The sequence below is a fragment of the Paenibacillus rhizovicinus genome (assembly GCF_010365285.1).
GTDB lineage: Bacteria > Bacillota > Bacilli > Paenibacillales > Paenibacillaceae > Paenibacillus_Z > Paenibacillus_Z rhizovicinus.
The window spans coordinates 2310073-2366780 of record NZ_CP048286.1 but is presented as its reverse complement, the minus strand read 5'-3'; the positions used below and the strand labels follow the sequence as shown (position 1 = coordinate 2366780).

The 56708-nt window shown below is 56.3% G+C and carries 57 protein-coding genes (1 of these 57 running past the window's edge); 42 read left to right on the top strand and 15 right to left on the bottom strand.

Features of this window, described 5'->3' with window-relative positions; genetic code table 11:
* Both GZH47_RS10775 and GZH47_RS10770 read left to right on the top strand, forming a co-directional pair.
* Nucleotides 1-294 carry the 3' portion of a Gfo/Idh/MocA family oxidoreductase gene (locus GZH47_RS10775; protein ID WP_162645180.1) on the top strand. It extends 639 nt beyond the left edge of the window, so the window shows 294 of its 933 coding nt (coding positions 640-933); the start codon falls outside the window, past its left edge; its stop codon occupies nt 292-294.
* Between the two features lie 329 nt (nt 295-623).
* Nucleotides 624-1079 (top strand): hypothetical protein, encoded by a 456-nt coding sequence (locus GZH47_RS10770; RefSeq protein WP_162640099.1) that lies wholly within the window; start codon nt 624-626, stop codon nt 1077-1079.
* A 214-nt stretch (nt 1080-1293) separates the two neighbouring features.
* On the opposite strand, the gene GZH47_RS10765 is transcribed toward GZH47_RS10770, so the two are convergent.
* Nucleotides 1294-1677 carry a RidA family protein gene (locus GZH47_RS10765; RefSeq protein WP_162640098.1) on the bottom strand — a complete coding sequence of 128 codons (384 nt, stop codon included), beginning with the start codon at nt 1675-1677 and terminating at the stop codon, nt 1294-1296.
* Between the two features lie 159 nt (nt 1678-1836).
* Between GZH47_RS10765 and GZH47_RS10760 the strand changes: the two genes are divergently transcribed.
* The 4 genes from GZH47_RS10760 to GZH47_RS10745 are packed head-to-tail and all read left to right on the top strand — an operon-like array spanning nt 1837 to nt 3968.
* Nucleotides 1837-2091, top strand: a complete 255-nt coding sequence (locus tag GZH47_RS10760; RefSeq protein WP_162640097.1) for a helix-turn-helix domain-containing protein — start codon at nt 1837-1839, stop codon at nt 2089-2091.
* A gap of 21 nt (nt 2092-2112) precedes the next feature.
* Nucleotides 2113-2628 (top strand): peptide deformylase, encoded by a 516-nt coding sequence (gene def, locus GZH47_RS10755; RefSeq protein WP_162640096.1) that lies wholly within the window; start codon nt 2113-2115, stop codon nt 2626-2628.
* Nucleotides 2629-2633: 5 nt separating this feature from the next.
* Complete coding sequence (locus GZH47_RS10750; RefSeq protein ID WP_162640095.1) at nt 2634-3635, top strand: phosphotransferase enzyme family protein; 1002 nt, start codon at nt 2634-2636, stop codon at nt 3633-3635.
* A gap of 48 nt (nt 3636-3683) precedes the next feature.
* Nucleotides 3684-3968 carry a hypothetical protein gene (locus GZH47_RS10745; protein WP_162640094.1) on the top strand — a complete coding sequence of 95 codons (285 nt, stop codon included), beginning with the start codon at nt 3684-3686 and terminating at the stop codon, nt 3966-3968.
* Between the two features lie 306 nt (nt 3969-4274).
* On the opposite strand, the gene GZH47_RS10740 is transcribed toward GZH47_RS10745, so the two are convergent.
* On the bottom strand, nt 4275-6092 hold the full coding sequence (locus GZH47_RS10740) for an APC family permease (protein ID WP_162640093.1): 1818 nt from the start codon (nt 6090-6092) through the stop codon (nt 4275-4277).
* Between the two features lie 230 nt (nt 6093-6322).
* Here GZH47_RS10740 and hisJ point away from each other — a divergent pair, with 230 nt between their 5' ends.
* The 5 genes from hisJ (at nt 6323) to GZH47_RS10715 (ending at nt 11484) form a co-directional block, all read left to right on the top strand.
* The gene (gene hisJ / locus GZH47_RS10735; RefSeq protein WP_162640092.1) at nt 6323-7150 is read left to right on the top strand and encodes a histidinol-phosphatase HisJ; all 828 of its coding nucleotides are present in this window, start codon (nt 6323-6325) and stop codon (nt 7148-7150) included.
* 205 nt (nt 7151-7355) lie between these two features.
* Nucleotides 7356-8096, top strand: a complete 741-nt coding sequence (locus GZH47_RS10730) for an MgtC/SapB family protein (RefSeq protein WP_162640091.1) — start codon at nt 7356-7358, stop codon at nt 8094-8096.
* 1320 nt (nt 8097-9416) lie between these two features.
* The gene (locus GZH47_RS10725; RefSeq protein ID WP_162640090.1) at nt 9417-10358 is read left to right on the top strand and encodes a metallophosphoesterase family protein; all 942 of its coding nucleotides are present in this window, start codon (nt 9417-9419) and stop codon (nt 10356-10358) included.
* Nucleotides 10359-10551: 193 nt separating this feature from the next.
* Nucleotides 10552-11109, top strand: coding sequence for an SLOG family protein (locus GZH47_RS10720; protein WP_162640089.1), 558 nt, complete (start codon nt 10552-10554; stop codon nt 11107-11109).
* 18 nt (nt 11110-11127) lie between these two features.
* Nucleotides 11128-11484, top strand: a complete 357-nt coding sequence (locus GZH47_RS10715) for a DUF1904 family protein (protein WP_162640088.1) — start codon at nt 11128-11130, stop codon at nt 11482-11484.
* Here the strand turns inward: GZH47_RS10715 and GZH47_RS10710 are convergent.
* Nucleotides 11450-12229 (bottom strand): AraC family transcriptional regulator, encoded by a 780-nt coding sequence (locus GZH47_RS10710; protein WP_162640087.1) that lies wholly within the window; start codon nt 12227-12229, stop codon nt 11450-11452. The genes GZH47_RS10715 and GZH47_RS10710 overlap by 35 nt on opposite strands.
* A 213-nt stretch (nt 12230-12442) precedes the next feature.
* On the opposite strand from GZH47_RS10710, the gene GZH47_RS10705 reads away from it, so the two are divergent.
* The 7 genes from GZH47_RS10705 to GZH47_RS10675 all read left to right on the top strand — a co-directional run bounded on the left by GZH47_RS10705 (nt 12443) and on the right by GZH47_RS10675 (nt 19006).
* On the top strand, nt 12443-13354 hold the full coding sequence (locus GZH47_RS10705; RefSeq protein ID WP_162640086.1) for a nucleoside hydrolase: 912 nt from the start codon (nt 12443-12445) through the stop codon (nt 13352-13354).
* A 148-nt stretch (nt 13355-13502) separates the two neighbouring features.
* Nucleotides 13503-14447, top strand: coding sequence for a hypothetical protein (locus GZH47_RS10700; protein WP_162640085.1), 945 nt, complete (start codon nt 13503-13505; stop codon nt 14445-14447).
* A 220-nt stretch (nt 14448-14667) separates the two neighbouring features.
* Entirely contained in the window at nt 14668-15351 is a 684-nt protein-coding gene (locus tag GZH47_RS10695) for a Crp/Fnr family transcriptional regulator (RefSeq protein ID WP_162640084.1), read from the top strand.
* Between the two features lie 30 nt (nt 15352-15381).
* Entirely contained in the window at nt 15382-16221 is an 840-nt protein-coding gene (locus GZH47_RS10690; protein WP_162640083.1) for an ABC transporter ATP-binding protein, read from the top strand.
* Entirely contained in the window at nt 16154-16918 is a 765-nt protein-coding gene (locus GZH47_RS10685; RefSeq protein WP_225446438.1) for an ABC transporter permease, read from the top strand. Before GZH47_RS10690 ends, GZH47_RS10685 begins: the two co-directional genes overlap by 68 nt.
* Nucleotides 16919-17018: 100 nt before the next feature.
* A complete protein-coding gene (locus tag GZH47_RS10680) occupies nt 17019-18056 on the top strand; it encodes an ABC transporter substrate-binding protein (RefSeq protein ID WP_162640082.1) in 1038 nt (345 codons plus the stop codon).
* A 32-nt stretch (nt 18057-18088) separates the two neighbouring features.
* On the top strand, nt 18089-19006 hold the full coding sequence (locus GZH47_RS10675; RefSeq protein ID WP_162640081.1) for an MBL fold metallo-hydrolase: 918 nt from the start codon (nt 18089-18091) through the stop codon (nt 19004-19006).
* 238 nt (nt 19007-19244) lie between these two features.
* Here the strand turns inward: GZH47_RS10675 and GZH47_RS10670 are convergent, their stop codons facing one another.
* Nucleotides 19245-20117 (bottom strand): M15 family metallopeptidase, encoded by an 873-nt coding sequence (locus GZH47_RS10670; protein ID WP_225446437.1) that lies wholly within the window; start codon nt 20115-20117, stop codon nt 19245-19247.
* Nucleotides 20118-20353: 236 nt separating this feature from the next.
* Between GZH47_RS10670 and GZH47_RS10665 the strand changes: the two genes are divergently transcribed.
* From GZH47_RS10665 to GZH47_RS10645, 5 genes are all read left to right on the top strand, one after another.
* A complete protein-coding gene (locus GZH47_RS10665) occupies nt 20354-21979 on the top strand; it encodes a glycosyl hydrolase (RefSeq protein ID WP_225446436.1) in 1626 nt (541 codons plus the stop codon).
* A gap of 134 nt (nt 21980-22113) precedes the next feature.
* Entirely contained in the window at nt 22114-22290 is a 177-nt protein-coding gene (locus GZH47_RS10660) for a hypothetical protein (RefSeq protein ID WP_162640080.1), read from the top strand.
* Between the two features lie 106 nt (nt 22291-22396).
* Nucleotides 22397-22615, top strand: coding sequence for a hypothetical protein (locus tag GZH47_RS10655; protein ID WP_162640079.1), 219 nt, complete (start codon nt 22397-22399; stop codon nt 22613-22615).
* A 69-nt stretch (nt 22616-22684) separates the two neighbouring features.
* Nucleotides 22685-23149: an MEKHLA domain-containing protein gene (locus GZH47_RS10650; RefSeq protein WP_162640078.1), complete on the top strand. Its 465-nt coding sequence runs from the start codon at nt 22685-22687 to the stop codon at nt 23147-23149.
* Nucleotides 23150-23167: 18 nt separating this feature from the next.
* On the top strand, nt 23168-23518 hold the full coding sequence (locus tag GZH47_RS10645; RefSeq protein WP_162640077.1) for an MmcQ/YjbR family DNA-binding protein: 351 nt from the start codon (nt 23168-23170) through the stop codon (nt 23516-23518).
* A 63-nt stretch (nt 23519-23581) separates the two neighbouring features.
* Here the strand turns inward: GZH47_RS10645 and GZH47_RS10640 are convergent, their stop codons facing one another.
* A complete protein-coding gene (locus GZH47_RS10640; RefSeq protein ID WP_225446435.1) occupies nt 23582-24367 on the bottom strand; it encodes a lipase family protein in 786 nt (261 codons plus the stop codon).
* Nucleotides 24368-24611: 244 nt separating this feature from the next.
* Here GZH47_RS10640 and GZH47_RS10635 point away from each other — a divergent pair, with 244 nt between their 5' ends.
* Complete coding sequence (locus tag GZH47_RS10635; protein ID WP_162645175.1) at nt 24612-25784, top strand: PP2C family protein-serine/threonine phosphatase; 1173 nt, start codon at nt 24612-24614, stop codon at nt 25782-25784.
* 72 nt (nt 25785-25856) lie between these two features.
* On the opposite strand, the gene GZH47_RS10630 is transcribed toward GZH47_RS10635, so the two are convergent.
* The 4 genes from GZH47_RS10630 to GZH47_RS10615 all read right to left on the bottom strand — a co-directional run bounded on the left by GZH47_RS10630 (nt 25857) and on the right by GZH47_RS10615 (nt 29020).
* Nucleotides 25857-27101, bottom strand: coding sequence for a magnesium transporter CorA family protein (locus GZH47_RS10630; protein WP_162640076.1), 1245 nt, complete (start codon nt 27099-27101; stop codon nt 25857-25859).
* Between the two features lie 193 nt (nt 27102-27294).
* Nucleotides 27295-28065 (bottom strand): sigma-70 family RNA polymerase sigma factor, encoded by a 771-nt coding sequence (locus GZH47_RS10625; RefSeq protein ID WP_162640075.1) that lies wholly within the window; start codon nt 28063-28065, stop codon nt 27295-27297.
* Complete coding sequence (gene rsbW, locus GZH47_RS10620; protein WP_162640074.1) at nt 28065-28541, bottom strand: anti-sigma B factor RsbW; 477 nt, start codon at nt 28539-28541, stop codon at nt 28065-28067. Before rsbW ends, GZH47_RS10625 begins: the two co-directional genes overlap by 1 nt.
* Nucleotides 28542-28699: 158 nt before the next feature.
* Nucleotides 28700-29020: an STAS domain-containing protein gene (locus tag GZH47_RS10615; RefSeq protein ID WP_162640073.1), complete on the bottom strand. Its 321-nt coding sequence runs from the start codon at nt 29018-29020 to the stop codon at nt 28700-28702.
* An 860-nt stretch (nt 29021-29880) separates the two neighbouring features.
* On the opposite strand from GZH47_RS10615, the gene GZH47_RS10610 reads away from it, so the two are divergent.
* The 14 genes from GZH47_RS10610 (at nt 29881) to GZH47_RS10545 (ending at nt 46617) form a co-directional block, all read left to right on the top strand.
* Entirely contained in the window at nt 29881-30732 is an 852-nt protein-coding gene (locus GZH47_RS10610) for a GyrI-like domain-containing protein (RefSeq protein WP_162640072.1), read from the top strand.
* 371 nt (nt 30733-31103) lie between these two features.
* The gene (locus GZH47_RS10605) at nt 31104-31757 is read left to right on the top strand and encodes a transcriptional regulator (protein ID WP_162645174.1); all 654 of its coding nucleotides are present in this window, start codon (nt 31104-31106) and stop codon (nt 31755-31757) included.
* Nucleotides 31758-32350: 593 nt separating this feature from the next.
* Nucleotides 32351-32884 carry a general stress protein gene (locus tag GZH47_RS10600; RefSeq protein ID WP_162640071.1) on the top strand — a complete coding sequence of 178 codons (534 nt, stop codon included), beginning with the start codon at nt 32351-32353 and terminating at the stop codon, nt 32882-32884.
* Between the two features lie 173 nt (nt 32885-33057).
* Nucleotides 33058-34122, top strand: coding sequence for a LacI family DNA-binding transcriptional regulator (locus GZH47_RS10595; RefSeq protein WP_318653422.1), 1065 nt, complete (start codon nt 33058-33060; stop codon nt 34120-34122).
* Between the two features lie 311 nt (nt 34123-34433).
* On the top strand, nt 34434-37340 hold the full coding sequence (locus tag GZH47_RS10590) for a beta-galactosidase (RefSeq protein ID WP_162640070.1): 2907 nt from the start codon (nt 34434-34436) through the stop codon (nt 37338-37340).
* A gap of 102 nt (nt 37341-37442) precedes the next feature.
* Complete coding sequence (locus tag GZH47_RS10585) at nt 37443-38315, top strand: ABC transporter permease (protein WP_225446529.1); 873 nt, start codon at nt 37443-37445, stop codon at nt 38313-38315.
* A gap of 15 nt (nt 38316-38330) precedes the next feature.
* On the top strand, nt 38331-39242 hold the full coding sequence (locus GZH47_RS10580) for a carbohydrate ABC transporter permease (RefSeq protein ID WP_162640068.1): 912 nt from the start codon (nt 38331-38333) through the stop codon (nt 39240-39242).
* 130 nt (nt 39243-39372) lie between these two features.
* A complete protein-coding gene (locus GZH47_RS10575; protein ID WP_162640067.1) occupies nt 39373-41016 on the top strand; it encodes a DUF3502 domain-containing protein in 1644 nt (547 codons plus the stop codon).
* A gap of 239 nt (nt 41017-41255) precedes the next feature.
* A complete protein-coding gene (locus GZH47_RS10570; protein WP_162640066.1) occupies nt 41256-41780 on the top strand; it encodes a sigma-70 family RNA polymerase sigma factor in 525 nt (174 codons plus the stop codon).
* Nucleotides 41777-43018 (top strand): hypothetical protein, encoded by a 1242-nt coding sequence (locus GZH47_RS10565; protein WP_162640065.1) that lies wholly within the window; start codon nt 41777-41779, stop codon nt 43016-43018. Before GZH47_RS10570 ends, GZH47_RS10565 begins: the two co-directional genes overlap by 4 nt.
* Entirely contained in the window at nt 43015-44001 is a 987-nt protein-coding gene (locus GZH47_RS10560; protein ID WP_162640064.1) for an ABC transporter ATP-binding protein, read from the top strand. Before GZH47_RS10565 ends, GZH47_RS10560 begins: the two co-directional genes overlap by 4 nt.
* Nucleotides 44001-44846, top strand: coding sequence for an ABC transporter permease (locus GZH47_RS10555; RefSeq protein WP_162640063.1), 846 nt, complete (start codon nt 44001-44003; stop codon nt 44844-44846). The genes GZH47_RS10560 and GZH47_RS10555 overlap by 1 nt, the downstream gene beginning before the upstream one ends.
* A gap of 111 nt (nt 44847-44957) precedes the next feature.
* Complete coding sequence (locus GZH47_RS10550; protein ID WP_162640062.1) at nt 44958-45884, top strand: ABC transporter ATP-binding protein; 927 nt, start codon at nt 44958-44960, stop codon at nt 45882-45884.
* On the top strand, nt 45877-46617 hold the full coding sequence (locus tag GZH47_RS10545) for an ABC transporter permease (RefSeq protein WP_162640061.1): 741 nt from the start codon (nt 45877-45879) through the stop codon (nt 46615-46617). Before GZH47_RS10550 ends, GZH47_RS10545 begins: the two co-directional genes overlap by 8 nt.
* 221 nt (nt 46618-46838) lie before the next feature.
* Here the strand turns inward: GZH47_RS10545 and GZH47_RS10540 are convergent, their stop codons facing one another.
* The 3 genes from GZH47_RS10540 to GZH47_RS10530 form a co-directional block, all read right to left on the bottom strand.
* Entirely contained in the window at nt 46839-47708 is an 870-nt protein-coding gene (locus tag GZH47_RS10540; RefSeq protein ID WP_162640060.1) for an AraC family transcriptional regulator, read from the bottom strand.
* Nucleotides 47709-48021: 313 nt separating this feature from the next.
* Nucleotides 48022-48612, bottom strand: a complete 591-nt coding sequence (locus GZH47_RS10535) for a metal-dependent hydrolase (RefSeq protein WP_162640059.1) — start codon at nt 48610-48612, stop codon at nt 48022-48024.
* Entirely contained in the window at nt 48613-48786 is a 174-nt protein-coding gene (locus GZH47_RS10530) for a hypothetical protein (protein WP_162640058.1), read from the bottom strand.
* Nucleotides 48787-49091: 305 nt separating this feature from the next.
* Here GZH47_RS10530 and GZH47_RS10525 point away from each other — a divergent pair, with 305 nt between their 5' ends.
* The 4 genes from GZH47_RS10525 to melA all read left to right on the top strand — a co-directional run bounded on the left by GZH47_RS10525 (nt 49092) and on the right by melA (nt 54588).
* Nucleotides 49092-50684 (top strand): HEAT repeat domain-containing protein, encoded by a 1593-nt coding sequence (locus tag GZH47_RS10525; protein WP_162640057.1) that lies wholly within the window; start codon nt 49092-49094, stop codon nt 50682-50684.
* Between the two features lie 154 nt (nt 50685-50838).
* Entirely contained in the window at nt 50839-52026 is a 1188-nt protein-coding gene (locus tag GZH47_RS10520; protein WP_225446433.1) for a SulP family inorganic anion transporter, read from the top strand.
* Nucleotides 52027-52035: 9 nt separating this feature from the next.
* A complete protein-coding gene (locus GZH47_RS10515; RefSeq protein ID WP_162640056.1) occupies nt 52036-52935 on the top strand; it encodes an AraC family transcriptional regulator in 900 nt (299 codons plus the stop codon).
* Between the two features lie 144 nt (nt 52936-53079).
* Nucleotides 53080-54588, top strand: coding sequence for an alpha-glucosidase/alpha-galactosidase (gene melA, locus GZH47_RS10510; protein WP_162640055.1), 1509 nt, complete (start codon nt 53080-53082; stop codon nt 54586-54588).
* Between the two features lie 115 nt (nt 54589-54703).
* On the opposite strand, the gene GZH47_RS10505 is transcribed toward melA, so the two are convergent.
* The 3 genes from GZH47_RS10505 to GZH47_RS10495 all read right to left on the bottom strand — a co-directional run bounded on the left by GZH47_RS10505 (nt 54704) and on the right by GZH47_RS10495 (nt 56446).
* The gene (locus GZH47_RS10505; RefSeq protein WP_162640054.1) at nt 54704-55480 is read right to left on the bottom strand and encodes a pirin family protein; all 777 of its coding nucleotides are present in this window, start codon (nt 55478-55480) and stop codon (nt 54704-54706) included.
* Between the two features lie 53 nt (nt 55481-55533).
* Complete coding sequence (locus GZH47_RS10500; protein ID WP_162640053.1) at nt 55534-55917, bottom strand: DoxX family protein; 384 nt, start codon at nt 55915-55917, stop codon at nt 55534-55536.
* An 82-nt stretch (nt 55918-55999) separates the two neighbouring features.
* Nucleotides 56000-56446: a MarR family winged helix-turn-helix transcriptional regulator gene (locus GZH47_RS10495; RefSeq protein ID WP_162640052.1), complete on the bottom strand. Its 447-nt coding sequence runs from the start codon at nt 56444-56446 to the stop codon at nt 56000-56002.
* Nucleotides 56447-56708 lie beyond the last annotated feature (262 nt).

The window sequence follows — 56708 nt, the reverse complement described above, 5'->3', positions numbered from 1 at the left end:
GCATCTCCCGCGCTGCTCATCGCGTACGCGGACGGCAGGCAGGCGGAAATCCGCCATTTCGGCTGGGATTGCCCGTTCAGCCTGACGGTACAGGACGAGTCGGGGAAAGCCCGGCTATTGAAGCCGGGAACGGATTATTTTCAAGCGTTCATTCGGCAGCTGGTGGAGTTCTTCGAAACCGGCGAGTCCCCGGTGGATCCGGCCGAGACGATTGCGATCATGACGATTTTGGAGTACGGGCGCAAGGCGGCGTCAAGGCCGTACGAGTGGCTCGAGCTGCCGGTAGTGGAGTAGGATGTAGGGAGTTAGTAAAGGTTAAAAGCTTACCCTGGATGGGGTGAGCTTTTTTATGATGGATAAAGGAACCAACTGACAGCGACCAAACAAATCAATTCGTTAGGTGAACTGCTGAAGACGAAATTCCGGTATGATAATAATGGTAATATGTTAAGCAGTGGGAACGGTCATGCAGATGTGACGGTGCTTATAGAAGAGTACAAGACATTATTAAACAAAATCAGACCAATAAGTTCATCGACTGCGAAAGGTGCAGAAAAAGCAGCAATATATGCTAAGCAGGTTGCTAAATTTTTAGGGAGTATTTTATCGTGGGAGGTTAAACCATGGCTAAACGAATCAAATATCACATTGGAGACATTATTTTAGTTCCTGTATGTGACATGGAAGGGTGGTTACCTGCGAGGATTCTAAGACAATATAAAGCAACTGCTCTCATCGAAGTATACGGATCGGATATTATTATGGAATCATCAGGTTTTAATAAAGAAAAGATGTTTTCACAGAAACCCATACTAACGATGTGGTGCTATGACGCTGTGATAAAAACAGGGGAGTGGACCATTGTTGGAAATGAACCCGTTATACAATACGAAGATATCTACTTTTGGACAAAAGATAATAGCCTTGGATATATTTTACTTAAAGGAGATGAAAATGGGAAAGGGGAGTTTACTGGGATTGCGATTTCAATGGAAGAAATCAAGAACTATAATCCTTATGGAATTACTAATGAATTTGCACTACCAGAAGATCTAGCTAAAATTATCAATAGTAAATAAAGCTTATAGATTAAGACGGTCAATTATGGTCAGTTGTTCCATAATTGACCTGTTTTTTGTTAGTTTCATTTCCTACGGTTTATTCTGATTCATTACGAGCATTATTCAAGGAATTGACAACGTTCCGAAAACTTGTGTGGAGTAAAATAGAAGTTTATTTGGAATTGTTTGCATTCTTGCATATTAACTCGCCGGTTATCGCATGATTTTCCCTCTACTCCAGCACGGCCTCCGCTTCAATCTCCACCAGCAGCAGCGGATCAATCAGCGCTTTAACCTCAACCATCGTCGCCACGGGCTGAATGTCCTTGAAGAACTCCCCATGCGCACGCCCGATCTCTTCCCACTTGGAAATGTCCGTCACGAACATGCGCGTCCGCACGACGTGAGACATGTCCGCGCCAAGCTCCCGCAGCGCTTTCTCGATCGTTTGCAACGCGAATTTCGCTTGTTCGTAAGGATCGCCGACGCCAACGACTTCGCCGTCTTTCATCGCGGTCGTGCCTGCCACTTCGATTCGGTTGCCCACGCGGATCGCACGGCAATAGCCGACCAGCGGCTCCCAAGGCGAGCCTGTGAAAACTTGTTTCCTGCTCATCTAAATCTCTCCCATCCAACCTCTAATAGTATCCATTATACACGGTTGGAGCAGGTGCGAAACGTTCGTATTGTGTGATTTTCATGTACGTGGTACATTTAGGTAACAACTAAATTATTAAAGCGTTGCCTAATATCGGGTTCGAGGAGTTGGTCCATCATGCTGGCATGGATGCTGCGTCAAATCATGGCGGAGCGAGGGGTTTGGTCCGGTGCCGCGCTGGCCCGGCTGCTGAAGGAGAAGGCTGGCTACGAGCTGTCCGCGCCGTCCATCAGCGCACTGTTGAACGCGCCGCCGAAGCAGATCAAGGCCGAGACGATGGATGCGTTATGCACGGCGCTCGCATGCACGCCGAACGACTTGTGGGTGCATTCGCCGCCGATTTCCGAGAGCGGTGCCGGAGCGTTGAACTAGTGAGTAGAGAGGAGTGAGGGCATGGCGGAGAAAATCATCCTCCCGTTCGGCGATCCGATTTTGCGCAAAATCGCCCGGCCGGTCGAGGAAATCAATGCAAGAATCATCAAGCTGCTGGACGACATGGCTGCTACCTTATATGCCGCCGAAGGGCGGGCTGGACTTGCGGCGCCTCAGATCGGCATCCTGCGCCGGGTCGTCGTCATGGATTGCGGCGATGGCTTGATCGAGCTCATCAATCCGGAGATTCTCGAAGCGTCCGGCGAGCAGACGGGCGCGGAAGCTTGCTTATCGTATCCCGGTTACAGGGGGTTAGTGAAGCGGGCCCATACAGTAAAAGTCAGCACGTTGAACCGCGCCGGCGACACGGTCGTTATGGAGGCGGAGGGGTTCGTCGCCATCTGCATGCAGCATGAAATCGACCATCTGAACGGCATTCTCTTCATCGACCACGTGCAGGAGACGTATGTGGTGCATGAGGAGACCGGGCACCGGGTTCGGGTGATCGACGCTCAGCGGCTGAGCAGGTCGGGGTGAAGCGGATGAGGGATCGAATAGAAGCCGTCATTCGCTGTTATTTTGACCATCCGGCTGTTGATATGGATGACGTTCCGTTCGGCCTGACCAATGTGACCCGCATCGTGACGGTGGGCGGACAGCGATACGTCGTTCGTCTCTATAACCGTCATACCAAATCGGCTGCGCGTATGGCGCTCGAGATCGATATGACGTCCTACTTGGACCAAAGCAGCTTATCGGTCGGCGTGCCCGTATTTCTCCGCACGCGCGAAGGCGGCTATTACGCGGAACTGCCGGACGGGACGCTCGGCGCGATGACGACCTTCCTTGAAGGGACGGTTCCGGCGATTGCGGATGCGGACCAAGCCGAAGCCTACGGCCGCGTCGTAGGGGAAATGGTGCGGATGCTCGGCAGTTTCAGCGTGGACGAACGACGGCACACCGGCGTTTCCTTCTTGGATTGGGCAGCGCTGCATCCGTTGGCGAACCACGATACGGCGGAGCGGTTCCTGAACGATCCGCCTTTTGCCATCGCGCCTGATGCTGTCGCATTTTACAGAAATGCCGTGACCGGGCTAGTGAACAAGAAGGAACAGCTGCTCCGACTGCCCCGGCAGTTCGTTCACCACGACATCTTGATCTTCAACCTTCTGGCCGTGGACAACCGTATTTCCGGCGTGCTCGACTTCGATCTGGCATCGCTGGACGTCCGGATGATGGAGTTCTCGATTTCGCTCAACCACGTGCTTCAACTGAGCGGCGGGTCCATGGCGATGGCGGAGGCTTTCGTGAAAGGGTACGCGGCTTTCCACAGCCTTACCGAACTTGAGCTCGATCAATTGCAAGCGTTGACGCAGGCATACCACGTTGCGGTGCTGCATTTCTACATCGGACAGCATCATGCCGGCCAGGACGTCGAACAGCCCTTCGGTTACATCCTGGAGCAATTCATGACGCGTGACGCTTGGCTGGATCTGCATGGAACGGAACTGAGAAAATTGCTATCTTCCTGCGTCGTTCAATGAAAAGAAGCGTCTCCCGCGGGAGGCGCTTTTTTTGGCGAGTTCAAGCGCATGCTGGAAGGCTGCGGACAATTAAAGCGGCTGTGGATTCCGCCCGGCGACATGATCGTTATCAGCGTGCTGTCATTTTGCTCATCGGCGACGCGCTTCGAGATACGCTGGACCCGAAGCATAACAAGAAAGCATAAGAAACAGCTGAAGGCCGCTTGGCGTCCGCAAGCAAAAGGGAGCTTGAACCGCGTTGATGTGTTCGGCCGTCATGCGCCGTCGCAACGTGCACCAGGAGTCGTGCGCGGCTCCTTTGCTTTGTATTCATTAGACGATCGTTCTCTTTGAATTCATTAGACGATCGTTCTATTGGTAGCTCGCCTCCGAGCGTCCAAGCATGAATAGCGGAACGTGTGACCGCGTGGCAAAAATAAACACTTCAAATTGCCGTATAGCGGATTCTGTGTCCGGGGGGACTGTCTCTGGTACTGTCTCTGGAACTGTCTCTGGTACTGTCTCTGGTACTGTCGCCATCTCAATGGCTGACATGTTCCTTGCATACGAACAGTAAAAGCCTAAAAAAAACCTGACGCAATCATTCTACGTCAGGTTTCTGCGCATTCCGAGGAGCACCGTCAAGGCGTTCGCTCGCACTTAGCGCATCAAGTGATAAGGCACCGTCGCCACGACGACGTCTTTCTGATTGAATAGATACGCGCGGAGCAGCAAGCTGGATTGGTTATGCAGGAAGTTATGCCACCAGTGCTTCGTGATGAACTGAGGAATCAGTACCGTAATATGGTCCGTCTCCTGCGACTTCCATTCCAGCGTCTCGATGAAACGGACGAGCGGGCGGATGAAGCTGCGGTAGCTGGAACGCAGTACGACCAGGCGCACGCCGGGGTTCCATTCTTCCCATTTCTTCTCCAGCCGTTCGATCTCTTCTTCGTCGAATCCGACATAGACGGCGACGACGTTGTCCGTTAGCGACTTCGCATAGCTGATGGACTGCAGAACGACCTTCGTGATGCCGGAGACGGGCACGACGATCGTGCTGCCCTTGATCGCGGGCTTCTCCATTTCGATGTTGACCCGGAGCTCGTCGGCGGTGTTCATGTAATGCCGTTTGATCTTGTAGAAGATGAAAATGACGATCGGCAGGAAGATGAAGACCAGCCAGATCTGCGTGAACTTCGTGAAAATAAAGATCAGCGAGATGCTGAGCGTCGTCAGCATGCCGATCGTGTTGACGATTAATCCGAACACCCAGTTCTTCGGTTTAACCCGAATCCAGCGCACCATCATCCCGAGCTGCGAGAGCGTGAACGGAATGAAGACGCCGACCGCGTAGAGCGGGATCATATTCGTCGTGTCGCCGTGGAACACGATGACGAGCAGGGCCGAGAAGAAGCCGAGAAAAATAATGCCGTTCGAGAAACCGAGCCGGTCGCCGCGCACCATGAACGCATGCGGCATGTATTTATCCTTCGCCAGCATGAAGGCAAGCAGCGGGAATGCCGCATAGGCCGTATTCGCCGCCAGGAACAGGATCATGGCCGTAAGGCCTTGAATGATGTAATAGAGGATGCCTCGGCCGAAGGTGGCGTCGGTAATTTGCGACACGACGGTCTCCTTCTGTTCCGGCGCTATGCCGTACCAGTATGCCAGCAAGGAGATGCCGATGAACATAACGCCGAGAATGACGCCCATCATTATCAGCGTCGTCGCCGCGTTGCGTACTTCCGGCTTCTTGAAGTTCGGAATGGCGTTGGACACGGCCTCGACGCCGGTGAGCGCGGAACAGCCGGAACTGAAAGCTTTCAGGAGCAAGAATAAACTGATATTGGAAACAGCCGTTCCGAGTTCCGGAATGTGGCTGCTCGGGCCGTGAATGATGACTTTGATGACCCCGGCGACGATCAGCACCAATACGGCCGCCACGAACAAGTAGACGGGGTAAGCGAGGACGGAAGCGGATTCTCCGATGCCCCTTAAATTCAATACGGTCAAGAAGACGATCATGATGATCGCGATGAGCACTCGATGGTCATGCAGCGCCGGGAACGCCGACGTAATGGCGTCCGTTCCGGACGACGTGCTGACGGCGACCGTCAGGATGTAATCGACGAGCAGCGATCCGCCTGCGAGCAGTCCCGTGGAGACGCCCAGGTTATCTTTGGCTACAATATACGCGCCGCCGCCTTTGGGATAGGAGTAGATCGTTTGGCGGTACGAAAGGATCAGGATCAGCAGTAAGCCCAGCACGGCGATCGAGATCGGAATGGAGTACCATACCGCGGCAAACCCGGCCGCCATCAGCACGATCAATATCTGTTCGGTACCGTACGCGACCGAAGACAATGCATCGGACGACAGCACGGCCAGCGCCTTCAGCTTGCTCAGCCTTTCTCCTTCCAATTCGGCGCTCTTCATCGGCCGCCCAATCAATAATCGTTTAAATCGGCTAATCATGCATGGAACCTCTCTTCTCTCCACATAAGGAAATCAATGTCTGCGTGTAGAATTTCTTTTTATAATAACCGTACAGGCCAGAATTCATTATAGCAGAAATCATAACGGTTAAAAGATGTCAAACGGAATAAAAAGTAAGAAGTTGAATGGGCCTGCCTTGATGATATACTTGGTTCAACTACATATGCTGTCCTGCTTCGCGCAGGACAGGGATAACGGGAGGGATATCGATGTCGCCAGCCTTAAAATGGGACGGTCACACGCATACGAAGTTTTGCTATCACGGCAATGACGCGGAGTCGGAGAAGTATATCGACCGCGCGATCGAGCTGGGATTCCAGCGCTATTCGATCACCGAACATCCGCCGCTGCCGGACGCCTGGGTACCGGACGAGAAGCTGATGGGCGAGCTGGCCATGCCGGAAGCCGAGCTGCCGCTGTATATGGATTACGTCTCAACCATTAAACAAAAGTACGAAGGCCGAATCGAAATTACGACGGGCCTCGAGCTGGACTACCTGCAAGGAGCGCTTTCCTATACGGAAGCCATCGTAGACCGGTATCAGAACCAGCTGGAGGACGTCGTTTATTCGGTGCATTTCCTGCCCGGCCGCGGAGGCATGCGCTGCGTGGATTTCACGGCGGACGACTTCAGCGAGAACCTGCTGTCCTACTACGGCACGTTAGAGAAGGTTGTCGACGAATACTATAACCATGTGGAAGCCGCGATCGAGTGGGCGGCAGGCTTGCCGATGCGCAAGCGGATCGGACATATCAATCTGATCGAGAAGTTCTCGCAGAAGCTGCCGCCGATCGACGAGGCGCAGATCAAGCGCCGACTTGAAAATATACTGCCGAAGCTTGCGAAGAGCGGCGTCGGCATCGACGTCAACACTGCAGGGCTGCGCGTGCCGACCTGCGGCAAGCCCTATGTGCCGGAATGGTTTTTTGCCGCGTGCAAGGAACAAGGCATTCCGCTGGTTTACGGCTCCGATTCCCATCGTCCGGACCACGTCGGTTCCGGCTATGAATGGTTCGAAGCGCAGCTGCTGCGGTAAATAGAAGCTGCGGCTTCGCCAGGCTGCTGCGTCGATCCAAGCCGCCCGGCGGTCCATGGCGATGCATAGGGTTGCATGTGCGGCGCTGCAGCCGATTTTTTGCAGATCAAGATGCATGTCATGTATCTCGAGCGTATAGATAAACAAAGGCGAATGCGGAGGCAGTCCTGCTCCGGGCCGACTTCTAGAGAAGGAATGAGGCAGAATGGCAACGTCCGTGGCGCAAGTATACGACCCGAGCATTTGGCACATCAGTTATTGGGAATTAACGCTCCGGCTGGTCCTCGCGCTGGCGTTGGGAGGCCTGATCGGATTGGAGCGCGAGCTGGGCGGACATTCCGCGGGATTCCGGACGCATATTCTCGTCTGCCTGGGCTCCGCCGCGATCGTGCTGCTGTCCATGTACGGGTTTGCGGAGTTTTCCTCGGATCCCAACGTCCGGCTTGACCCGGCCCGGCTTGCGGCGCAGGTCATAAGCGGAATCGGATTTCTCGGAGCGGGCACGATCCTGCGCACCGGTATTACCGTGTCCGGCTTGACGACGGCGGCTTCCCTCTGGGTCGTGGCCGCGATCGGGCTGACGGCCGGCGCGGGCTTCTACTACGGCGCTGCCGTCTTGACGTTTCTCGTCGTCGTCAGTCTCTTCGTATTGAATAAGCTGGAGCGGAAGTTCTCGGTGACGAAGCGAAAGCGGGACCTCGTGCTGCGCGTCAACAAGGATTCCTCGAGCCTTAGCAAAGTCGTGACGGAGCTGCACCGGTTCGGCATCGGAATCAATAAAATCATCGTGGAGAACGAGGAAACGGAAGTGACGGAACGCGCGGAGATGCTGATTGTCCGGCTTCAGCTGAAGCTCGGGCCGTCCAAGCGTTTCGAGGACGTCATCGTCTCGCTTGCGGCGATCGAAGGCGTATTCGGGCTGGAAGCGGGCGTGGATTCGTTATAGGCTAGCCGTAGGGTGCGCGATACTGGGCGACCCAGTGTGTTGCAAATGGATGCGTCGCCAGGCGACCAAGCTGACATTGGACGTTGGGAACTTCACAGGGCTCAGGCTCGAGAAGGAAGCGCTAACGAATCGAATCGCGCAAAGAGATTCGGCTCTAGCGAACCGTGAACCGTACAAAGGGATCCTGCGCTAGCGAAACGCGAACCGTACAATTGGGATTCTGCGCTAGCGAAACGCGAACCGTACAAGTGGGATTCTGCGCTAGCGGACCGCGAATCGTACAAGTGGGATTCTGCGCTAGCGGACCGCGAACCGTACGAAAGGATCCTGCGCTAGCGAACCGTAAACCGTACAGGTGGGATTCTGCGCTAGGGAAACGTGAACCGTACAAATGGGATCCTGGGCTAATGAACCGTGAACCGTACAAAGGGAATCCTGCGCTAGCGAACGTGAACCGTACAAACGAACTCTGCGCTAACGAACCGTACAAACCTTATTTTCGGCTTTTACGGACGTTTCGGTTTCTAACGAATCCTACACGCGCTATTGATAGCCATCGCATCCGTTTTGGTCGATATTCACTCGATTTCGTTGCAATAAGGTTTCTGGGGTTCGTTAGAATTCATTTGGGCGTTAAAATCGCCGAATAACGCTTATTGGGTTCGTTACAGTATGCAGGTCGAGGTGGGGCGGTTCGGGATCGGCCGAGTCAGTTCGGAGTCGGTTGGGTTGGTAGAATCAGGTCGGAGTCGTTCGGAGGCAGGTCGGTTCAGGATCGATCGAATCAGGATGGAGTCGGATCGGTAGCAGGTAGTTTCAGGACCGGCCGAATCAGGTCGCAGTCGGTTCGGACGCGAGGCTTTTCTGGATTGGTCGAATCGGTGTGGGGGCGGCCGAGTCAGGTAAGAGTTCGTCGGAGGCGCGGCGGTTCGGAGGCAAGTCGGTTCGGGTTGGTCGAATCAGGTCGGAGCCAGTTCAGGAGCGAGGCCGTCGAGTCGATTCGAGATCAACCGAATCAGGTCGCTGTCGGTTCGGAGGCAAGTCGCTTCGGGAGCGGCCGAATCAGGTCGGAGGCGAGGCCGTTCGGTTTGGTCGAGTCCGTTCGGTTTTGGTCGAGCCGGTTCAGGATCGGTCGAGTCAGGTCGGAGTCCGTTCGGAAGCGAAGCGGTTCGGTTTTGGTCGAGTCCGTTCGCTTCGGAGGCAGGTCCGTTCAAGGGCAAGTCGCCCCTGTCCCTGCACCGGCCGTTCGACCCGCGAGCTAGAAGTCGCATTGCGACGATTGCAGTAGTCAATTTTGCCGGAGGGGAAGCGGTTATCGGGATGGAACATGCATTGCATTACCGTAAAGACGGAACGTTTACGATCGTACAATTCACGGATCTGCATTGGCAGAACGGCGAGCCGGACGACTTGCAGACCCGCGGGCTGATGGAACAAGTACTGGATGCGGAATCGCCCGATCTCGTCTTGTTCACGGGAGACGTCATCTACAGCCAGAATTGCACGGATCCGCGGCAATCGTTCCGCGACGCCGTTCAGGCCGTCGATCAGCGGGGCATTCCGTGGGCGGCGGTGTTCGGCAATCACGACACGGAGCATCTGGTCACGCGCGGCGAACTGATGGATGTACAGTTGGAGCACCGGTTCTGCTTCGCGGAGGCGGGACCGCCGGAATTGAGCGGCGAAGGGAATTTCATCTTGTTCGTGCGCGACCAGGAGAGCGGCAAGCCCGTCAACGCGCTCTATCTGTTCGACAGCGGAAGCTATTCCGATCTGCCGCAAATCACGGGCTACCAGTGGATCCAGCGCGACCAGATCGCGTGGTATGCCGAGCGGTCCGCTGCGATCACGGCCGCGAACGGCGGAGAGCCGCTGCCGTCGCTGGCCTTCTTCCACATCCCGCTGCCGGAGTATAAGCAGGTATGGAAGAAGGAGCTTTGCTTCGGCAGCAAGCATGAAGGCGTCGCCTGTGCGCCGGTGAACTCGGGCATGTTCGCCGCCATGCTGGAGATGGGCGATATCGTCGGCACGTTCTGCGGCCATGATCACGTGAACGATTATTGGGGCGCCCTGCACGATATCCGTCTGTGCTATGGACGGGCGACCGGGTTCCAGACGTACGGGCGCGAAGGGTTTCCGCGCGGCGCGCGCGTCATTAAGCTGGAGCGGGACGCGAGGGACTTCACGACCTATGTGCGCTTGGACGGCGGGGCCGTCATTCGGGAGCCGAAGGAGCATTATCCGAAAGGAATGGAATCATAAGCCAGCCTCGAATCATAAGGTTCGATTCATAAGGCTCAGATCCTAAAGCTCGATTCTCTGATCTCGTATCGAATCCTAAGGCTCGAATCGCCGATTCCGGGCGCCGGACGCCTCTCCCCCCAGGGCGAGGTTGTTCGGCGCTCTTTATTTGTGCTACGCTTAAGATCGAAGCGCGAACAAGGAGCATGAGGCGATGAAACAGATTTTGGTTACCGGATACAAAGCTTCCGAGCTCGGCATATTCTCCGACAAGCATCCGGGCGTTGCCATTATCAAGAAAGCGCTCAAGCAGCGGCTGCAGGCTCTTGTCGAAGAAGGACTGGAATGGGTGATCGTAAGCGGACAATGGGGTGTTGAGCTGTGGGCTGCAGAAGTCGCTTTGGAGCTTAGAGCTGAGTATGGTTCGTTGCGCTTGGCGGTCATTACGCCTTTTCTGGAACAGGAAGAGAACTGGAGCGAGCAGAAGAAGGCGGTTTACGGCACCATTCTTTCCGGCGCGGATTATGTTAATAGTGTCTCCAAGCAGAAATACGCAGGACCTTGGCAGTTCAAGGCGCGCGACCGTTTTCTGCTGGACAACACGGAAGGACTGCTGCTCATTTATGATGAGGAACAGGAAGGATCGCCCCGGTTTCTGCTCGAGCTTGCGCGCAGGCATGCCGAATTGGTCCCCGATTATGCCATCATAGCGATCAACGGCCAGGACCTGCAAAATATCGCCGAGGAAGAACAGTACCACGACTACGATTAAAAAGGAGTGTTCAGCACTATGCCCCAACTCACGATGCGAGGCGTCAACATCACGGAAGTCATGAAGATCAGTACGGCGCTCATAGACGAACTCGCGCAAATTTGCCGGTGCAGCAGGGACAATTTCACCATCGACTGCCTCTCTACGACTTCGATCCAAGACGGAGCGATCGTTCCGACATTTCCTTTCGTCGAGGTGGCCTGGTTCGACCGCCCGCGGGACATTCAGGACGGCGTTGCCAATGCCATAACGAATCACCTGCTGACGACCGGCATCACGGAAGTCGAGGTCGCTTTCAAAGTGTATCGGGAAACGCACTATTACGCCAACGGACAGCCGTTCATGGTGAAAGCCGGTCCGCCGGTGTTTGACTGAGGCGTTTCTGCCGGAACAGGCGGGGCGGATCGCCCTGCTCCCGTTTGAACAAGGTGCTGAACTGGGCATCGTTCGAGAAGCCGCATTCCTCCGCGATGGCGGTGACGGACAACGTACTGTGCAGCAGCAGATGGCTTGCCCGCTGAATGCGTTTATTCAGCAGGTAAGCGATCGGCGAACGGCCGAATTTCGTTTTGAACAAATGCCTGAAGTGATGATAGCTGTACCCCACCATCTCCGCCAGTTCCTCCACCGTAATCTTCTGGTTGAAATTCTCGTCGATAAAGGCCCGCGCATAGTGCAAATGGTCCGCCGATTCTTTGAATGCGCTTACTTGCGCATGCCGCTGATGCTCGATGACGATCATGCTGAGCAGGTAGTTTAATTTGTCAGGATAATACGGCCGCTGCTCCTGCATCTCGGTGAGCATCGCTTGCAAGAGCTGCTGCAAAGGCTTGTCCTCCCTGTCCTCGAACAGCCCTTCTTGAAGCTGCGTTTCTTTGCCCGTCAAACGGAAGCCGGCGCATGTCACGTCCGTATCCTCCGTCCTCCGCTCGTCATGCAGGGTGCCTGCGGCAATGATGGCATACGCGCCAGGCTTGTACGCATGCGCCTCGTCGAGGAGGCAGGTCGTGCCCGTTCCCTCGTTATAGTAAACCAGCTCGTAGCACGTGTGCCCATGCATCGGCATATAAGAATCCGCGAGCCGGACCGTTTGAAATAGAAATTCCATCTGCGCGTGCATCTGCCTTCTCCTCCCCGCTGATCATCCTAGCCAAATCATATAAACTTATAGCCATATCGTTATACAACCTATCGAAGTATCCATTGTAAAATGAGCATGAACATCAGGGTAATGCCATTGTTCGAATAACCAAATCATAAAAGATTTATAGCCGCTAAACAAGCGGAGTTTGTGCTGGCTTCCCATATCAAACTTATAAAGGATGGATCAACCATGGTGAACTTCCCGGTCATTTCAGAGCAGCAAATGGTACAGCGGCTTGCCCACCCTAAGCGTAAGGTCCGGATGGTGCTGGACACCGATACGTACAACGAAATCGACGATCAATTCGCTGTCATTTACGCGTTGAAGTCCCCTGAGAACATGACGATCGAAGCCTTCTATGCGGCACCGTTCTTTAATGAGCTTTCGACAGGGCCGAAGGACGGCATGGAGAAGAGCTACGACGAGTTGCTCAAAATCTCTTCCCTCATTCCGGAAATGGATGGCATTCCGGTCTACCGCGGATCGGAAGGTTATCTGCCAGGAGCGGAAACGCCGGTCGAAAGCGCCGCTGCCCGGAATCTCGTGGAGCGGGCGATGGCCTCGTCCGAGGACGATCCGCTATACGTCGTGGCGATCGGCGCAATCACGAACGTCGCGTCCGCGATTCTGATGGAGCCCCGCATCATTGAGCGGATCGTCGTCGTTTGGCTGGGCGGACATGCCCTGCATTGGCGGGATACGCGGGAGTTCAACCTGAGCCAGGACGTGCATGCTTCGCGCATCATCCTGAACAGCGGCGTGCCGCTCGTGCTCATTCCGGTCATGGGCGTGACCTCGCATCTGCTCACGACGCTGTCGGAGGTCGAGACGCACATCAAGGAGAAAGGTGCAGTCGGCCAATATTTGTACGAGACGTTCCGCGACTGCAGCAGCGACCATTACGCGTATTCCCGCGTCATTTGGGACATCTCGACGATCGCGTATTTGAATAACGAGAACTGGCTGTCGAGCTCGCTCGTGCACAGCCCCGTGCTGTCGGAGGATTGCCGCTGGAGCTTCGACAATTCGCGCCACTTCATCCGCTACGTGGACCATATCCACCGGGACAGCGTGTTCAGGGACTTGTTCCGCAAGCTGTAAGACTTAAGCGATGCGCCATAAGCCGCAGGCAGACCGATTTTCCAGGTCGATTCTGGAAGATCGGTCTTTTTGTGGTCGTTGGCCGCATCCTTATCGCTTCCATTGCGTATGAACAGATAACTTAATCCTTGGAAGGAAGCGATGCACGATGGCGGATACTTCTCTCGACCGCTTGGCGGAAGCGAAGGAACGTAAATACAGAATGGAGAAGGCGCAGCGGAGGCAGCAGCAATTGCGCAGCCGGATCAACGAGAATGAACGGCTTATTATCAAGCTGGAGGTAGAGCTGGAGGCGGAGCAGGCTGACGTCGATAAACTAACCCGCATGTCGCTGACCAACTTGTTTCACACGCTGCTTCGCAGCAAGGAGGAACAGCTGGAGATGGAACGGCAGCAGGCGCTGGCCGCCGCGCTGAAGCTGCAGGAGGCGAAGGAAGCCGAAGAGCGAATGAAGGCCGAAATCATCAGCCTCGGCGATGAGCTTGCCGCTTGCGGCAATGCGGAATGGGAGTATGAGCGGCTGCTGCGCGAGAGAGAAGAAGAGCTCCGAAATTCGTCTGCCAGCGCCAATGAGCTCGCGGGTATGGATACGGAAATTGCCAACAAGTCGGTCCAGGTCAAGGAAATCCGCGAAGCGCTGTCGGCCGGGCAGCATGTACTGATGTCGCTTGAAGGGGCATCGAAGAGTCTGGAGAAGGCGGAGAACTGGGGCAACTGGGATCTGTGGGGCGGCGGAGGCATGATCAGCACCCACATCAAGCACGAGCATGTCGATGATGCGAAGTCGGCGATCCGCGAAGCGAATCACTTGATGCGGAACTTCCGGGACGAATTGGCCGACATTGAGCGTACGATCGATATTTACGTCGACATTAGCGGCCTCATGAAGTTCGGCGATTATTGGTTCGACGGCCTGATCGTGGACTGGGTCGTGCAGAAACGGATCCAAAGCGCGCAGGATCAGACGCTGGAAGCGATCCATCAGGTTAGAACCGTCGTGAATAAATTGAAGTCGGAGCTCACGATCGCGGAGTCGGCGCTGGCCGGCTTGAAATCAACGCGCATTGGTTGGATCGAACAACAGCAGGTGTAACCGGCTGTATGACGTATAGAAGCAATAAGCTTGCCGTGGAGTATCGCGGCAGGCTTTTTTGGCGTGCGCATTATTAAGCATAGCGGCAAAAAATTAAATGAGTTTGTCGGATACCCGACATTTATTATGGGCTGGACTATGATATCATCCTTATATCGCATCAGAATAGTCGGAATAAAACTGGCACAGGATTTCAGAACAGGTTGAGGTGGATGAGGCCATGGGTGAACGGGGCGATCAGCAAGATTTTCAAGAGACAGGAGATTTTCAGGACACGGACGATGTGAAAGAAACCGTTGCGAATTTGTTCCGCGAGCATGGCACGGTGCGGACTTATCGCAAACACGAGTTTGTTTTTCAGGAGAATGATCCGCCATCCGCCGCGCATTACGTAGAGACCGGACTGATCAAGATCTCTCAATCCTCCCAGGAAGGGCAGGGGATTACCTTGTTCCTGCGTTATCCTGGCGAGATGTTCGGCAACGCGGAGCTGCTTACCCGAATTCTTCGCAGGCGATATGCCCAGTGTTTGACGGAAAGTCAGGTCATTACGCTGGACGCGCGCCTTTTTCAGGAATTGGCCAGGAGCAACTCCGCCTTCTCTTATGCGCTTGCTGTCATCACCGCGCGCAGGCTGCTGCAAACGCAGAATATGGTCGAAACGCTGATCAGCCGTCCGGTGGCTTGGCGGTTAGCCTGGTTTCTGATGCAGATGGGCAGGGAACAGAACGACCAGATCGAAGTGCAGCTTCAGCTCAGCCACGAGGAAATTTCCTATGTGATCGGCTGCAGCCGGCAGACCGTCACCGAAATCCTGAACAAGTGGCGGGAGAAAGCACTCATCACGTATACGAAGAAGCAAATCGTTATTCATCATCCAAGTCGTTTCTTCTCGGTCCTATGACCGTGTTCGCAGCTAGAAGGGGGAATCGCCATGATCGAAGTCAAGCAAGTCAGCAAAGCTTTCGCCCAGACGAAAAAAACGGCGTACCAAGCGCTGGACCTGGTTTCTTTCACGATCAACAAGGGGGAATTCGTATCGCTGCTCGGTCCTTCCGGATGCGGCAAGTCGACCCTCTTGAACCTGGTCGCCGGTTTTGAAACGGCCTATGACGGGGAGATCCGAGTGAACGGAGAGCCGGTTAAAGGCCCCGGCGCGGGGAAGGTCGTCGTGTTTCAGGAGCATGGCTTGTTTCCATGGCTGAATGTGCTGGACAATGTTGCTTTCGGCTTGAAGCAGCAGGGCATTCCGAAGAAAGAACGGCATGAACGGGCACTCGAGCAAATCAAGTCGGTACACTTAAGCAAATTCGTCGACCGTTATCCGCACGAGCTCTCCGGAGGCATGAAACAACGGGTAGCCATTGCGCGGGCGCTCGTCATGGAGCCGGACATTCTGCTGATGGATGAACCGTTCGCGGCGCTGGACGAACAGACCCGGTATATTTTGCAAAAGGATTTGGAAGACATCTGGCTGCGGACGCGGAAGACCGTGCTGTTCATCACCCACAATATTCGAGAGGCGGTTATTCTATCCGATCGCGTGCTGGTCATGTCGACGCAACCGGGCAGAATCAAGCAGGAGTTCGTCATTCAAGCGGCCAGACCGCATCATGCGGGGGACGCGATGATCCATCATTACGAGAATCGTATCATGGAGACGCTCTCGGAGGAGCTGGAGAAGGTCGTCAGAGAGGAGATAGGCCATGACTATCGTATTGCGAAGAACGCTGTTCCTGATCTTCCTGATCGTAATCTGGGAATTGGGATATAGAATCTTCGGCTGGGGCTGGAAATTCCCTTCTCCGCTGCAGACGCTGCAGGCGTTCTATGACGGATTCGCGGAAGGGCATTTGCTCGGATCGATCACCGCGAGCATGCGCAGGCTGCTCGTATCGTTCGCGATATCGATCGTGCTCGGAACGGGACTCGGCTTCCTGTTCGCGCGTTACCGCTACTTCGATGAAACCTTCGGCTTCCTGGTCGTTGCGCTGCAGACGGTGCCGAGCATCGCTTGGCTGCCCTTCGCCATCATTTGGTTCGGATTGAACGATACGTCCGTCATCTTCATCACGACGATCGGAGCGACGTGGACGATGTCCATGGCCAGCCGGACCGGCATCATGCAAATTTCGAAGATCCATATCCGGGCCGCGCAAATGATGGGGACGATCAACGGGTTCAAGCTCTTCTATCAAGTGCTCGTGCCGGCCGCGTTCCCGCACTTGATCACCGGCGTTCGGGTAGCATGGGCATTCGCATGGCGCGCCTTGACGGCGGGCGAGCTGATCGGAAGGGGGCTGGGCCTCGGCCAGACGCTGCAGGACAGCCGGGACATCGGCGATACCGCGACGATCCTGTGCGTCGTCATCATCATCGCGGTCATCGGCACGATATCCGATTATTTCTGTTTCAAACGGCTGGAGGACGGCATTATGGTCCGCTTCGGATTGCAGGCGGCGAAGAAGTAATGGCAAACAAAGAGAGAAGGACAAAACGGAGCGAGCGATCGGAACAACGATCCGCACGCGCAGCGGCGTTCTCCTTATACGATGAGATGGGGGATGACAAATGAGAAAAGCAATCATTTTGCTCAGCGTATGGCTCGGTTTAACGGGGATGCTGTCCGCTTGCGGCTCCAACGACAGCAAAGCGGCTTCCTCCGATGCGCAGGTGACCGTTAAGATCGGGATTTTGAAGAACGTCACGCATGCTCCCGGCTTCATCGCCTTGAAGAACGGCTATTTCCAAGATGAATTCGGCAAGAACGCGACGATCGAGGTAACGGCGTTCGATAATGGTTCCGACTTCTCTACGGCGATGGCGACGAATCAGATCGATATCGGCTACGTCGGACCGGGCCCGGCCATCAACCAATATTTGAAAAGCAGCAACTTCCGCGTCATCGCGGGCTCCAACAACGGCGGCGCGGTTCTGATCGCGGGCAAGGATGCAGGCATCGAATCCGTGAAGGATCTGGTCGGCAAGACGGTCGCCGTTCCGACGAAGGGCAGCACGAACGAAATTTCCCTGCGCCTGCTGCTGCAGCAGGAAGGGCTGAAAGTGACGGCGGATAAATCCGGCGTCCAGATTATTACCCGGGCACCGGCAGACACGCTTGTCGCCATGCGCCAGAAGGAAGTCGACGCGACGCTTATTCCGGAGCCGTGGGGCACGCAGATGGTGGAAGAGGGAACGGGCAAGGTGCTGGTCGATTGGGACAAAATCCCGCCGAACGACGGCAATTATCCGCTCACGATTCTGATGGCCAGCGATAAATTCCTGAAGAATCATCGCGATCTCGCCAAGGGGGCGATCAAGGCCAACGAGGAAGCGATCGACTACATCAAGCAAAATCCGGATAAATCCTACGGGCTGATCAGCGAGGAGCTGAAGGAACTCAGCGGCAAAGGGATGGATGCGAAGCTGATCAAGGCGGCGCTGGACCATCTGAATTTGACCGAGGACATCGAGTTGGACGTCATCGAGACAATGGCTCACGTATCCTTCGAAGCGGGCTACATCAAGGGGATCAAGGACGAGGGTCAGGTGGATTTAAGCAAGTTCATCGATTCTTCGCTGCTGGATGAAGTGAAGCAGGACAAATAACCATACATGGAAGATGCGGAGGGGCAGCGGATATGCTTATTCAAAGGCAAGACAACATCGTGCCGGATTACCAGGAACAGCTGACGGTCATTCTGCTTGGTACCGGGACGCCCAGGGCGTTCGAGGGCCGTGCCAAATCGTCGGTCGCCGTTCTGGCCGGCAGCAAAGCGTTTCTGATCGACTGCGGCGGCGCGGTCGTGGACCAACTAATTAAAGCCGGCGTCATGCCGCAGCGGATCTCGGATGTGCTGTTCACGCATCATCACAGCGACCATAACTCGGGCTTCTTCGATGTATTTATATCAAGCTGGCGGACGCATGTCGTCCCGGGCCGCGTGTTTGAAGGACGGTCCGTGCCGATGAACGTCTACGGCCCGACGACGACGCGGGACATTATCGGGAAGATGCGGGAATCGTTCGATTTTGACGCGAACCTGCGGGTGAACTACAACCTTTCGGCGGAAGAAGCCGCGAAGATCAACTACTTCGAGCGCAACGAAGGCGTCGTGTACGATCAGGACGGGATTCGGATTACGGCATTCGAGGTCGATCACAGGCCGGTGTATCCGGCGCTTGCATACAAAGTCGAATACAACGGCAAATCGGTCGTCGTCTCCGGCGACACGATCCCGGTAGCGAATATGATCACGTACAGCAAGGGCGCGGATCTGCTCATCCACGAGTCCTACAATAAAAGGTGGCTGGACGCGCTGATCGAGGAGTTTCCGGAGCAGGCGCAATCGTTGTCCAACCCGGCCAAGTATCATTCGACGACCTTGGAGGTCGCCGAGCTGGCCAAACAGGCCGGCGTTCCCCATCTGGTGTTAACGCACCATATCCCGGCTCCTTATCCGACGGAAGAAGCGGAAGCGGAGTACACGAGGGGGATGCGCGATATTTACCAAGGCCGGATCACGATGGGCCGCGATTTAATGGCATTCGTGCTGTAAACGTTAAACGCCATGCCGTATGCCGTGCCGAACGGCTGCTGGGAGTGATACTAGCTGCTTGCCGAACGAAGAAGGGGCTGTCCGAAGTCATCATGGATGACATGCGGACAGCCCCTTTGCGCATTCGGCAGTCGGTCAGTAGTAGATAGTTAGTAGTAGATAGTTAGTAGTAGATAGCCAATAGTCATTAGTCGTTATACGTTCGTGACCGGTAGTTCACTCATATGCGATGTGGCTTTTAGAAACGGGCCAAATACGCTTCCAGCGTCAGGCCGAGCTTCTTGATGTCCTTGGCGACGGTGACGCCGACGTAACGGACATGCCACGGCTCGTACATGTAGCCGGTCTCGTCTTCGTGTTCCTTCTCGTAACGGATGATGAAGCCGTAATCCGCGGCGTGCGCTTCCAGCCACTTGCCTTCCTTGGTGGCGCCGTAGCTCTGTTCGAGGCCGTAGTGGACGCTCGCGCTGGAGACGTCCATCGCCAGACCGGTTTGGTGCTCGCTTTGGCCGGGATGGGCGCTGAACGTGTTCGCTTCTTCCTCGCCGTGCGACTTCGCGTACGCATTAAAGATCGATTGCTGCGATGGATAGGAACGGTAGCCGGATACGGCCTTCAGCTCGATGCCGTCCTGCTTCGCTCCGGCGAACAGCTTGCCGAGCGCATCGGCCGCAACCTTGCGCATTTGCTGCTTCGGGCTGTCGCCCGAGAAGGAGAATTCGACGGGCGCTTTGACGAGATCATTGGGCACGTAACCGGAATCGAGCTCGCGTTTCTTGTTGACCAGGACCAGCGGACTCGTCGGATTGGTGACGTAGGTAATGCCGCCTTTCTGCAGCGTCGTGCGGGACGCGGCATTGTCGTACATGAATTGCTGGAACTCCGACTTGGTCGAGGCCGACGACGTCGGTTTGCTGTCCCCATCCGTCTGCGAGGACGGGGCCGTGCTTCCGCCGGTCGGCTTCGGCTTGCCGGTTACCGCAGGGCTGTCGGTACCCGCGGCCTCGGAAAGGTTGAATGCGTCCTGCAAGAACGTGGTTTGAGTCCATATGATGGCGGCACCGATCGAGATGCCGAGAACGACGACGGGAATCAGAATCGATTTTCTCACAAGTTTGCTTGCCTCCTGGGTGTCAACTGAATTTGAAGCGAAATGATAGCGGAGCTATACAAATATTATAGATAGATCGCGGCGCTTGTACAACTTTCGGACGGATGCCGGTACTAGGCGTTTACTGGGCGCGCGGTCGAACCGTGTCAAAAAATGTCTTCCAACTTCGCTTCGAACTGGTGTAATATGGGATTTGGTAGAGAGAAAATCAACTAGAGACAGGGGAATGAGACGAAGTGAAGATTTACCGTAAGCCGGTGTCGTTCGGCAAGAAGCTTCTGCTGCTGTCGGCGGCAACGATTATTGCGTTCACGGCCGTACGAACGCAAGACGTGCATGCCATGGACGTATGGGGGATTTATAAGGAAGCCCAGAAGCTCGACGAGAAAGGCAAATATGCCGAAGCGATTGCCAAGTACCAGTCGATCGCGCCTGAATTCGCCAATAAAAAAGAATACGGCAATGCCGCGGGGATGTATCTCCGAATCGGCAATGATTATGCCAAACTGAAGAAATACGACGATGCCGTCGCCGCTTGGGATCTGGAATCCAAGTATTACGGATTAGCCGGCAACACCCAAGTCAGCATCGCCGCGAAGCGCAGCGCGGACATGCTTCGCAGCAAAGGGAGCTTATTCGTCGAGACGACCGCGGCCGCGGCCGGCAGCGCCAATACGCACGGCGCGAAGTTCGAGCCGAAGAACGGGGCGTTCATCGGCGCCTATGCGGAGCTTGACCCGGCCGTCCATAATTCCAAGACAGCCAACCCGTTCTATACCGATCAGTTCCCGGTGATGACGGGGAAGAAACACGCGGCATACTTGGAATATTTCACGTACGGGAAGCCGTTGTCGAGCATCCAGAGCCACATCGACCACGCGCGCGCGGCAGGCACGGCGATCGAGCTCGGCGTTCAGCCGCTGGAAGGACTGGACCAGGTGCAGGACAACGAGTACCTGCATCAGCTGGCCCGCGACATCGAGGCCTCCGGCGTGAAGGTGTTCCTCCGTTTCGCGAATGAAATGAACGGCGACTGGGTGAAATGGCATGTCGAGCCGAAGCTCTACATCGAGAAGTTCCAGCTCGTGGCGAAGGTGTTCCACAAGGAAGCGCCGAACAACGTCGTCATGGTGTGGGCACCGGATCGTCTGCCGGAATATAGCATTGCCTCCTACTATCCAGGCGATGCAGCGGTGGATTGGGTCGGCGTCAGCCTCTACTCGATCTTCGATCCGTCGCTCGATCCGCTCAAGCAGGGAGAGGACCGTTCGAGCCACCTCGATAAGTTCGATAATATTTACAAGCTGTATGCCAGCCGCAAGCCGGTGTTCATCTCCGAAGGCGGCGTCTCCTACATGTACCCGGAGAAGAAGCTGGATAAGTCCGACTGGGCCGTGTACAAATTGAAAGAGTTTTACGCGACGCTTCCGATGCTCTATCCGAAGGTGAAAGCCGTCTTCTACTTCGACAGCAACCACGACGCATCGGCACGGATCAAGTATTACATGCTGTCCGCCAACCAGAAGCTGCTTGCCGGCTACAAGCAAGCGGTCAACAATCCGTTCTACCTGAGCAATATCGGCGACGAATCGCCGGTTGCCTACAAGGCGATCAGCGCTGCTTCGCCTGTAACGGCGGCTGTCCAAAGCGTCTCCGCCTACGTGAAAACATGGTCCCCGACGCTGGCCAAGGTAACCTATGAGATCGGCAGCAAAACCGTCGCGACGACGACCTCGCTTCCTTGGACGGCCAAAATCGATTTCGCGCCGTACAAAGGCAAGAAGATCGATGTCGTCATCAAAGCGTACGACGGCAAGAATACGCTCGTCACCACGCAGAAAGTGCCTGTCGCGGTCAAATAACGATCGCTCAACATCCGGCTTCGCCGGGGCCGTATTGCCGGCTCCGCGCGAGGCCGTTTTTTTTTTGCATTATTAAGAACGTGTCAATCTCTGCTATACTTGTTTATATTTCTGAGGAAGAAGGGGAGCTGGCGATGAACGAACCGAACGGTTCGATGGAAGAGCAGCTGGCTGCGGCGCGCGCGGAGATCGAGGAGCTTCGCGGCGACAAGCTCCGCCTGCAGCGGGAGCTTGTCAGGCTTCGCGGCTTGCTGCGCGGCGAGCCTCGGGACCTCCGGTCCACGAAGCTGAACGAGGCGCTGCGGGAATAGGCGGCGTTGTCCGCGAATGCCCGTACGAAACATGCGGACAGATACTGGAAAGCACGTCGAAAAAGCGCTACAATACGAATAGTACAATCAAGGCGAGGTGATCTCAATGTCAGAAAACCAAACGACGCCGGAACCGCAAGAGCAAGCGCAGGATCAGCCGAAGAAAGTATCCCTGGCTGATGCCGTGAAGCAGAAGCTCGCGCAGAAGAAGCAGGAACAGGCGAACGGCGGCAAGCAAAAATTCGGTCAGGCCGGCAATCAGCAAACGATGAAGAGCCAGAATACGAAGAAGGTCAACAACCAACGTAAGAAAATGGGCGTATAACGAAACGCGGCAAGGAGAACTGAAGGTGATTATCGCCTTCAGTTTTTTTCATGATCGGGGGGAACGAGGATGCAGCAGCAAGGAATGGGCATCGGCGCGAGAGAGCGCCATGCGTTGATCATACTGAATAGTTATCGGAAGCTGATCGGGAAGCCGCTGCTGGTGACGAACGCGGACAAGTCGGCGGCGGAGCAGCTGTTCGAAGCTCCGATAGCGGTGCTGTCCCATGGCACGCAGCAGGATCCGGTGCTTAATTACGGCAATCGAACTGCTCTTGGCCTCTGGGAAATGGACGAGACCGCATTTACGGCCATGGCTTCGAAGCATACGGCCGAACCGATGATACAGGAGGAGCGGCAACGGTTTCTCGAAGCGGTGGCGGCGAAGGGGTATATCGACGATTACAGCGGCGTGCGCATTGCGGCCAGCGGGAAACGGTTTCGCATCGAAGAAGCGGTTGTCTGGAATTTATACGACGAAGCAGGCGGGTACTATGGACAAGCCGCGGCTTTCGCGCGCTATACGCGGTTGTAAAGGAGGCTGGAATTGCGGATGAAACCCATTATAGACTACTGCTTGTCCATGAAATGCGCCGAGAAGGATTACCCGTTCGGACCGGAACCGCTCGTCATGAAGGTCGGCGGCAAAATGTTCGCGCTCATCGCGGACAATACGATTTCGCTCAAATGCGACCCCGTCATCGCCGAAAACTTGCGCGAGCAGCATGAAGCGGTGAAGCCGGGCTACCACCTGAACAAGAAGCATTGGAATACGGTAACGGTCGACGGCACGATCCCGCTCGAGGAGATCGACGACATGATCGCCCATTCCTACGCGCTGGTCTTCAAGGGGCTGCCGAAGTCGGAACGCAGCCGAATCGATGCGCTGCTTCGGCTCCCCTAAAACGCAGAGCAGGGATCGGTAGCGGCTTGACGGCGAACCGTTGGACCGGAGCGGAGCCCGGTGTCACCTTAGCGGACACCAGCCCGGAGGTCCCGAGCAGATAGCGGCCGTAAAGCCTGGCGCGTCCTTTGCCAAATCGGCGAAATAGCTGCCGATGACGTGATTGCTGCCGACGGATCCATTGCGGAAGCTTCGCTTTACTTCTTCTTTGACATGCAGGTAGTAGTAAGATTTGTCCGTCTTGGGTGATGTGTAGACGAGCGGCGGCAGATGCGGCACGACGTCGAATTCGTTCTGCACGCGGAAGGAGATCGGCACGGCGGCATTGTAGCTGCGCACGAAGCTGGGGTCTCCGACGCGAGGTGCGCCGAATGTGTAATTGATCAGGCTGACCGGTTTGCGGTTGACGGCGATATCGAGCGAAGCCAGCGTCGCCAGCGCTCCTCCGAGACTGTGGCCGGTTACGAACAGCGGCTTATCCGCGGAAGTTTGGTTCAGCAGCTTATAGATCGCATCGCGCGCGGACATGTAGACCTCGGTGAACCCCCGGTGCGTCATGCAGTTCTTGCTGATCGGCTTGAAGGCCGTCTGCTGGGCGATCATGTCCGTAATCCAGTCCGTCGGCGAGACTGTGCCGCGGAAGGCGAGGATAACGCCGCGGTCGGATTCCAGCACGAAGCCGAACGGCTCTTCTTTGCCGGCATACGAGGACGCGTAGAACGGACCGACCAGCGAATAGGTTTCCGGCGTTAGGAACAGCCCGCCGTTATCATATTGCACGTAGGTTTGACTGCACACGGCCGCCAGGAAGATCGCCGTTCGCAAGTCCATCGCGCTGCTGTTGTTCATGGCTGCTTCTCCTTTTCACGCATATATCACATTGTATGAGCCGCTGGGCCGGTGTGCTTTAGGCGGCTGCCCCGGAAGTGGGCTGAATTCGCGATTCAACATCCGGCGTTTGGGGTATCTAGGGAGATGAAGTCCTGGGAAGCACGTCTGTCATTCGGCCAGGCTGAAAATTCACGGACATAGGAGCAGAGCAACGGTAATGAATAAATTAACGGCACCAGACGGAACGGCAAAAAGATGGAATATGCGCATCGCCGTCGTGGACGATAATCCGATGAATATCACCGTCGTGAAAGAAATTCTGAAACGAGCGGGCTATTCAGATATGCTGACGGCGGCAAGCGGGATGGAATTATTCGGCTTGCTTGGCTTGGATGCGAAAGGCAACGAACCCGCGGACATGGCGGGAGGAGACTGGCACGGCATCGATTTGATCTTGCTCGATATGATGATGCCCGGCGTGGACGGCATAACGGCATGCCAGCGCATCCAGCAGTCGCCGCGACTGAGAGACATCCCCATTATCATGGTCACGGCAATCGGCGATTCGAAGAAGCTCGCCGAAGCGCTGGATGCCGGGGCGATCGATTACGTGACGAAACCGATTAATCGGATCGAGCTGCTGGCGCGCATACGCGTTGCGCTGCGCTTGAAGGAACAGAAGGATTGGCATAAGGAACGCGACCGCCGCATGCGGGAGGAATTGCAATTGGCGAAGGAAGTCCAGTACGCGGCGCTTCCGCAGCCGGTGGACGACGAAGGCATGGCCATCGACGCGATCTACCGTCCGTCGGAGGAACTCTCCGGCGACTTGTATGCATGGCACCGGATCGACGACAACCGTTACGGCATTGCCGTCATCGACGCGATGGGACACGGCATCAGTTCGTCGCTCGCCAGCATGTTCATCGCTTCCGTGCTGAAGGAAGCCATGACGAAACAAGTGGAACCGAAGCGGGTCGTCAAGGAATTGAACCGCCGCTCGCATCAGCTGCAATTTGCGGACCAGCTCATCCAGTATTATTTTACGGGCTTGTACATGGTCGTGGATTTGAACAAAGGGGTGCTGGAATACGTGAATGCGGGGCATCCGCCGGGGCTGGTGATTCGCGGCGACGGCAGGGTCGAGAACTTCGCGCTCGGCGGGATGGCCATCGGCCTGTTCAGCGAGATGGCGCTGGAGAAACATACGATCGATATCCGCTCGGGCGACCGGGTCTTGTTATTCACGGACGGCTTGTATGACCTTGTCGGCAGCGATTACGAGGAAGACCGGGAAGTGAGCTTGACGGAGCTGCTGAGGCCGTTCTGCAGCAGGACGCCGGTTAAGGCGTTGGAGGAAGTGCTGTTCGGAGGCGAGCAGCGCGAAGGCGCGGAGTCGGACGATCGTTGTCTGGTGGTCGTGGACATCAAGTAGCATCGCCTAAACGAACAAAAAGGGAGCTTCTCGTACGCGCGTCTGAACGGCGCCGGCGGAGAGCTCCCTTTCTTATTCGATCGGGGTATGGTTGCGATTCGACCGCGAAGGCAGCGGCGCGGGATCGTCGTCTGTCGTCCCTGCTCTCGCGGCCGGAGCGTCCTTGTACGTTAGCGAGATGCTGGTTTCTTTCCTTGAGCCCCGGCTGCGGCGAGGCGGTTGAGGGAGATCCTCTCCGTTCGCTCCGCCGCCGGGCAGTTCATCGTCGGCGTCTCTGGAGGAAGACCGCGAGCTCCCCACGATGTCGCTTCTCGAACGGCCGTTCAGCAAGTCGCCCGTCCATCCTTTATGCCACAGCCACCAATAGATCAGCAATGTCGTGACGATGATGATGGAGCTGACGGTAATGAAGCCCCAGCGCTCGCCGGCCCACGGAATATCCTTGAAGTTCATCCCCCATACCGCTCCGATGACCGTAGCGGGCATGAACAGGGCCGTGAAGATCGTGAGCGTCTTCATGATATCGTTGCCCCGGAAGTTGGAGATCGCGTCGTCCATCATCAGCAGCGTATCGATCTCCGCCGCATAATGGCTGAGCAAGCCCTGAACGCGCTCCAGCCGCAGTTCCAGCCGCTTGAATTCTTCTAACTCGGCCAGCTCGTTCATGAATGCTTCTTTGGCCGCGTCCTGCGTCTCCTTGATCGGAATAAACAGATGGCTCCAGTGAAGCAGCTCGTACCGCCGTTCGAAGATCACGTTCATGAGCCCGGTTTTGTTATGGCGGCTCATGCTCTGCTCCAGCTCGCCGAGCCGGGCCTCGAAGCGGTCCAATCCGGCATGGAAGGTTTCCAATATATTGCTAAGCATCACGAAGAACGCTTCCGGCGCCGATTTGCAGCGCTGCAGCTTCTCCTGCCAAGGGTCGATCTGAAGGCGAAGAGAAAGGCGCAAATCGCTTTGGTAAGTCACAAGCTTATCGTGCGTAACCCGGAAGTGAAGATGCTGGATGTCGTTCTCGTCGTCCGAGGCCTGAAACATCAGCGTCCCCTGCAAGATGGACTTTCCTCCGGGAAGCTCGGATACCCCTATTTGGTTGTGTACGGAACTTTCGACGTCCTGAAGCCAAGCGGCGAATTCCGGGTAAGCCTGCTTGATGTCAAGCTCGGCTACGGCAGGTCCGACGTCCGGTTCGTTCTGTTCCGCGGCGGAGCCTCGGGCGGCTTTCCTGCTGCGGGTCAGACCGGAGACGGCCGGCCGTTTGGTGTGCAGCATATGCCATTCCCATTGCGATGGAAATTGCAGCAACCGATGCATCATAGGTTTTGGAAGCCTCCTGCTTGTCCGTACGTGCGCGATAGTCGTTAGTACCATCATAACGCGAATTTACCTGGAAGCACAACGTGCCTGCGACATTTTTATCCAAATTGTCAATAGTGGAAACCCGCGCCGCAACAGAAAATAAAATACGCCCGGGGCCGGTTGGACCGGAGCCGGGCGTACATCCATCGGTTCAAGATTCCTCTTGTTCGCCGAGCAATACCTTCAGCTTGTCGATGGCGCGCCGCTGAATGCGCGAAATACTCATCTGCGAGATGCCGAGCTGATCGGCGATATGACGCTGCGGAAGTCCGTCTGTATAAGCTAGCATCAGCACTTCCTGCTCCTGGGGCTTGAGCTGCGACATCGCCGCTTGCAGGTCGAGCCGCCTGTCGACGTCTTCGAAATCGTCGCCCGGCGATCCCAGCAAATCGCCGAGGGAGGCGGCATTGTCTTCCTCGGAAATCGGCGTGTCCAGCGATACGTAATGGTACAGGTCGCGGCCCGCAAGAATCTCGGTCGTTTCCTCGACGGTAAGCGACATGTGCAAGGCGATTTCTTCGATCAACGGGGACCGTTCCAGCTTGACGGTCAATTCGTCGATCGCCTGCTGGACGGCAATGCCTTTTTCTTTGATCCGGCGCGGTACCTGGACGTACCAGGATTTGTCGCGGAGGTAATTCTTCATATGTCCGATAATGCTCTTCATGGCATAGGGTTCGAACTGTACGCCAAGGGAGCTGTCGAACTGGCTGAACAAGCGTAGAAGGGCGATTTGGCCGACCTGCATGAGATCCTCGTACAAGTCGGGGCGGTTACGCGAGATTTTTCCGGCTGCCATTCGAACCATGGGCTCATAATGCGCAATCAGCTGTTCTGCGATCTCATTGTCGGGACTGTCCTGATAAGCGATAATGAGCTCGGCGCCGGTAATCGGTGGTTGCTTGGCCGGCTGCGGGCTCATCACATTTCACCACTCTTCACCAACCGCTTTGTTAGAACCACTTCCGTGCCCATCTCGCTGTTCACTTCAACGTCGTCCATCAGCGCTTGCATCAAATAGAGTCCCAAACCGCCTGCTTGCAGATCATCGATGGTTTTGCCGTTCACCGGCTGCGCCTTGCGAGCGGCAGCCGCCGCATCAAAGCTGCGGCCATCGTCCTTCACCACGATGGAGAGCGCGTCGTCACGCTTCACGAGGCGAACTTCGATCCGCGGCGAAGGCATCGGCGCCTGTGCGGCCACGCCGGTGTTCAAATCGCCGTACGCATACAGCACCGCATTGTTGCAGGCTTCCGAAACGGCGACTTTCATATCTTCGATTTCTTCGTAGGAGAAGCCCATTTTGACGGCCAGCCCGTACAAGGTCAGCCGCACCAAATCAATATATTCTGCGGACGCGGGCACTTGCAGCGTTATTACATCCTCCGTTAAGTTCATCGGTTATCTCGTTCCTTTCTTCTGTTCCGCCGTCGTCGGCGAATCAGGCCTTGAAATATAAGTAAAGCAAAGGATGAGCTTCGGTTATACTCGGCTTATATTTGGGAGTGAAAACAGCGTTCCAAGCCGCTTAAGCACGGTATTGGACTTTAACATGTTTAAGCTTTTAGAAGAAACGGCGTAATGCCGGTCATGTCGAACAGCTTGCGGATATGGGGCGGCACGGCTTCCACAGCGAACGGTGCTTCCTTCGCGTGGCGCGCCTTCAGGACGGACACTAGAATGCCGATTCCTGTACTGTCCACGTAATGCAGCTCGCGCAAATTCAGGATGAGCTCGCGATCGGTTAACTCGATGAGGGGGGACATGACCGCTCTCATCTGGACGGCGGATTCCAAATCCAACTCGCCTCCGATATAGACGATGCACTTTCCTGTCTGGTTTTCCGTTCGAACGAATAGTTTATCATTTTGCTTCATCGCAACGACGCTCCTGTATCCAATTTGACATCTTGATATGTGATGATTACCCATGCTTCTTCAGCGTGAAACAAGAACGGGCATATTTGAAAAAACTGCCAGTCCGGTTGGTGAAATTATACCCTGCGGGGACGGATTGCGAAACGGCTGGGGGAGTTGGCGGGGCAGGCGCCGGCGGGGCAGGCGCTTGTGCGGCGCTGCGGCTCCCGCGCCTGTGTCGCGCTGCGGCTCCCGCGCCTCGGCGGCGCAGCGGTTCCCGCGCTTGTGCGGCGCTGCGGCTCCCGCGCCTCGGCGCAGCGGCTCCCGCGCCTCGGCGCTGTGGCTCCCGCACTGGTGCGGCGCAGCGGTTCCCGCACTGGTGCGGCGCAGCGGTTCCCGCACTGGTGCGGCGCAGCGGCTCCCGCGCCTCGGCGGCGCTGCGGCTCCCGCGCCTCGGTGGCGCAGCGGTTCCCGCGCCTCGGTGGCGCAGCGGTTCCCGCGCTTGTGCGGCGCTGCGGCTCCCGCGCCAGTGTCGGGCTGCGCCTCCCGCGCTCAGTCCCTTTCGAATCTAATGCAGCGTAACGAACCCAACGAACCTTATTTGGCCAAAAATCTGCGTTTTGACCTTGTAACGAATCCTAGGATCGCTATTTCACTCGAAAGCTTACCAGTTCGCCATCATATAACAAATAGCGCGTTCTGAGTTCCTTACCTTGATCAAAGGGGCATTTTTGCCGGTATAAGACTTGTGGAGTTCGTTAGAACACAACTTGAGTCGCATTAGGTGCGACGGCTGCCCCGACCCTGCACAATCTTATACGTAAAGTCGGGAAGCGATGCGCTAAACTTGCTATCCTTGCAATCAGAGAGGAGGTCGGAGCATGGACGTATTAACGCAGCTCAACCGCGCGATGAAATATATCGAGGCGCATCTGGGCGAAGATATTGAACTGGACAACGTCGCAACGGTTACCACGTATTCGGCCTATCATTTCGGCAGATTGTTTTATTATATTGCAGAGATGCCGCTATCCGAATACATTCGGAAACGCAAATTGTCGCTGGCCGCCATGGCGCTTCAGAGCAGCCAAGTCAAAGTCGCGGACCTGGCCGTTCAATACGGTTATGACAGCGCCGACAGCTTCACGCGGGCGTTCGTGAAACAGCCCGGCGTAACGCCTACAGCCGCGCGGCAATGGGGCTTCATGCTGCGAATCTATCCTCCGCTCACCTTTCAAATTCGGATTAAGGGAATGCAGGAGATGAACTGGCGGATCGAGGAGCGGGAAGCGTTCGAGGTATACGGCATCGAGCGGATTTTCAAGCAGGAGGAGCTCGGCAAGATAGCGGACTTCTGGGATGAGTGCTTGCAAAGCGGAAGGCATAAACAGCTCGAGGTCGATGCGGATGCGCTGTATGCCATCATGGGGTATGGGGATGCCGCCCCTAACGCAATGCCGTACATGATATGCGGGATGAAGCGAGCTGATTCCGACACGAAAGGGTTTACGACTGTGCAAGTGCCCAAACGAACTTGGGCGGTATTCCGTGCCGAGGGATTGAGCGACCATAGCAACGAGCACTGCCAAATTCCGCAGTTGTTCAACCGCGCCTACAGCGAATGGCTGCCGACGTCAGGCTACGATAAAGTAGACGGACCTGATATGGAAGTTTATTCTGGACCAGACGCGACGGGAAAATGTTTGGAGGAAGTGTGGATTCCGGTTGTGTGAAAGTAAGGCGCGGTGGACGACTGGTTGGGATGAATTCCGCAGCAGAAGCTTGGAAGGAAACAATCAGAGCGCGGCAGTGACGCCTTGCGACGGGCCGATCCCATTGGAGAGAACCCTCAGATTCTTCGCCTATCGTCACATGTGGAATAAACGTTTAATGTCCGGTAAGTCTGCGAATGTGGTAGTTGAATTATTAAGGGAATGCCAGATTCCAATTGAAAAATAGGGTTCGTTCTTGATAAACTATATCCATACCACAACGGTCGTGAAGCACACGCCGCTTGGATACTTTTTTGCACTTAACGGTGCAGGATGGTGTCCGAGCGGCTTTTTCGTTGTGCGGCTGATTTTTAGAAGGGACGTGACGTGCGATAGCAAGATTTGATCAAGCCTACGAGGACTGGATGAACGCTGTCATTGCGCAGGAGGACAATCACAGAAGACGTGAAATACTGGAGAAAGGTCTTGGCCATGGAACGGTTGAATTTCTGCGATCGGTTTGGTTTCCGGCTGTGAAAAATTTCAATGGTTTGCAGCCCGAATGGGAGGTCCGCGACTTCGACAATGGCTATCGATATTTGGATTTGGCTTATATGCCAGGCGGTGATGTAAAGGGCGGCATTGAGATTCAAGGCTATGGGACTCATGCAAGAGACCTCGACGTTCGGCGGTTCAAGGACTTATGCTGGCGGCATTGTTTGTTGGCACTGGACGACTGGATCTTTTTGCCGATTGCCTATTTATCGATTACCGAGGAGCCGAAGCGATGCCAGCAGCTCGTCCTTGCTTTTATCGGCAAATTCGTGGCAGAGGATGTGGCTGAAGAGTCGAGCTGGTTGGAAGCCGAGACAGTCCGATTCGCGAGACGACTGCTGCGTCCATTTGCACCGTTGGAGCTTGCTTCCCATTTGCAAATTTCAGTTACACACGCGAGGAGGGTGCTTCATCGGACGGTGGAGAAGCGGCAGCTGATTGTCGCGAGCGGGAGGAATCGATATCGCACCTACGCCTTACGAATCCAATAAGCCTTATTTGACCGAAAAGCCGTACGTTGAGAATGTAAGGAATCCTAAACGCGTTATTTCGCGCAAAAGATCGCCATTTGGGCTGTTTTGGACTCCTATCGTTCGCATAACGTCGCTGGAGTTCGTTAGATTGCTGGAGGGGGCATTTTCGCGGAAATAAGCTCGCTGCGGTTCGTTAGGTGTGGCAATCCAATGCTGGGGACGGTGGATGGAGAGGCCGCCCGGCGGCAGCCCCGCCCCTGGCGGCGGCCCCGCCCCGGCGCGGCAGTCCCGCCCCGGCGGCAGCCCCGCCCAGCGGCAGCCCCGCCCGGCGGCAGCCCCGCCCGGCGGCAGTCCCGCCCCGTCGGCAGCCCCGCCCGGCGGCAGTCCCGCCCGGCGGCAGCCCCGCCCGGCGGCAGTCCCGCCCAGGGGCAGCCCCGCCCGGCGGCAGTCCCGCCCGGCGGCAGCCCCGCCCGGCGGCGGCCCCGCCCCAAGCGACTGAACCGCCCCCTTAAGCCATTCCCAATTTTCGCCTCGCGCGGAAACAATCCGATTGAATCCTCCAAAAACAGGGTATACCAAACATACCCGATAAAAAATGGAGGCGAATGAGGATGAGCTATAAAATCGCGATTTTCGACACGGAGAACGATGCGATCAAGGCGGTCCAGGCGTTGGAGCAAGCCGGCTTCACGAAGACGGAGATGACCGTCATCGCGAAGGACAGGGAGCACTCCCGTCGGATCGAGTCGGAGACGAACGTCCATGCCGACGAGCTGCAGGATTTGGCGGATACGCGTTCCGCGGTCGATCAGCACGGGTTGGATGACCCCCGCGTTATCGCGCCGATCTCCGCAACGCAGGGGTTCGGCATGACAGGGACGTTCACGGGCGGATTCGCCTACCCCGGTACTTCATTCGTGGTAGCAGGCGCGTTCATGGACGATGACAACAGCATGAACAGCGCGTTGTCCGATCTCGGCGTGGAGTCCGGCGACGTGGATGAATGCCGGACGGCCATCGCGAACGGCGCGATCATCATCGCGGCCGAAACCGGCAGCGACGGCACGAACGGCGGTCCGGATTTGACTCGCGGCGGAACGGCGGAGGCAGCGTTCAGAAGCTGCGGAGCAACGCGGATTTTGTAGGTTTTTCCATAGTTGCCAGCGGCGGTCGTGTCGATTGGAGCCGAATGCTCCCGGCACGGCCTTTTTGCCATTTTGAAAAAGGGACATTTACAACGGGGAAATCTCTCTGCTATGCTAATGAAAACTGTCCGACCCCGGGCAGCCAGAAGCCAAACGAGTCAGAGGGTGAGACCATGATGAAATCGGTTACAGTGTATGACATCGCCAAAGAAGCCAACGTATCGGTCGCTACGGTTTCACGCGTTCTGAATAACACGGCCCCCGTCAAGGCATCAACTCGTGAGCGCATTCAAGGCTTAATCAACAAGTACCAATTTCAGCCGAACGCCTTGGCGCGCAGCCTGATCAAGAAAGAAACAGGCATGATCGGCATTATTTTGCCGGATATCACGAATCCGTTCTTCCCGGAAGTGCTCGCGGGACTGGAGCAGGAAGCGCGCAAGCAGGGGTATACTTTCTTTCTATGCGACACCGGTTCGTCCAATTTGGACATCAAGGAACAGTACAAGCGCGAATCGCAGTACTTGAACATTCTCTTGGAGAAACAGGTGGACGGCATCATCATGCTCGGCGGCCGGATCGACTTGCACAAGTGCCCCAAGGAAATGGCCAAGGAAGTGGCGGAAATCAATAAACGGGTGCCGCTCGTATTCATCAACGGCAACTTACCGGGAGCGAAGTTTCACCGCGTCGTTATCGACGAGGTGGCCGGCGGCCGGATGGTGACCGAGCATCTCATCGGACTTGGACACCGCGACATCGCGTTCATCGGCGGCTATCCGCAAATGTCCAACACGGTCGGGCGTCTCGAAGGTTTCCGAGCAGCTATGGCGGATGCAGGTCTGACTGTGCACGAGGACTGGATCGATCATGGGGGCTTCTCCGTCCAGCGCGGCAAAAACATGATGGGCCGGCTGCTCGACATGGAGGGCGATCGTCCTACCGCGGTCGTCTGCGCAAACGATCTCGTTGGCATCGGTGCCATCAAAGCCGCGGTAAAAGCCGGGCTCCAAGTGCCGCGGGACATCTCCATTACGGGCGTCGACGGTGTTCCATTGGCGGCCAGCGTCATCCCGGAACTGACAACGATGTCCTTGCGATGCCTGGAGCTTGGGCGATCCGCCGCTTTCGTCATGCATCAGCTGATTTCAAAATCCGCCGACGTGAATTTGCTGACCACGCTGACGCCGGAGCTGACCATTCGGGAGAGCACGGCCCCGCCGCCGTCCCGGAAATAAGCAGAGAAAATTTTTCTTGCAACCGTATTGACAGCGCTATCATTTTCCGGGTAAACTTCAAATCAAGGCAACCCTGTAGGCAGGGTTTAATTTTTAGGAAACAATGAAATGGGTTTCACTCAGCACTACATAATCGCATAAGCCAGCATGCCGCAAGCAGCTATAACCATGAAATACACACTCATTTACGGAAACGGAGAAGTTCGAGAAACTCGTCTAATCCCGCCATGCAGTCGTGTATTTTTATTTTAGGGTTTATGAAATGGGTTTCATGAATTCGCTTTCAAAATGACTTTTGGAGGATGTCAGTCATGAACATGGAAACGAAAAGCGGCGTGCCGCTCCAGTTAAGCGCTTCTTCTCTTCGCATCGGCGGGCAGGCCGAAATCATTCTCTGCGCGTCCCTCTTCTACTTCCGCATTCCCCGCGCATTGTGGCGCGAACGCATGGAGCAAGTCAAAGCCTTCGGTTACAACGCGATCGACGTTTACTTTCCTTGGAACTATCATGAACGCGCAGAAGGGAGCTGGGATTTCACCGGCGAACGCGATGCGGAAGCGTTCCTGCAGCAAGCGGCAGAAGCCGGCCTCTGGGTCGTCGCCAGACCGGGCCCGTACATCTGTTCCGAATGGGACGGCGGCGGACTTCCCGCTTACTTGTACGCCAAACCGGAGATGACGATCCGCAGCGCGGATCCCGCTTATATGGCGGCCGTCAAGAAGTGGTATGAACGGATTATCCCGTTACTCGCGAAATACGAACTGAACCGAGGCGGCACTGTCCTCTGCGTACAAATCGAAAATGAACTCGATTTCTACGATTGTCCCGATCCGGCTGCATATATTGCAGCGCTTCGCGATCTGGCAATTGAAGGCGGCATTGAATCTCCGCTCATTGCCTGCGCAGGGCAAGGCGGACTGTACGAAGCGTCGGGTCTCGTGGACGGCGTCGTGCCGACCTGCAACTTCTACCCGAACGATCGCGATCCTGCTTTCGAAGCGAAGGCGGCATCCTACGAACGGCGGCTGGCCGAAATGGATGTGCCGCTGATGGTAACGGAGACGAATCGCTCGCATTTCTTGCTTCGCCGGCTGCTGTCCTGCGGGGCGAAGCTGGTCGGTCCGTACCTGCAAGTGTCCGGTACGAACTTCGGCTTCACGAACGGGACGAACAACTGGGGCGATCCGCTTGCGTTCATGACATCGGATTATGATTTCCACGGCATGATTTCGCCGGAAGGACATGTACGCAAGGAAGCGTACGAGGGCCGGCTGATGCGCCGGGTCATCCGCAATTACGGCAACGCGTTAGCGGAAGCGGCAACTGCTCCGGCGGACGGGATCGCAAGCATCGACGGCGGCAAGCCGGCAGGCGGTTCGCTGCTCGAGCGGCAGTTGGAGCTGGTCGGAGGCGGGCATCTGCTCTTCCTGGCGAACGTGGGCGAGACGGCGGAGACGGTTGCTCTTCGGCTGCGGCAGCAAGGCGAAGCGGTCATTCCCCAAGCAACGCGGCTGCAGAGCATCCCAAGCCGATGCGCGATTCTTCCGGTCGACGTTCCCCTGGAGACATGGGGCGCGGAAGGGACGCTGCGCTACGCAACGGCAGAGCTGTCGGACGTGTTTCGCGCTGCGGGCCGCACGGTGATGGTATTTCATGCGGAGCTAGGACAGGAGGGGGAAATTTCGCTCGCATTGGGGCAAGCGGCAACGCTGCTGGAAGCCAGGAACATGAATGCGAACGGCGTGCAAGCGCAAACCCATGCACAAGAGCAAGCACAAGACCAGGCCGAAGCTGGCGAAATCCTGCTGACCTTCCGGGCCGAAGCAGGACGACAAGCGGCATGCACGCTGGAGTTGGCGGACGGCCAAACGCTGGTGGTGATCGGCTTGGAACGCCAGGATGCACTGCTGCTCCACGGCATCGAAGAAGACGGCAGCCTTGCGTTCGAGCAGGAACAGGCATATGACCTGGAGCCGCACGAGTTGAACATCGGCTGGAGCGCGCAAGTGCTCCAGCCGACCGAGTCCATGTCCGAAGCATCGCCGACAGCACTCGTGGAAGCTGAGTTTCTGGAAGAGCACGGCATCTACCGTGGTTTCGCTTGGTATAAAGCGAACAGCGGAGCACCTGCCGACGCGGACGTGCAAGGGCTGCTCATCCTTCAGGGAAGCGATGCCATCTCGCTGTATGCCGACACCGCATTTATCGGCACGTGCACGCCGGGAGGCGGCAGCCGGTTCTTGCCAAGCGGCGGCGTCGGAGGCAACTGCGAACTGACGGCCCGGGTGGAAATCTGGGGCCATACCAATTTCGACGATGCGCGTCTTCCGGGTCTGCGGCTGGACAGCATGAAAGGGCTGCGGGGCATTACGGCCGTTTCCGGCATTCAGCGGCTGACCTCCAATTGGCGCGTGCTCAGGGTCGGTTCCCGCATCGCGGATCCCGCGCTGTTGGGCGCGGCTTGCGACGACAGCGATTGGGCGTTCGTCAGCTTCGGCGGCTGGCTCTCTCCGGATCATCCGGCGTTCGAGTATTATCGCAGACGGTTCACGGCCAGCGGGAAGGCCGATTCGTTCACGCTGCAATTCAAAGGCATCCAGTCGCTGGCGCATGTCTACGTGAACGGCGTGTCCGCGGGCCATGTGAATCCATTCGATCCGTACCTCGATATTACCGCCCATGTGCAGCCGGGCGAAGAGACGCTTGTCGCGGTATTCCTTGAGCGGGTGCTCGGCCTGCCGGCTGGCGAAGTGACGCTCTATGAAGGCAGCGCCGCGCGAAACTGGCAGCTGTCGGCCTGCGGCGAAGAGGAACTGCTGGCGCATGCGCAGCGGCATGAAGCTGACGCTGCGCCATCGGAACTGCCGATTGCATTGGCGGCTGGCGGGACGGCATGGCTCTACGGATCGCTTCCGGAAGAAGCCAGGGATATCCCGGGCGGCTGGCGCGTTGAAGCGGAAGGAAGCGGCATGAAGCTGACCGTGCTGCTCAATGGCACGATCGTCGGCCGGCTCTGGACGGCAGGCGGCGCGGCAAGGCCGGTATTCAGCGGCGGCGACCAGCGTTCGTTCTACTTGCCTGGCGCGTGGATGCGCGAGCCGGGCAATGGGCTGGCGATTCTGCTTGAAGCGGTCGAGGCAGGGGAGACATCGCAGCTGGAAAGACTGATCTTTACACCAGTCGGCTTGCCGGCGGAGCGCAATTCAGGGGAGGGATAAGAGATGGAAACGATAACACAGCCGAAGGCGGCGGCCGCGAAAACCCGTACACGATCTGCGAGCGTCGGCTGGAAGCGATTTTGGAATAATCGGACGCTGATCATGATGTGCGTGCCTGCGATATTATTCTTCGCGGTGTTCGCTTATCTGCCGATGCCGGGTTTGTACTTGGCCTTCGTTAAATACAACTATACGGACGGAATATTCAAGAGCGCGTTCGTCGGCTGGGACAACTTCCGATTCCTCGTCATGACGGGGGATCTGTGGCGGCTGACCTTCAATACGATTTCGTACAATCTAGCGTTCATTCTCCTCGGCAACTGTTTGCAGATTTTCGTGGCCATTCTATTGAACGAGCTGCGCAAGAAGTGGTTCAAGAAGGTTTCTCAGACGATTATGTTCCTGCCCTTCTTCATCTCGATCGTCATCGTCGGCCTAATCGCCTACAACATCCTCAGCTATGACTACGGCCTGCTGAACGGCATTCTGAAATCGCTCGGAGCCGATCCGGTCAAAACGTACTCGAATCCGCATGTCTGGCCTTTCATCATCGTCATCACCTACCTGTGGCAAACCACCGGTTACGGCTCCATCGTCTATTTCGCCGCCATCATGGGGCTCGATTCCGAAGTCGTCGAAGCATCCGAGATCGACGGGGCCAATGCGCTGCAGCGTATCCGCTATATCGTGCTGCCTTGGCTGAAGCCGACCTTCATCATCCTGCTGCTCTTCTCGCTCGGCGGCGTGCTTCGCGGTAATTTCGGCCTCATCTATAACCTTGTCGGAGCGAACAATACGGTGCTGTACCCGACGACGGATATTATTGAAACCTACGTTTTCCGCTCGATGTTTAACAATTTTAACTTTTCCATGGGCAGCGCCGTCAGTCTGTACCAATCCGTATTCGGCTTTATCGTCGTCATTACGGCCAACTGGCTGGTGAAGAAGGCGTCGCCGGATAACTCATTGTTCTAAGAGGGAGTGAACCCCATGCAAGGTGAAGTTGTTCGTAAAAGCATCCGAAGCGATGGAACATCGCTATTCGTCAGAGGTTTTGGTTACGCTTTCATCGGTCTGTTCTCGCTCGGCTGCCTTATTCCGTTCCTGCTCGTGCTCGGGACGTCCTTTACGAAGGAAAGCGAAATCGTGAAGCACGGCTTCAACCTCTGGCCGAGAATTTTCTCGACATTCGCCTACAAGATCGTATTCGAGAATCCGAATCTGATCATCGGCTCTTATGTCGTCACGATCGGGATAACCGTCGTCGGCACGCTCGTAGGTCTATTCTTGGTAGCAATGACGGGCTATGCCCTGCAGCGGCCGGACTTCGAGCAGCGCAACAAGATTTCCTTCTTCATCTATTTCACGACGCTGTTTTCCGGCGGCTTGGTCCCGTTCTATCTGCTCGTGAAGCAGTATCTGGGCCTAGGCGACAATTACTTGGCCGTGCTGCTTCCGGGCCTGATGAGCCCGTTCCTCATTATTATGATGAAGAGCTTCACCAAGTCGATTCCGCATGCGATCACGGAGTCGGCCAAGATCGACGGCGCCGGCGACTTCACGATTTTCACCCGGCTCATTCTTCCGATGGCGGCACCCGCGCTGGCCACGATCGGCCTGTTCATCGCGCTTGGTTATTGGAACGAATGGTATAACGCGATGCTGTTCCTGTCCGCGGATATGAAATACCGTCCGCTGCAGCTCTTTCTATATGGCGTCGTCACAAGCGCGGATTTCATCAAGAATTCCTCCGCTTCCTCCAATGTTCCGCTTCGCGACGTCCCGCTGGAATCCATGAAAATGGCGACCGCCGTCGTAGCGACCGGACCGGTGATCCTGTTCTATCCGTTTATCCAGCGGTATTTTATCCAGGGGATTACGGTAGGCGCCGTCAAAGGGTAAGGATTCGATCGAAGATTGGCCGCAGGAGAGCGCAGCGCGCAAATCCTGAACCATAGCCGCGCAGGGATGACAGTCGTTCATGTACGGCGCAGTACAAGCGATATTCCAATCATTGGGGAGGCTAAAAAGAATGGGACATGCGAAGAGGCTTACAGGACTGGCGCTTACGGTCGCTCTTGCCGGCAGTTTGGCAGCATGCGGATCGAACAACAACAACGGAGATTCCGCAAGCACGAAGGACAACGACGGGAAAGCGGCGAGCAACAACAGCGGCACCGATACGAAAGCAACGGGCAATAATGCCAAAGCGGACAACAGCGCCGATACGGGCATCGACACGAGCAAGTTCGAGACCATTAATTACGTCGTGCTCGGCGACAAGCCGAAGAACGGCCAGCTCGAGAAGGTCATGGAGAAGGTTAATGCGATTTTGAAACAGAAGGTCAATGCGGAGCTGCAGTTCAAATGGGTGGAATGGGCAGACTGGCAGACCAAATACAACTTGCTGCTCGCTTCCGGCGAACCGCTTGATTTGATCACGATCGGTACCGACTGGCTGGATACGTGGGGCAATGCGCAGCGCGGTGCCTTCCTGCCGCTCAACGATCTGCTGGAGAAATACGCGCCGCAGACGTTCACCGAGATTCCGCAAGAGGATTGGGATCAAAGCAAATTGAAAGACGATATCATGATGATCCCGGAAGATCACTACACGCAATGGGTTAACCATGGTATCTACTACCGCGGCGACTGGGCGAAACAATTCGGCATCACGCAGCCGATCACGGATTTCGAAACGCTCGGCAAGTATTTCCAAGGCATCAAGGACAACATGAAAGATGTCGTGCCTTGGGATGTAAACGGCACGAACGGCACGCTCTACACGGGCTTCGAGACGGCGTATACGAATAATATCGATCTTCCGATCGCAACCGGTTTCGCGAACGTCTTCACGGCGAAGTCTTACGAAGAGCGCTACACGGTAGACAGCCCGATCTTCAACGACAAGTTCATCGACTTCGCTAAGCTGATGAAGGAATGGGCGGACAAAGGCTACTGGCGCGAAGATGTACTGAACTACAAAGGCGACACGCGCACAGAGCTGAAAGCCGGCCAAACCGGAGCGGACGCTCACCATACGCAAACGTTCAAAGGCCTCCGCGTCGATATGGACAAAGCGCAGCCGGGCTCCGAGCTGCAAATGTTCTCGTACTCCGACACGCTCGGCAACCTGGTCTCGATGCCGATTACGCACGGCGGCACGTCGGTCGGCGCGCACAGCAAAGACCCAGGACGCGCGCTGATGGTCTATGACCTGATCCGCCAAGACCCTGAGCTGTACCACCTCATCAACTATGGCGTCGAAGGCGTTCAATACGAGATCAAAGACGGCGTTCGTACGCGTCCTGCAGCCTATGACGATGCGAAAGACGGCTTCTACACCGACTTCTGGGGCGGTCGTATCGACAAAAACGAAATCCCGGCAGATACGGATTGGAGCGGCATCGGCGACATTTACGCGAAATACGATAAAATCAAGAAGCCTTTCCCTTACGGCAAATTCGTCTTCGACAAATCGAGCGTCGATCCTGAAATGACGGCCCTCTCGCAAGTCGTCGGCGAACAACTGCCAGCGATCCTGTTCGGTAAAGCGGGCGATCCGGAGAAAGCAGTCAAAGCGCTGCGCGATAAATTGAATGCGGCAGGCTACGAGAAAGTGAAAGCCGAAATCCAGAAACAACTGGATGCGTTCAAGGCAACGGATCAAGGCTAAACGAATCAAAGCTGATTAAAGCAAAGCGGAACGAATTAAAGCTGATCGAAGCTCGGCGATTTTCAAAAGCAACGCCCCGAAGGCCCGGCAGGGAAACCTGCCGGGTCTTTTTCGCGTTCTCTGCAACACGCGAGGCGGAACGCATGACGGCACCCGCCCAGAAATTGGCGGATGAGGTATGCTATATTTCAGATACAGGCGTCGTCTTACTACATGAAGGCTGAGGAGGTGATAGTCGTATGGAACAAGAGATTAGGCCGGCCAAGTTTCAGGCACTGTTCCGGGAGCATTACCCGGTCGTGCTTCGCAAAATCGCCCAGCTCATCGGGGATCGCGCCGCGGCCGAGGATTTGACGCAGGACGTGTTTCTGCGGCTGTATCGCAATCCGCCGGAGGACCTGGATCGTGTCGGGCCCTGGCTGCATCGCGTATTGACCCGCATCGTATATGATCATTACCGCAAGACGGGCCGCCAATCGAATTTGGCGGAGAAGCAGCTTCTGCAGGCGATGTCCGAGGAGCAGGCGCATCCGTCCAACGAGACGGCGGTCATTCAGAACTGGGAGCGGGAGGTCGTGCGCAACGTGCTGAACAAGCTGTCCGAGCGCGACCGAAGCGCACTATTAATGAAGGAAAAGGGTTACAGCCATGCCGAAATCGCCGAAGCGCTGCAGGTGAACCCGAAGATCGTGGGCACCTTGCTGATGCGGGCTTCGAACCGGCTGAAGAAAAATTTGCTGTCCGAGGAGGTTATGGAGTCATGAGCAAAGATCCGAGACATTCGCATAATCGCGAGCCCGAATGGGATATTACGGATGAGCAGGTGGATGATGCACTGGAACGGCTGTTCCAAACGGTGAAGGGCGAGAAGGTTCCGGCGGCTTGGATGAAAGCAGAGCAGGATCAAGCGGAACAGGCGAACACGGCGTCGATTGGAGCGGATGAGAATACAAACCCGCATGCAAACGGCGTTCACGCTGCGCCGGCTTTGCGGATCGTTTCTATCGCAGAGCCATCAATTGAAATAGGCCATGCAATGAAGGACGCACGGCTTGCTGAACCAATCGCTGCCGGGCAGCTGACTAATCGTATTGATGCCATGCCGGATTCCGCTGCGCCGGCCATCAAGCGGAAGCGACATCTGAAACGCAGATGGATGACGGGCGCCGTCGCGGCAGTCGTCGCGGGCGTCATGCTGTTCTCGTCTTGGGGGCAGGACGTCATGGCGAGCATGATCAATACGTTCCGGGTGCAGCATTTCGAGTCGGTGTCGATTACCGAATCGGATTTGAACGGTTTCCGTGAAGCGCTGCAGGACGGCACGGTCGGAACGCGTCAGCTGGACTTAAGGCTCTATGGCGAAATCGAGCAGAGCGGCGGCGGCACGGAGCGCGCCGTCGGAGCCGAGGAAGCCGGGAAGCTGGCGGGACGGCCGCTCAAGCTGCTGCCGGGCGCGGACGCCAACGCGATCGCCTATATGCCGAAGCAGGAGATTACCTTCAAGCTGCATCCGAAGGAAATCAACAAGCTGCTTAAGCTGCTCGGCGGCAAGACGGCGTTCCCGGACGAGATCGATAACGCGCCGATTCGGATCACGGTGCCGGATAGCTTCACGATGGATATCCGGACGAATCAAGACGGTTCGAGATCCTCCAAACAGTTCGTGCAGCTGCAGGCGCCGACGCTGGACGTGCCGGACGAAGTCGACGTGGAACAGGTGCGCCAGGCCGTGCTCGATTTGCCGGTTCTTCCCGACGAGCTGCGTACGAAACTAGCCGCAATCGGCGACTGGCGCCATACGCTGCCGGTACCTTCGATGGCAGGCGAAAGCGCGAAGACGATGAAGATCGGCGGCAACGATGCGATCGTGAGCACAAGCAATAACAATCGCGCGATCGTTTGGCTGCAGGACGGATGGTTGTATACGCTGAACGGATCGCTATCGGATTACCCGGCCGAGAACGACATTATTAAGGAAGCTGAAGGATTGATGAAAGCATGATTTTAAAGACGGACGGTTTATCGAAGACGTATTCGAGCGGCACCGGATGCCAGAATATTTCCTTGGAAATAAAACAGGGCCAAATCTTCGGGCTGCTCGGTCCGAACGGGGCGGGCAAGAGCACCTTCGTCAAAATGGTCGTCGGCCTGCTGAGTCCGGACGCCGGCAGCGGCATGCTGCTCGGCAAACCGATCGGCCATCCGGAATCGCGAAGGGAACTCGGGTATTTGCCCGAGCTCTTCCGCTTTCAGGAATGGCTGACCGGCGAAGAAGTGCTTCGTTACCACGCGGGGCTAAGCGGCATGCCGTATTCGCAGACGCGCTCTTCCGGCATGGCGTCGCGGATCAAAGAAGTGCTGCGCATGACGGGGTTGAACAGCCGAGGCTCCGACCGCGTGCGTCATTATTCCAAAGGCATGCAGCAGCGGCTCGGCCTAGCTTGCGCCCTGCTGCTGGACCCGACGTTCATTATACTGGATGAACCGTCGTCGGCACTCGATCCGATCGGACGTTACGAAGTGAGGCAGCTGCTGGAACGGCTGCGATCGGAAGGCAAGACCGTGTTTCTGAATACGCATTTGCTGGAAGACGTCGAGGCGGTATGCGACGAGGTCGCGTTTCTCCATCTGGGTCAGCTTCGCGCCGTCGGCACGATGAGCGAGCTGCTGCATGCCGGCACGAGCTGGGAGATTGCGGTCGGAGGCTGGGAGCCGGAGCTTGAAGCGGACTTGACTGCGGATCTGCTGCCGGGCATGTCGGTGGCGGTCATCCGGCATGCGGCGGACGGCAGCGCGGTGCTTCGCGTCGTGGCGCATAACCGGGAGCAGATCGGCTACTTGAACCGGCTGCTCATGGAGCAAGGCGCCACCTTGTATGAAGTGAAGCCCGTTCAGGAACGGCTGGAAGAATGGTTTCTGTCCATGTCCGGCCAGTCTGATTCGGCTGATGCCTCCCGCGCGGACGGCAAAGGAGGGAAACGCTGATGCTTTGGATCGTTTTTGCGGGGAAAGAGCTGTTTCGCAAGAAGATCGTGCTCGTCACCTCCGTGCTGACGCTGCTGTTTATCGGGTTATTCAACTTCGGGCTGTACAAACTGATGCACCAGTCAAGGCTGATCAAGCTGCCCTTCGAGGGCATTATGGAAGGCGTGACGCTGCTCTCGCTCGGATTGCTGTTCGCCGGCATGATCGTGGCGTTTCTCGTCTTCTTCGCGACGATGGGGGCGATCTCGGGCGAGGTGGAGAACGGGCTGATGCTGGCCGTCTTGGCGCGGCCGATTCCGCGGTGGAAAGTTTACCTCGGCAAATATTTCGGCACGGCGTTCTGGATCGCCATCTACTGCACTGTCCTGTTTATGGCGCTGCTGCTCCCCGTGCAGCAAATGGCGGATGTCCCGCTGGCGTTTGGAAGCATACTGCGGGCATGGCTGCTTTTTGTCTGGGGGCCGATGCTGCTGCTTGCGGTGTCGATGCTCGGCTCGGTTTTCTTCCCGATGCTCGGCAACGGCGTTGCCTGCGCGATTCTGTACGGACTCAGCTTGTTCAGCGGTTTTGCGGAAACGCTCATCAGCGCGCGCGGCGGCAACACGTTTAGCGGCATGCTGCTGGCCATCTCGATGTTGATGCCGTCGAACTCGCTGTTCTCGCGGGTGACGTACGAAATTATCAACGGTCTTGATCTGCCGCTGCTGCCGGACATCATGAGCCAATTGGGGCCGTTCTCGCCGTCCAACATCCCGAGTCCGTCGTTTATCGGATACTCGGTGTTCTATTGGGCCGCGCTGCTGGCGCTGGGCTGCTTCGCGCTCAAACGCAAAGATATTGCCTAGCCTTGCGCAGCGGCAGCGGTGAAGCTGTTTCAGACAGAGGCCGCGTTCGAATCGGAAGCATAGATAGAGACTATTATTGCACACCTATGGGAGAAGGAGAGACACATCATAATGGGACAGGCAATTCTGCAGGTTCAAGGCTTATGCAAACATTATAAAGGCGTGAAAGCGGTCGACGGCGTCGACATGCAGCTGAACCAGGGCGATATTTACGGCTTCCTGGGACAGAACGGCGCCGGCAAAACGACGACGATTCGGATGATGATGGGACTCATCCGTCCGTCCTCGGGCACCGTGAAGCTGTTCGGCGAAGAAGTCGGCAAAGGGAGCAATGCGGTGCTGCGCAAAGTCGGCTCGGTCATCGAGTACCCCGGCTTTTATCCGAATTTGACGGCGATCGAGAATTTGGATTTGCATCGCCGGATGATGGGCGTCAAGGACAAGAAGTCGATGGAGGAAGCGTTGCACACGACCGGTCTGTGGGAAGCGCGGAACCGCAAGGCGTCCAACTTCTCGCTCGGCATGAAGCAGCGGCTCGGCATCGCGCGGGCCATTCTGCACGGACCTGAGCTGCTCATGCTCGATGAGCCGACGAACGGTCTTGACCCGATGGGCATCAAGGAAATCCGCTTGCTCATTCAGGAGCTGGCGCAGAAACGGAAGATCACGATACTCGTGTCCAGCCATATTTTGAGCGAGGTGGAGCAGCTGGCGACGAAGGTCGGCATCATTCACCGCGGCGTGATGCTGGAGGAGTCCACGATGAGCGCGCTGAAGGACAAGAACCGGCAGTATATCGGCTTGCAGGTCGACGATTTCGCCAAATCGCAGCAGTTGCTGAAGGGCGAGCTCGGCATTCGGGACTGCCGGATGGAAGATGACGGCTGGCTCCGCATCTATGACGAAGGACGGCAGCCGGGCGAAATGAACCGTTTGCTCGTCCGCGAAGGCATCGAGGTCAGCAGCCTCGTCGCGATGAAGGACTCATTGGAAGATTACTTTGTACGTTTAGTGGAAGGCGGTGGAGCGCGTGGCTGATTTGATCGCATGCGAATGGTTGAAATGGCGCCGGTCGCGGATGCTGTGGCTCGTGCTGCTTGGGGCGCTGCTGCCCGCGCTGCTCGTGTTCTTTATTACGTTGAACGGCGCAAGCAATGACGAGCCGTTTCATTGGAAGAACTATTTCGAGACGGACCTGCAAATCATGGCGATGCTGATGTGCCCGGCCTTATTTTCTTTATTGATCGGCTATATGTTCGCGCGGGAATTTCAAGAACGGACCGTCAACAACATGCTCACGGGACCGCACTCGCGGCTCAGCGTTCTGGCAGCCAAGTTCATCATCACCTTGCCGGTGCTGCTGGCGGTCATGCTGCTGTCGTTCCTGCTCGTATTAGGCTCCGGGTTCGTCTTCCATGGAGCATCGGAATCGTTCACGATGTCGCTGCTCTTCGACCAGGCGGGTAAATTCGGCTTGCTGCTGCTGCTGGAATACGCATTGGCGCCGATCTCGGCTGCCGTGGCGCTGCTCTGGCGCAGTTATATTCCTGCCATGGGCCTTGGTATCTTCGCGGTCATCTCGGAGATGACGATCATGCAGTCGAAGTACATCATGTATTATCCGTGGAGCGCGATTCTTAATCTGACGACGGATCTGTCGCCGGATCATAATTCCGCCTCGATCGGCTATGCGACGCTGGCGATTGCATGCGTCGTGCCGCTGTTCTTGATCGCTGCGTACTTCCGCCGGGCGGACGTGCATAGCGGGTAACGGGATGCGAATACCTAAGTGAGCAAATTACGGAAGCGGCTGCCGGCAGCTGCCGAATGAAGAAGAGCGTCTGAGGATTAATGCCTCGGACGCTCTTTCTTTGTGTAGACTGCTGCTGCTATTTTACTTTGCGGCGCAAAACCAACCCCAACCAACCCAATCCAACCCCAACCAACCCAACCCGTATCGGCGATTGACCAGTGCATGTTCCAGGTTCGCCGTCAGCTGTTTTCCAACCGATAGGACTGCGGCGATTTGCCGGCATATTGCTTGAACAGCCTGGAGAAATAATGCAAGGACTGAAAATGGTACTTCTCCGCGATCTGCATGATGCTTAAGTTCGAGGAACGCAGATCATCCTTGGCCCGATGGACGAGGAACTGGTTCATGTATTGGATCGGCGTCGTTCCGGTCGTTCGTTTGAACAGCTCGAAGAAATAGCCCCTGCTCAAACCGAGCGATTCCGCATAGACTTCCGGCTGGATGCGGCTGCCGTTCAGAAGATCGTCCTCGATCCGCGCAAGCAGCTTCGTAATCCGCGGGTCGGGGATTTGATTCTCCTGCAGCGAGAAGTTCAGGAACTGTTCGATGAATTGCAGGAAATAGCTTTGAACCGCCATGCCGCGCAGGAACGTCCGCTCCGTCGTATGCGCGTTTCCCGTATAGCTTTTTTGCAGCAGCTCGACCCAGCCGCGAAGCGATGCGCCGGCGTCGGCGATTTCCGCGAGGGGATACGGGAACGAAGGGCCGACGAGCTCCGGCTGTAATTGGGACGCATCGTAGCAGATCGGGGCCGACGCATCGCCGAATGTCTCGGTCCGGTCCACGTAATGCCAGTCGAAATAGCAGCAGACATGGGTCATTGGGTCGTGGCGGCTAGATATCCAATCATGGCATCGGCCTGCTTCCATATAGACCATCATGCCTGGAAGCGCCTCGAATTCGCAGCCTTGCGAGCGGAAGATGCCCCTGCCTTCTGTGACGAAGTAGATGGAGGCGGAATAGCAGTGCCGGTTCAAGCTTGCCTGATCCGGGGAGAAGATGTATTTGGTCGCGTAATAGACGAAGGGATGATAACGGGCGAAATCCATTAAGGCTTGCCTCCTCTCCATGGATTGCGGAATATGGCAGCGGCCTGTAGTAGGACGCGGGGCTGCTACTCGGTAGCTTCCCGTTCATTTGCCTGATGCGAAATGAGCGGACGAACCCAACCAGGAGAGCATCCGGATCCGCGCGGTTTCCATTCATTATAAGGCAAATTGAATCGATAACAAGAAGGAGAAGCGGGAGAGACAGCCGAAAAGGACGCAGACAGCCGCGAATCCCAAGAAGGGACGTCAACGCCGCAAGCGCAGTCAAGCGCAGCCTCGGCAGAGACGTCCCTTTTGCGATTCGTTTAACCTTTTACCCGCCCAGCAGCGTGTCGGTCAGCAAAGAGCCTAAGAGCAGCAGACCCATCGCTGCAGAAGAACGATACGCCCATTTCATCGTGGAGGCCGCGCCGATCCCGGACGACTTGGACCTCGCGACGGCCGAGCGGAAGTAGAGCAGGAATCCTCCGGCGATCATGGCGGCTTCAAGTGCGGCGCTTATCGCGGAATGCTGCCAGAGTCCGAAGCCCAGCAGCGGGAGATGGCCGGCATTGCCTGGGAGAATCGGCAGATCCGGTCGGTGAACGATTAGGTCGAGCAGCCAGTGGCTGAAGACGACAAGTCCGATGACGATGCCGGATCGTTTGCTCCAGATCCGCCAGCCGAGCCACAGTGCCAGAAGCGAGATGACGACGGCCCCCGCCAGCGAGTGCGTGTAATTCGCATGAATGAGACCGCCGCCATAGCCGTCTCCTCCGACGGCGATGATGGTTTCCTTGCCGGTGACGAACAGCGGCACGAAAATCACGTCGAGCAGCTGCGTGCCCAGCATGAGCGCCCATACCGGCGTGTTCGTATCCTTCGCCTTCACGGCGGCGGCCAAGCCGAAATGTCCTGCGAACATTCAATGCATCCCCTTTTTGCCGGACTGGCGTCCGTTGTGATTTCCAAACCTGATCCGATTCGCAATTCCATGACGATTCTCAGTCCCGTTAAGATTCCCCGATCCGTTGCCGATGCGGGCGTCAAGAAATCCGCAGACGACTGTGAACAGCAGCATGAACACGATGAAACTCATAAGAGCAGCCTCCCGTACATCATTTTATAACCAATGGTTACTAACCTATGGTTATAATATAACCAATGGAAACTTGTGTCAATATGGTTTTGAGCGTTTTTTAACTTTTTGAAGGAAGTCCAGGTTAAGACGTTTATTCCGCCCTTCGCCATGCGTATTTCGTTTGTGAAGTATGAATTGTGAAGTGTGCAGCTATATGACCTGACGATCGTGCAACGATCTGACTGGCTGCTAAATACAAACTAACGCTATAAGCGTACATTTAATACAGCATGAACAACTAGTGAGCTAAGGAGATGCAGCATATGAACGAACAATTGAACTTATTATCCGATAAGCAAATGGCTGATTTCATTACGAACGGTTACGTAGTCTTGCAGAATGAGCTACCGGAGGCGCTTCACCGCAGCGTCATGCGGCAAATCGATTTCGTCATGCAGGAGGAGGGCAATCCCGGCAATAATATTTTGCCTCGCGTGCCGGATATCGGGAAGTTCTTCGAAACGCCTGTCGTCAAAGGCGCGCTGACCAGCGTGCTGGGACCGGACTACTACATGCATCCGCATCGTCACATGCACTACAATCAGCCGGGCAACCAGATGCCGGGAGGCGGTCAATGGCATAAGGACGGCTACTGGTCGTCGATGCGCAGCCATCGGCCATGGTGGGTCATGATGTTCTACTATACGCAGGACATTACGGAAGAAATGGGGCCGACCGCCATCATGCCGGGCTCCCAATACAGCGAGAAGCTGCCGGGAAGGGAGACGATACTCCCGACCGGCAAAGCGGGCACGATCGCGCTCGTTCATTTCGACCTGTGGCACAAGGCGTCGCTCAATACGTCGAACCTCGACCGGTACATGCTGAAATTCCAGTTCGTCCGTTTGCGGGAGCCGGTATCGCCAAGCTGGAATCATAGCGATCCGGTGCCGGACTTCCCTGCGGATCGTCCGGACGGGCATCTTGTATTGTGGCAGGATACGTGGAACTGGTATCTGGGCAATCGTTCGGGTGCCGGCTCCGAGCTGGCGGAGCAGCCTGAACTGGTAGCCGAACTGCGTGAGCGTGAAATGGCAGCGCTGGACGCGCAGCTATCGGATGGCGACGCGGCCGTTCGCGCCATAGCGGCGGATCGGCTGGGGCTGATCGGCGAAGCCGCCGCGGGCAGCGCGGCCAAGCTGAGCGCGCTTGTACAGGATGCGCCGGCCGAGGACGCCGGACTCAATGCGGCCTATGCGCTTGGCCGCATGGGAACGACAGGCATGCAGGCGCTGCTGGAGCTGCTGAAGCATGGCTCGAAACTGGCCTCGCAGCGGGCGGCTTACGGATTGCAGGCTGCAGGCGCGGCGGCCGTGCCCGATTTGGCGTTGGCGCTCGGGCAGGCGGAAGAGAACAGCAGAGCGTTGGCGGCTTTCGCGCTCGGAATGAACGGAGCGGGGGCCTCCTCGGCCGTGCCGGCTTTGATCGCGGCGCTCGAAGACCAGAGCGAGTGGGTGCGGCGCAACGCCGTCGAGGCGCTTGGGATGATCGGCGAGCCGGCGGAACTGACGGTTCCGGCATTGGTCCGCATGCTGAAGGAAGCGGTGCGGCGGGAAGCCGCCGAAGACACGGGTTCGGCCGGGGGTTCCGATCTGTACGTTGCGAATCAGGCTTACATTACGAACAAAATCGCCTACACGGCCGCGCTTTCTCTGCTTCGCATCGGCAAGCTGGGGGATCCGGAGCTCGTCCTATCCGGCTTGCAAGCCGGGCTCGGGAGCAAGGACCGCTACGCTCGCGCCTATGCGTTCGAGGCGTTGACGGCACTGCGCACGGAGAGGGCGATCGACGTGCTGATCCATTATTACCGCACCGCCCGCTGGTGTTCGGATACGCACAAAGCGAGCACGTTTTAACTCCTCCGCAGCCGACCCGAACGCCTGACGGAACCGCGTCGGCCAGCCTAAATTGAACGTTGACCTGCTCTCGGGAGCAGGTTATGCTAACCGATAGAGTTGGTGTGCCGGAATGCCGGCACCCGGAACGAAACTATCGGTTAGAGGTGACGATTTGAATTACACTTGGCGAAAACAATGGACGTCGGATGTCCGTTTGAATGTGCTGGCGGGCATCACGGCAACGCTTGCTTTGATTCCGGATTCGCTCGCTTTCTCGTTTATGGCCGGCGTCCCGCCGACGGTCGGCATATATGCTTCGATCTGCATCCTGCTTGTTATCACGTTTCTGGGCGGCCGCCCGGGAATGATCTCCGCAGCGGCGGGTTCGATGGCGGTCCTTATGCTGACCCTCGTGAAAGAGCACGGGATCGAATATTTATTCGCGGCAACCATACTGACTGGCATCATTCAATATTTAATGGGCGTCTTCAAGCTCGGCAAGCTGATGAACTACGTGCCGCAGCCCGTGCTGACCGGCTTCGTCAACGCGCTCGCGATTCTGATCTTCCTGTCGCAGCTTCGCTATTTCGACCACGCTTCTTGGACGATGTACGCATTCGCGGCGGCGGCGTTGCTCATTATTTACGTGCTGCCGCGGTATTTCAAGGCGATTCCTTCGCCGCTCGCCGCCGTCATTCTGCTGACGTTCGTCGTTTGGGCGTTCGGCATCCATGACGTCAGCCGCATTGGCGACATTGCGAAGATCGACGTCACGCTTCCTTCGTTCTTGCTCCCGGACGTTTCGTTCTCGTGGGAGACGCTGCTTATTATTTTGCCGTACTCGCTGTCGCTAGCCGTAGTCGGGTTTACGGAAACGATGCTGACGCAAAATTTGCTGGACGAAACGACTGGGGAGAAAACGGACAAAAACCGCGAAATGCGCGGCCAGGGCATCGCGAATTTCATCGCGGGCTTCTTCGGCGGCATGGCCGGCTGCGCGCTCGTAGCGGAATCGGTTCTGAACGTCCGCATGGGCGGGCGGAATCGACTGTCCACCCTCGTCGCCGCCTTGTTCCTGCTGCTGCTCGTCGTCGTGCTCGGCGACCTGCTGTCGCTCGTTCCGATGGCTGCGCTCGTCGGCATCATGCTGATGGTGTGCGCGGCGATTTTCGATTGGAAATCGGTATTCAAGGTCCGCGAGGTGCCCGTCGGCGAAACGATCGTGATGGTCGTTACCGTCGCGGCGGTCGTTGCAACGCATGACTTGGCGGTCGGCGTTATCGCGGGCGTCATCGTCAGCGCTATGTTCGCGCTGCTGCAGCGCAGAACCCGGGGCCGGAGCCGCCCTTCGGAAGGGTAGGGAACGCGGATGCATGGAGGCAGTTTCTTTGATGCGAAGTGGCGGTCCTCCGGCGAATTCCGGCCGAAAATCGTCGCTTACTACTATAAGCAGTGGGACGAGTTTCTGATGGGCTTCCATGCGCATGATGCGACGGAGTTCATGTATGTCATCTCCGGCATCTGTTCCGTGGAGACCAAGAACGAAGTAATCGCGATGCGCAAAGGCGATCTCATCATGCTGGATGCCGGCGTACCGCATAAGCTGCGCGTCGATAAGGACAGTCCGTGCCGAATGCTGAATGTCGAGTTCACGTTCAAGCCTTGCGAGGGAGTTTTCCCTTCATTAAATCAGTTGGCTGAGGGCGATCCGGCGCTATTGGCCATGCTGGAACGGCAATTGGATACGATCGTGCTGCGGGATTCGGCGGATGTGCAGCATATCTTGAAGAGTCTCGTGATGGAGCTTGATATCGGCGGCGCAGGGGCAGGCAAGGAAACGATGACGAACCTGCTCATTTCACAGCTGTTGGTCCGCGTGGCCCGGCTTGCCGCCGAGGATGCGAAGGACAGCGCGGAACGTCAAATTCACCGCTACGTGCGCACCGCGGCCGAGTACATCCATCAGCATTACGATTGCGATATCCAAGCCAAAGACGTTGCGGCGGCGGTCAGCTTACATCCGGTATACTTGCAGCGGATTTTTAAAGCGAACATGAACGTCTCGATCACGGAGTACTTAACGGAATTGCGCGTGGAGCGGGCGAAGATGCTGCTTGCCAGCACCGATGTCCCGATCATCGAAGTCGCCGACTATATCGGACTGAACAGCCGGCAATATTTCAGCATGCTGTTCAAGAAGACGACAGGCATGTCGCCTGCCGCTTATCGCAAGTCGGCAGCGTCGATCCAGTCGTTCTCTACCTTATGACCTGATGCGTGAACGTATAAGGTTGAAATAGTTGACATGCCTCGATGAAATCTGTTGCAAATGTGGAAACGCCTTCTTTCGCCGCCTGCTACAATGAGTGTAAGGATTACATGCATTCAAACAGGTGAAAGGGAGGCTTTTTTCATGTCTTTTAAAGTAGCTTTCGTAGGAGCGGGCTCGATCGGATTCACGCGCGGTTTGATGCGCGATTTGCTGTCGGTACCTGAGTTTAACAATATCGAAGTTGCATTTACTGACATTAATGCACATAATCTCGAGATGGTCACGCAGCTGGTTCAGCGCGACATTACCGAGAACGGCCTGTCCATTACGATTCAATCGACGACGGATCGCCGCGAAGCGCTCAAGGATGCGCGATACGTATTTTGCGTCGTGCGGATCGGCGGCCTGGAAGCCTTCCAGCATGACGTGGACATTCCGCTGAAATACGGCGTCGACCAATGCGTCGGCGATACGCTGTGCGCAGGCGGCATCATGTACGGGCAGCGCGGCATCGCGGCAATACTCGAGATTTGCAAGGACATTCGCGAGGTCGCGGATCCCAATGTACTGCTGCTCAACTATGCGAATCCGATGGCGATGCTGACGTGGGCGTGCAACAAATACGGCGGCGTCCGCACCATCGGTCTGTGCCACGGCGTGCAAGGCGGTCATCATCAGATCGCAAAGGCGCTGGGCTTGCAGAAGAAGGAAGTCGATATCATCTGCGCGGGCATCAACCACCAGACGTGGTACGTTTCCGTCAAGACGAACGGAGCCGACAGAACCGGCGACCTGCTGGAAGCGTTCGAGAACCATCCGGAGTTCAAGCAGACGGAGAAAGTGCGTATCGATATGCTGCGCCGCTTCGGCTACTACTCCACGGAATCCAACGGCCATCTGAGCGAATACGTGCCTTGGTACCGGAAGCGTCCGGAAGAGATCAACGAGTGGATCGATCTGGGTTCATGGATCAACGGCGAGACGGGCGGCTACCTGCGCGTTTGTACCGAAGGACGCAACTGGTTCGAGACCGAATTCCCGAACTGGATGAAGGGCGATCCGTTCGTCTATTCCGCAGAGAAACGCGGCGAGGAGCACGGCTCGTATATTATTGAAGGATTAGAAACAGGCCGTGTCTACCGCGGGCACTTCAACGTCGTGAACAACGGCGTCATTACGAACCTGCCGGACGACGCGATCATCGAAGCGCCGGGCTACGTGGACCGCAACGGCATCAATATGCCGGTCGTCGGCGATCTGCCACTAGGCTGCGCTGCGGTGTGCAATGTCAGCATTTCCGTGCAGCGTCTCGCAGTGGAAGCTTCCGTTAACGGCGACGATAAGCTGCTGCGCCAAGCGATGATGATGGATCCGCTTGTGGGCGCGGTATGCAATCCGAAGGAAATTTGGCAAATGGTCGACGAGATGCTCGTTGCGCAAGCGAAATGGCTACCGCAATACGCCTCCGCGATCGATGCGGCGGAGAAGCGCCTGGCAGCGGGCAATCTCCTCCCGACCCGCGAGAACTATCAAGGCGCGGCCCGTTTGAAAACGAAAACGATCGAAGAGCAGATGGAGGACCGCGAAGCGGCAACCCGCAATGCGATCGAATCGGATAAAGCGAAGGAGCGTCCGGCTGCGGCGCACTAGTACGGAACAGAACAGAAGAAGGCTTCGTAGGTTTGGCTGTTAAGCCGAACGGTACGAAGCCTTTTTTTTGAAGCATTTATAATGTAACGAATGTAACGAATGTAACGAATGATCGTTATCGTTTCGGATAAAGCGGATAATCCACCGATGTCGGCACGTCGATCAGAATGAGGCGCAGCGGCGCGTCTCCGGTCGAGGCGATGACGGCTTCGGCCGTCCGTTCCGCCCGGACCAGAATGAAGTCCTTGTGCTGGAACGTCGTCCGGTTATCGGATTGATCCGCATACGACCATGTACCGTCGCCGCGAATGGCAAGCGCGGTCAGCGAGCGGTCTTTCGTGATCGGATGGCGATATACGGCACCAGGCTCCAGCTCGACGTCCCACATGCGCGCGTCGGCGGTGATGCTGATCGGAGAGCCTTCTCCGATGACGGTTTTCTGCGTGAAGCCTTCGCCTTGGACAATCGGGAATGCTTCGTGCTCGTATTGATTGTAGGTCGGTTTTACTTTCAGTGCTTCCTCGATCGAAGGCTCGAACCAAATTTGGAAGCCTTCCATGTCCGGGCCGACGAACCGTTCCTCATGGCTGACGCCGGATCCGGTCTGCATCAGCTGGACGCCGCCGGCGCCGACGGTGCTCTTCGTACCGAGCGTATCCCCATGCTCGGCTTTCCCCGAGACGACATACGTCATGATTTCAAAGGCTTGATGGGGATGAAGCGGAATATAACCATCGTGTTTGGCATGCGCCCAAGCCCAATAGAATAACGTGCTGACCCGTTTCACGACGGAACCTTCGCCGGAGAACCCGATCGGTTTCTGTTCGGTGATTTTACCGCGGTCAAAAGCACCGGTTGCTTGCAAAGTCGGTCCATAAACAAGTGTTTGCATATCGATTTTCCTCCTTATAAATAAGAATGCTGCAATTCAATCCGCAAATCGCCTCAGCCCACCGCATAGTCTCCGGCGCCGACAAGCGCGATGCCTACTGCGGCAGCGATGATAATGACGTTGTATTCGATGCCGTTCTGCCTCACCCAGTAGCCATGTCGAATATGAACGGCAGCAATCGCGCCGAGCATCGGCAAGACGATCAGCGTCGCGGCAAGGGGCAAGCCAAGACCAAGAGAGAAGAGCAGGCCTCCGGTCAATTCGGCTAGTCCGGCCAGCAGCGCGACGACAAGGCCCGGTCTAATGCCCATGGAATCCATCCAACTGCCGGTTGCTTTCAGCCCGAATCCGCCGAACCAGCCAAACAGCTTCTGGGCGCCATGTCCGGCTAGCGTCAATCCGACGGCCAAACGAATAATCAATAAGCCAAGCGACATTCGAGTAGGAACCTCCTCCGAAAATGCGAACGTGAACCGTTAAGGGGGCGGCCGTAACCGCGAAGCCCTCCTCGTACGATCGCTACGTAAAACTGCTCTGGGCAGCGATCCCGAGCTTCTTCAATAGCTGAGCCGCTTGTGCCTGTTCTTCCGGCGTAAGACCTTCGACCGCTTTCGAGATCGCTTCCGTATGCGGCGGGAAAGCTTCGTCCAGAAAGTGTTTGCCTTGTTCCGTAATCTCCGCATAAGTGACCCGGCGGTCTGTCGGACACGCTTTGCGCTGCGCCAATCCTTTGTCCGCAAGCTTGTCGATGACATACGTAATGTTGCCGCTCGTCATCAAGATCTTCTCGCCGATCTGCTGCAGCGGCTGTTCGCCCTTGTGATACAGAAGCTCCAGCACAGCGAACTCCGTCGGATTAAGGCCGCGTTTCCGAATGTCCTGATGGACATGAGCGGTTACCCACTGATGCGCGCGGGATAGGGTGATGAATAGATTCAATGCATGGTTATGGTCAGGCGTAGTCAAGGTCCTCACCTCGTTTAGTAGTTGGCGCTCTGATAATGCTAATTTCAACAGCGATCATGTACGATAAAGACTTAATGGTTGATATCTTAAATTAAAGATATATCATGACGAACGAATTGTCAAGCTTGAAACGGAAAAAGCAGCCCTCATCGCCGCGCTCTTCGGCTCATCCTTATGAATACCGGCCCAGGATACATTTTGAGTATTTTGAGAGTATATAATGAAGAAACGGGTAAAAGTAGGTGTGCTGATCATAAGGAGG

Excerpts from the sequence above, each read along its gene's own strand:
- GZH47_RS10760 (WP_162640097.1), top strand. The coding sequence starts at position 1,837 with ATGCTGGCATGGATGCTGCGTCAAATCATGGCGGAGCGAGGGGTTTGG.
- GZH47_RS10540 (WP_162640060.1), bottom strand. The coding sequence starts at position 47,708 with ATGGATTTCGCCCGTTATCATCCCTTCGTCTATTACGCGACCAAATAC.
- GZH47_RS10560 (WP_162640064.1), top strand. The coding sequence starts at position 43,015 with ATGATTTTAAAGACGGACGGTTTATCGAAGACGTATTCGAGCGGCACC.
- GZH47_RS10725 (WP_162640090.1), top strand. The coding sequence starts at position 9,417 with ATGGAACATGCATTGCATTACCGTAAAGACGGAACGTTTACGATCGTA.
- GZH47_RS10630 (WP_162640076.1), bottom strand. The coding sequence starts at position 27,101 with ATGATGCATCGGTTGCTGCAATTTCCATCGCAATGGGAATGGCATATG.
- GZH47_RS10590 (WP_162640070.1), top strand. The coding sequence starts at position 34,434 with ATGAACATGGAAACGAAAAGCGGCGTGCCGCTCCAGTTAAGCGCTTCT.
- GZH47_RS10635 (WP_162645175.1), top strand. The coding sequence starts at position 24,612 with ATGCGCATCGCCGTCGTGGACGATAATCCGATGAATATCACCGTCGTG.
- hisJ (WP_162640092.1), top strand. The coding sequence starts at position 6,323 with ATGTCGCCAGCCTTAAAATGGGACGGTCACACGCATACGAAGTTTTGC.
- GZH47_RS10750 (WP_162640095.1), top strand. The coding sequence starts at position 2,634 with ATGAGGGATCGAATAGAAGCCGTCATTCGCTGTTATTTTGACCATCCG.
- GZH47_RS10720 (WP_162640089.1), top strand. The coding sequence starts at position 10,552 with ATGAAACAGATTTTGGTTACCGGATACAAAGCTTCCGAGCTCGGCATA.
- GZH47_RS10570 (WP_162640066.1), top strand. The coding sequence starts at position 41,256 with ATGGAACAAGAGATTAGGCCGGCCAAGTTTCAGGCACTGTTCCGGGAG.
- GZH47_RS10555 (WP_162640063.1), top strand. The coding sequence starts at position 44,001 with ATGCTTTGGATCGTTTTTGCGGGGAAAGAGCTGTTTCGCAAGAAGATC.
- GZH47_RS10675 (WP_162640081.1), top strand. The coding sequence starts at position 18,089 with ATGCTTATTCAAAGGCAAGACAACATCGTGCCGGATTACCAGGAACAG.
- GZH47_RS10730 (WP_162640091.1), top strand. The coding sequence starts at position 7,356 with ATGGCAACGTCCGTGGCGCAAGTATACGACCCGAGCATTTGGCACATC.
- GZH47_RS10505 (WP_162640054.1), bottom strand. The coding sequence starts at position 55,480 with ATGCAAACACTTGTTTATGGACCGACTTTGCAAGCAACCGGTGCTTTT.
- GZH47_RS10585 (WP_225446529.1), top strand. The coding sequence starts at position 37,443 with ATGATGTGCGTGCCTGCGATATTATTCTTCGCGGTGTTCGCTTATCTG.
- GZH47_RS10685 (WP_225446438.1), top strand. The coding sequence starts at position 16,154 with ATGACTATCGTATTGCGAAGAACGCTGTTCCTGATCTTCCTGATCGTA.
- GZH47_RS10530 (WP_162640058.1), bottom strand. The coding sequence starts at position 48,786 with ATGAGTTTCATCGTGTTCATGCTGCTGTTCACAGTCGTCTGCGGATTT.
- GZH47_RS10695 (WP_162640084.1), top strand. The coding sequence starts at position 14,668 with ATGGGTGAACGGGGCGATCAGCAAGATTTTCAAGAGACAGGAGATTTT.
- GZH47_RS10645 (WP_162640077.1), top strand. The coding sequence starts at position 23,168 with ATGAAACCCATTATAGACTACTGCTTGTCCATGAAATGCGCCGAGAAG.
- GZH47_RS10535 (WP_162640059.1), bottom strand. The coding sequence starts at position 48,612 with ATGTTCGCAGGACATTTCGGCTTGGCCGCCGCCGTGAAGGCGAAGGAT.
- GZH47_RS10600 (WP_162640071.1), top strand. The coding sequence starts at position 32,351 with ATGAGCTATAAAATCGCGATTTTCGACACGGAGAACGATGCGATCAAG.
- GZH47_RS10615 (WP_162640073.1), bottom strand. The coding sequence starts at position 29,020 with ATGAAGCAAAATGATAAACTATTCGTTCGAACGGAAAACCAGACAGGA.
- GZH47_RS10705 (WP_162640086.1), top strand. The coding sequence starts at position 12,443 with ATGGTGAACTTCCCGGTCATTTCAGAGCAGCAAATGGTACAGCGGCTT.
- GZH47_RS10680 (WP_162640082.1), top strand. The coding sequence starts at position 17,019 with ATGAGAAAAGCAATCATTTTGCTCAGCGTATGGCTCGGTTTAACGGGG.
- GZH47_RS10745 (WP_162640094.1), top strand. The coding sequence starts at position 3,684 with ATGCTGGAAGGCTGCGGACAATTAAAGCGGCTGTGGATTCCGCCCGGC.
- GZH47_RS10580 (WP_162640068.1), top strand. The coding sequence starts at position 38,331 with ATGCAAGGTGAAGTTGTTCGTAAAAGCATCCGAAGCGATGGAACATCG.
- GZH47_RS10700 (WP_162640085.1), top strand. The coding sequence starts at position 13,503 with ATGGCGGATACTTCTCTCGACCGCTTGGCGGAAGCGAAGGAACGTAAA.
- melA (WP_162640055.1), top strand. The coding sequence starts at position 53,080 with ATGTCTTTTAAAGTAGCTTTCGTAGGAGCGGGCTCGATCGGATTCACG.
- def (WP_162640096.1), top strand. The coding sequence starts at position 2,113 with ATGGCGGAGAAAATCATCCTCCCGTTCGGCGATCCGATTTTGCGCAAA.
- GZH47_RS10515 (WP_162640056.1), top strand. The coding sequence starts at position 52,036 with ATGCATGGAGGCAGTTTCTTTGATGCGAAGTGGCGGTCCTCCGGCGAA.
- GZH47_RS10710 (WP_162640087.1), bottom strand. The coding sequence starts at position 12,229 with ATGCACGCGCAGATGGAATTTCTATTTCAAACGGTCCGGCTCGCGGAT.
- GZH47_RS10660 (WP_162640080.1), top strand. The coding sequence starts at position 22,114 with ATGAACGAACCGAACGGTTCGATGGAAGAGCAGCTGGCTGCGGCGCGC.
- GZH47_RS10565 (WP_162640065.1), top strand. The coding sequence starts at position 41,777 with ATGAGCAAAGATCCGAGACATTCGCATAATCGCGAGCCCGAATGGGAT.
- GZH47_RS10715 (WP_162640088.1), top strand. The coding sequence starts at position 11,128 with ATGCCCCAACTCACGATGCGAGGCGTCAACATCACGGAAGTCATGAAG.
- GZH47_RS10610 (WP_162640072.1), top strand. The coding sequence starts at position 29,881 with ATGGACGTATTAACGCAGCTCAACCGCGCGATGAAATATATCGAGGCG.
- rsbW (WP_162640074.1), bottom strand. The coding sequence starts at position 28,541 with ATGAACTTAACGGAGGATGTAATAACGCTGCAAGTGCCCGCGTCCGCA.
- GZH47_RS10575 (WP_162640067.1), top strand. The coding sequence starts at position 39,373 with ATGGGACATGCGAAGAGGCTTACAGGACTGGCGCTTACGGTCGCTCTT.
- GZH47_RS10550 (WP_162640062.1), top strand. The coding sequence starts at position 44,958 with ATGGGACAGGCAATTCTGCAGGTTCAAGGCTTATGCAAACATTATAAA.
- GZH47_RS10525 (WP_162640057.1), top strand. The coding sequence starts at position 49,092 with ATGAACGAACAATTGAACTTATTATCCGATAAGCAAATGGCTGATTTC.
- GZH47_RS10650 (WP_162640078.1), top strand. The coding sequence starts at position 22,685 with ATGCAGCAGCAAGGAATGGGCATCGGCGCGAGAGAGCGCCATGCGTTG.
- GZH47_RS10740 (WP_162640093.1), bottom strand. The coding sequence starts at position 6,092 with ATGATTAGCCGATTTAAACGATTATTGATTGGGCGGCCGATGAAGAGC.
- GZH47_RS10500 (WP_162640053.1), bottom strand. The coding sequence starts at position 55,917 with ATGTCGCTTGGCTTATTGATTATTCGTTTGGCCGTCGGATTGACGCTA.
- GZH47_RS10765 (WP_162640098.1), bottom strand. The coding sequence starts at position 1,677 with ATGAGCAGGAAACAAGTTTTCACAGGCTCGCCTTGGGAGCCGCTGGTC.
- GZH47_RS10690 (WP_162640083.1), top strand. The coding sequence starts at position 15,382 with ATGATCGAAGTCAAGCAAGTCAGCAAAGCTTTCGCCCAGACGAAAAAA.
- GZH47_RS10595 (WP_318653422.1), top strand. The coding sequence starts at position 33,058 with ATGATGAAATCGGTTACAGTGTATGACATCGCCAAAGAAGCCAACGTA.
- GZH47_RS10655 (WP_162640079.1), top strand. The coding sequence starts at position 22,397 with ATGTCAGAAAACCAAACGACGCCGGAACCGCAAGAGCAAGCGCAGGAT.
- GZH47_RS10640 (WP_225446435.1), bottom strand. The coding sequence starts at position 24,367 with ATGAACAACAGCAGCGCGATGGACTTGCGAACGGCGATCTTCCTGGCG.
- GZH47_RS10770 (WP_162640099.1), top strand. The coding sequence starts at position 624 with ATGGCTAAACGAATCAAATATCACATTGGAGACATTATTTTAGTTCCT.
- GZH47_RS10625 (WP_162640075.1), bottom strand. The coding sequence starts at position 28,065 with ATGAGCCCGCAGCCGGCCAAGCAACCACCGATTACCGGCGCCGAGCTC.